Consider the following 57,671-nt stretch of genomic DNA (forward strand, 5'->3'; position numbering starts at 1 on the left):
ACACATCCGACCCGACACTCAGTCGGGGTTTCCGTGCGGCAAGGGTTCGTACTGTAGTTCATGCGGCCCGCCGGAAGCAAATCCGATCAAACCATGAACACGCAATCAGTCAGGCGCTCATCGTCCTACCTCGTGTCTCAGCGGGGCTGAGTCGGTGTCCGTGTCGCTCTGACTCGAACTAAGTTACGCAGCGGCGAACACGAAGTCAAATCGGCTGGTCAGAGCAGGTTTTTCAGATCGGGTTCGAACCAATTCGGTGCGGCGGCGGTGAATCGGTCGCGCTCCCACTGCCCCACCCCGGCGGGGATGGCACCGAGCACCGGTGTCTCGGTGATGCGGGGCAGATCGTGGCGGTTGCATTCGGCGGCCAGGTCGGGTTCGTCGGGCCAGGCGCCGATGACGAGCCCGGCGCACCGCACTCCCGCGGCAGCCAGGGTTCTCGTGGTGAGTTCGCTGTGGTTCAGCGTGCCGAGACCGGCGGCCGCCACGACGAGGACGGGGGCGCCGAGTTTTCGGGCGAGGTCGAGCAGGGTGAACTCCCCCATCCGGACGAGCAGCCCGCCTGCCCCTTCCACGAGCACCAGGTCGACGTCGTTGAGGGTGCCGATACCGGCGACCGTGTCGGCGAGCGTCAGCAGCGGCATGCCTGCGCGGCGGGCAGCGGTGTCGGGGGCGAGTGGTTCCGGGTAGCGGGCCAGTTCGAGCGTGCGGGTGACGCCGGTGAGGCGGGTGATGTCGGCGAGGTCGCCCGGCTCGCCTGGCGCGATACCGGTCTGGGCCGGTTTGCAGACCGCGACCGTGCGCCCCTCGGCCAGGGCGGCTGCGGCCAGGGCGGCGGTCGCGATGGTCTTGCCGACATCGGTCGACGTGCCGCTGATCAGAAGCACACCCATATCGCTACCTCGCCTTTCCTCTGGTCGTCGCCGTTCCGTCCTGCGCCGAGCCGGATGGTCTCGTCATACGGTGAGCGCTTCTCCACGCGCCTCGGCCAGGACCTCACCGAGCACCTCGGCGATGGTGTCCAGCTCGGCGGCCGTCAGGTCGGCTCGGGCGGTGAGTCGCAGGCGTGAGGTGCCCTCGGGGACCGACGGTGGTCGGAAGCAGCCGACTTCCAGGCCGCGCGCGCGGCAGGCCTGGGCGGCGTCGAAGGCTCGCGCGGCATCGCCGAGAACGACCGAAACCACCGCCGACGTGGGCTCGGAGACGCCCGCCATGCGGGCGATGTCGGCGGCGCGGTCGAGGACCCGTCCGGCCATGGCGGGATCGCGTCGCAGCAGCGACAGCGCCGCACGGGCCGCGCCGACGGCGGCAGGGGCCAAGCCGGTGTCGAAGATGAAGGTGCGGGCAGCGTCGATGAGGTGGGCGCGGATCCTGCTGTCGGCGAGGACGACTCCACCCTGGGCGGCGAAGGCTTTGGACAGGGTCGCGGTGATGACCAGGTCGGGCTCGCCCGCCAAGCCAACCTCCGCGACCAGGCCGCGCCCACCGTCGCCACGGACACCAAGGCCGTGTGCTTCGTCGACGACGAGGACGGCCCCGTTCGCTCGGGTGACGCGGTGCAGTTCGACCAGGGGCGCGAGGTCGCCGTCGGCACTGAAAACCGAATCGGTGAGCACGAGCGCACGCTCCTCGGTGCGTCCGGCGAGCAAGCGGTCGACAGCCGCCACATCGCCGTGCGGCGCGACGGCGACCCTGGCTCGCGAGAGCCTGCACGCGTCGACGAGCGAGGCGTGGCTACCGGCGTCGGAGACGACGAGGCTGTCGCGCCCGGCGAGGGCGGTGACCGCGCCGAGGTTGGCGGCGTAACCGGAGGCGAAGACCAGTCCTGTTTCCGCGCCGACGAATTCGGCGAGCTCGGCTTCCAGCAACTCGTGCTCGGCGGTGGTTCCGGTGACCAGTCGCGAGCCGGTGGATCCCGCGCCCCAGCGGCGCAGCGAGGCGATCGCACCCTCGATCACCTCGGGGTGGCGGACCAGGCCGAGGTAGTCGTTGGAGGCCAGGTCGATGTTCGCCTGCTCGGGTTCGCGCACGCGCAGGTGCCTGCGCAGCCCGGCGGCGGTGCGCTCGGTCGCGCGTTCGTCCAGCCAGCTCAACGGGTCTGTGGTCACAGTCGAGGAGGATACTTGAACACCGTTCAGGCCGGTCATCGGAGCGAGGCTTTCACTGCTGCCCGCACGGCGCCGGTGATCGTGGCGATATCGGCGGAAGTGCTGATGAACGGGGGCATGGTGTAGACGAGATCGCGGAAGGGGCGCAGCCAGGCGCCCGCGTCGACGGCGGCGTCGGTCGCGGCGCGCATATCGACGGGTCGGTCGAGCTCGACGACGCCGATGGCGCCGAGCACGCGCACCTCGACGACACCGGGCAGCTCGGCGATCGGCGCGAGACCGTCGCGCAATTCGTTCTCGATCCGCGCGACCTCACCGCGCCAATCGCGCGAGCGCAACAGTTCGATCGAGGCGACCGCGACCGCGCAGGCCAGCGGATTGCCCATGAAGGTCGGTCCGTGCATGAGGCCGCCGTGCGCGGTGCTGATGGTTTCGGCGATGCGTGTGGTGCACAGCGCGGCGGCCAGGGTGAGGTATCCGCCGGTCAATGCCTTACCGACACACATCACGTCGGGGGCGACCCCGGCGTGGTCGGCGGCGAACAGTTCCCCGGTTCGACCGAAACCGGTGGCGATCTCGTCGAAGACGAGCAGGACGTCGTTGTCGTCGCAGATCCGGCGCAGCTCGGCGAGGTAGCGCGGGTCGTGCCAGCGCATTCCGCCCGCGCCCTGCACGACAGGTTCGACGATGACGGCGGCCACCTCGTCGCGATGGGTGCGGACCGCGTGTTCGAGTTCGGCGACGTAGTCCGGGGTGAATTCGCGCGGCGGGGCGGGAACGAAGATCTGGTCGGTGAGGACGTCGGTCCACAGCGCGTGCATGCCGCCCTCGGGGTCGCACACGCTCATCGGAGTGAAGGTGTCGCCGTGGTAGCCGCCACGCCAGGTGAGCAGGCGGTTCTTGGCGGGGCGGTCGAGCGCGCGCCAGTACTGCAGGCACATCTTCGCGGCCACTTCCACCGAGACCGAGCCGGAGTCGCAGAGGAAGACCTTGTCCAGGCCCGAAGGGGTGATCTCGACGAGCAACTGGGCGAGTCGGGTGGCCGGTTCGTGGGTGAGACCACCGAACATCACGTGACTCATCCGCTGCGACTGCGCGAACAGCGCTTCGTCCAGCACGGGGTGGCGGTAGCCGTGGACGGCGGCCCACCAGGAGCTCATTCCGTCGACGAGTTCGCGGCCGTCGGCGAGGGTGAGCCGGGTGCCTGCGGCACTCGCGACCACGAGCGGTTCGGTGGTCGCGGGGAAGCCGCCGTAGGGGTGCCAGACGTGGTCGGCGTCCAGGGCGGTGATCTGCTCGGGGGTCAGGTCCACAGCTGTCCTCGTCGTTGCCCGGGGCCGCCTGCGACGGCCTTGAACGCTGTTCAAGTTATCACCTGTCGTCGGCGTCGGACAGCTTCGCGACCACATCGGGAATCCGGGCGAGGGCCGCGCGGACCGCGTCGACCGAATTCGCGCCGAGTTCCCCGGCGACAGCCGTCTCGATCCGGCCGATCTCGCGTGCGGCCAGCGCGAGGGCATCGCGACCCGTCGCCGTCGGCACGATCAGACGTGCGCGCTTGTCGGCCGGATCCGGAGTGCGCTCGACATAACCGCAGCGTTCGAGGTGGGTGACCAACTCCCCCATCGACTGCTGGGTCATCCCCGCCGCCTCGGCCAGGGCGGTCACCCGGGAGCCGTTCGGGGCCAGGTGGCGGAAGACCGCGTAATGAGCGGGCCGCAGGTCGGTACCGAGGGCCGCGCGCAAGGCATTGCCCAGCTCTCGTTCATAGGCATCGGTGGCCTGGACCAGCAGTTTCAGCAGCGACGACCTTGACATATAGGAAGTTTACCTTTATATCTGGACTATGGCACGCACCGGTACCACCGTCACCTTCCGCAACGGCCACCGAGTCACCCTCGTCGACCGCGGCGCCGACGAACACGGCGCGTACCTGCGCCTCGAGCACGAACTGCCGCGTACCGGCAGGCAGGCGGGCCCGCACTGGCATCCCGAGATCAGCGAGACGTGGACCATCCGCAGCGGCCGGGTGCGCTTACGCATCGATGGCACCGACATCGTCGCCGAACCAGGCCACACGGTGACCGCGCCGCCGCGCGCGGTGCACGAGTTCTGGAACGAGGCCGAAGGCACGGTCATGGACCAGGTGATCCGCCCACCGCTGCGGCACTGGGAGATGTTCGAGTTCTGGAGCGCACTCGACAACGCGCACAAGACCACCGCACAGCGGTTGCCCCGCAACCCCCTGGCGCTGGCGCTGCTGTGGGAGTACCAGGACGGCTACCTGGCGGGTCCGCCCGCGCTGCTGCAACGGTGGGTCTTCGGCCGGTTCGCCGCGCTGGCGCGGCGAACCGGCTACACGCGACGGCTGCTCGCGGCCGGGTGACGGAGCACCCAGCGCGAGCACGCGCGGTCAGCGTGTGGATTCCTCTACTGTCGTAGCATGTCGAGCCCCAACGACCGAACCGGTGAGGTGACACCGCTGAGCGTGTGGCCGGGCACGGCCTATCCGCTCGGTGCCACCTACGACGGCGGGGGCACGAACTTCTCGGTGTTCTCCGAGGTGGCGACGCGGGTCGAGCTGTGTCTGATCGGCGAGGACGACACCGAGATCCGCGTCGACATGGACGAGGTCGACGGTTATGTCTGGCACGCCTATCTGCCCTCGGTGATTCCGGGTCAGCGCTACGGCTTCCGAGTGCACGGTCCCTACGAGCCCGAACTCGGCCTGCGATGCGATCCGAGCAAACTGCTGCTCGATCCGTACGGCAAGGCCTTCGACGGCGAGTTCGTCAACGATCCCTCGCTCTACACCTACGGGCTGGACTCGCTGGGGCACACCATGACCGGCGTGGTCATCAACCCGTTCTTCGACTGGGGCAACGATCGGCCGCCGAACCGGCCGTACCACGAGACGGTGATCTACGAGGCGCACGTCAAGGGCATGACGATGACGCACCCCGACATCCCCGACGACCTGCGCGGCACCTACGCGGGCCTCGCGCATCCGGCGATCATCGACCATCTGTCGACACTCGGCGTCACCGCGATCGAGCTGATGCCGGTGCACCAGTTCTTCCACGACCACGTGCTCACCGATCAAGGTCTGCGGAACTACTGGGGCTACAACAGCATCGGCTACTTGGCGCCGCACAACGAGTACGCCGCCCGACGCACCGGTGACGCCGCGGTCGCGGAATTCAAGGCGATGGTGCGCGCGATGCACGCGGCGGGCATCGAGGTGATCCTCGACGTGGTCTACAACCACACCGGCGAGGGCAATCATCTCGGCCCGGTCCTGAGCCTGCGCGGCATCGACAACGCGGCCTATTACCGAGTCGACGACGACAACCCCGAGCACTACAAGGATTTCACCGGCACCGGCAACAGCCTCAATGTGCGTCACCCGCACACCCTGCAGCTCATCATGGATTCGCTGCGCTACTGGATTCTCGACATGCACGTCGACGGCTTCCGCTTCGACCTCGCCGCCACGCTCGCGCGTGAATTGCACGATGTGGACCGGCTTTCCGCGTTCTTCGACCTGGTACACCAGGATCCGGTGGTGAGCCAGGTCAAGCTCATCGCCGAGCCGTGGGACGTGGGTGAGGGCGGCTACCAGGTCGGCAATTTCCCCAGTCTCTGGACCGAATGGAACGGCAAGTACCGCGACACGGTGCGCGACTACTGGCGTGGTGAACCCGCGACCCTCGGCGAGTTCGCGTCGCGGCTCACCGGGTCGTCGGATCTGTACGAGCCCACGGGGCGACGGCCGGGTGCCAGCATCAACTTCGTCACCGCGCACGACGGGTTCACGCTGCGGGATCTGGTGTCCTACAACGAGAAACACAACGAGGCCAACGGCGAGGACAACCGCGACGGCGAAAGCCACAATCGTTCTTGGAACTGCGGTGTCGAAGGACCGACCGACGACCCCGAGGTGACGGCACTGCGGGCACGTCAACAGCGCAATCTGCTCGCCACGTTGGTCCTCAGCCAGGGCACCCCGATGCTCGCCCACGGCGACGAGATGGGGCGCAGCCAGCTCGGCAACAACAACGTGTACTGCCAGGACTCACCGCTGGCGTGGATGGATTGGTCGCTGGCGCAGCAGAATTCGGAGCTGCTCGAATTCACTCGCGCGGTGATCGCGTTGCGCACCGAGCACCCGATCTTCCGGCGCCGCCGCTTCCTCGCCCCCGGTCCCGCCGACGGGGAGGGGCATCGCCGCGAGATCGCCTGGTTCACACCCGCCGGTGCCGAGATGACCACAGACGACTGGCACAGCGGTTTCGGGAGGTCCCTTGCCGTCCTGCTCGACGGCGACGGTATCCCCGAGCCGGGGCCGCGCGGGGAACGGATCAGCGACGACTCGTTCCTGTTGTGCTTCAATGCGCACGACGAGGCGCTCGATTTCGTGCTGCCGGGGCCGGAGTTCGGCGCCGAATGGACGCTCGCCCTGGATTGTTCGACCCCCACCGGCGCCGCCGAAGCCGTGCTCGCGGCGGCGACGGTGCTGCCCGTACCCAGCCGCTGCCTGCTCGTATTGCGCCGAACCGCCTAGCGAGACGATGACCGAGACCTACGTGACCGATCCTTTGACCCGGCTGCACCGCGCGCCGATCCGCCCGAGCACGGTGCGCAGCACCTACCGCCTCCAGCTGCGCCCCGACGCGCTCACCTTCGGCGATGCCCGTGCCATCGCCGAATACCTACAGCAACTCGGGGTTTCGCATCTGTACCTGTCCCCGATCCTCACCGCGGCGCACGGGTCGACGCACGGGTACGACGTCACCGACCCGACCACCGTGTCGACGGCGCTCGGTGGTCCGGCGGGGCTCAAGGCGCTCTCGGACGAGGTGCGCAGCCGAGGGATGGGATTGATCGTCGACCTGGTGCCCAATCACGTCGGGGTCGGTGATCCGCAGCAGAATCCGTGGTGGTGGGACGTGCTGCGGCTGGGCCGGAAGTCGGCCTACGCCAGGTACTTCGACATCGATTGGAGCCCGAGCAACGGCGCGGGCGGGCGACTGGCGCTGCCGGTGCTGCAGAACGAGAACGATCCGGCCGCGCTCACCGTCGACCGGTCCGGCCCCGAACCCATGCTCGCTCTGCATGATCTGCGGTTCCCGATCGCGCCGGGCACCGACGGTGACAACGCGCTGCGCATCCACGACCGCCAGCACTACCGGTTGGTCAGCTGGAAGGCCGGGGTGTGCACGTACCGGCGGTTCTTCGCGGTGAACAGTCTGGCCGCCATCCGCCAGGAGGACCCGGAGGTGTTCGAGGCGACCCACCGCGAACTGGCCGCCTGGTGCGAACACGACCTGATCGACGGTGTGCGGGTGGACCACCCCGACGGATTGGCCTATCCCAGTGCGTATCTCACCCGGCTGCGGCGCCTGATCGGACCGCAACGGTTGTTGCTGATCGAGAAGATTCTCGCCAATCGTGAACCGCTCGACGCCACCCTGCCGATCGACGGCACCACGGGCTACGACGCGCTGGCCGACGTGGGCGGCGTGCTCATCGACCCGGCGGGCGAACCGGCCCTCACCGAGTTGTCGCAGCAGGTGGCCGGGCACGGCAGCGACCGTGCGTGGTTCGGCGAGACCGAGCACCGGATCAAACGGGCCGTCGCCGAAACCATTCTGGCCCCGGAGATCCGGCGGTTGGTCGCCGCGATCAAACGCGACGGCAACGCGGGCAGTTTCGATACTCTCGCCGTGAGCAACGCGACCATCGAGGTGCTGGCGTTCATGCCGGTGTACCGGGTGGACTACGCGCCGCTGGCCGGGATGACCGCGGCGGTCGTCGCGGAGGTGGAGAAACGCAATGCCGAGCTCACGGCACCGTTGTCGGTGCTGGTGACGGCCCTGGCCGTGGGCGGGGAGGCGGCGACGCGGTTCTCCCAGGTGTGCGGGGCGATCACCGCGAAAGCGGTGGAGGACACCATGTTCTATCAGGGTGCGCGGCTGGTGTCGTTGCAGGAGGTGGGTGGCAATCCGGCCCGGTTCGGGCACTCCGTCAACGACTTCCACCTGTCCAACAGCGAACGCTCGCAGCGCTGGCCCGCCACCATGACCACGCTGTCCACGCACGACACCAAGCGCGGCGAGGACGTGCGCGCCCGGATCGGTGTGCTGTCGCAGGTGGCCGAGCTCTGGTCGGAACGGGTACGCGGCTGGCTCGACACCACACCCGCCCCCGACGGTGCGACGGCATTGTTCCTGCTGCAGAACATGTTCGGGGTGTGGCCCGCCGACGGGCGCCCCGCGTCGTCGGTGCCAGGCCTGCGTGACCGGCTGCATCTGTTCGCGGAGAAATCGATCCGGGAGGCGGGGACCAAGACGTCGTGGGAGGAACCCGACGCGCAGTTCGAGTCGGCGGTGCACGCGTGGCTGGACGCGGTGATCGATGGCCCGGTCGGCACCGGAATCGGTGACATCGCCCATGAACTGGCGCCGCACGCGTGGTCCGACGCGGTGTCGCAGAAGCTGCTGCAGCTGTGCGCGCCGGGGATTCCCGACATCTATCAGGGCACCGAGGTGTGGGAGGACTCGCTGGTCGACCCGGACAACCGGCGGCCGGTGAACTTCGCGGTGCGGGCAGGGATGCTCCAATCCCTCACCGACACACCGACGCTGGACACCACCGGGGCGGCGAAGATGTGGGTGGTCGCCTACGCGCTGTGGTTGCGTCGGGAGCGACCGGAATGTTTCGTCGGCGGGATGTATCGGCCGTTCTACGCGGTCGGCGAGCACGCGCACCGGCTCGTCGCCTACGGGCGTGGGCCCGCCGGGGAGGCGGCCGAGGTGATCGTCGCGGCCACCCGACACTCGGTCGGGTTGGCCGCGACGGGGTGGACCGACACCACCCTGCCCCTGCCCGAAGGCACCTGGACCGACAGGTTGACCGGCAACACCTATGCGGGCACCGTGCGGCTGGACACGTTGTTCACCCGGTTGCCGGTCGCGCTGCTGGTGCGCTGAGAAACGCGGGACCACCTCGGCGGTCCCGCGTCCGGTTCAGCGGCGCAGGCCCAGGTATTGCAGGGCGGCGAAGGCGCCGACCGTCATCGCCTGCATCACGGCCCACACGGCGCCGACCGTCGTCAGGTTCAGGGCGCCGGTGACGACCGCGGCGAGGCTGGCGAGCACCCAGGCGGCGTTGCCGATCGCGACACCGGCCGCGGCTGTCCGATTGATCGGAGACCTGGCACCGATGACGGCGACGGCCAGGCCGTAGGCGGTGAGGAAGGCGCCGATCGCCAGGCTCGCGGTGGTGTCGAGGCCGAGCAGGCGCTCGAGCGGACCGGCGAGGGCGAGGTAGGCGATGCCGTTGGCGCCGGTGACGACGGCGTCGGTGCGCAGCGACAGGCGGAGCAGGTTCTCACCGGAGGCGAGCAGGGCGGTCAGGCGGCCGGGGCGGGTGGCGGTGGTCATGGCGGATCTCCTGGTGTGTGAAGGGGTTTCAGGCGGCGGCGGGAACGTGATCGAGGAAGCCGTAGACGCGGTCGATGCGGCCGTCGACGAGCACGGCGACGTCGAAGCCGATCACCACGGCGTCACCGTCGGCGGGGCCGAGGCCCCAGGTGAAGCGGACCTGGTCATGGTGGGCGTCGACCGGGCCCGCCAGCCGGAAGGTCCAGTCGGGGAACTGGGTCTGTACACCGGCGATGGCGGCTTCGAGTTCGGCGTGTCCGTTCACCGCGACCATCGGGTCGACGTAGCCGACCTGCGGGGTGAACAGTCGGGCGACGGCGGAGCGGCGGGCGCCGGGCTCGCGGGTGTTCCAGGCTTCCAGGTACTGTGCGACGACGTTGTTCATCTCGACCTCCGAAATAGTCTCTGAGCTGGTGTTTCGCTCGTTGTTTCTGCGATGACACCAACGTTATGGGTCGAGTGGGGGTCGGCGAATCAGTCGCCTATAGGTACTTTCGCGACGCGACTACTGTCATCGCCGGTACGGCGATACGGTTGTGCCCATGCTGCACGGACGCGATGCCGAACAGGCCATGCTCGACGACCTGCTCGCCGGTGCGCGAGCCGGGCGCAGCGCGGCGCTGGTGATCCGCGGTGAGGCGGGAATCGGGAAGTCCGCGTTGCTGGATTACGCTGCGACGCAGGGCCTTCCGACGGTGCGAAGCGCGGGTATCGAATCCGAGTCCGAATTGCCCTTCGCCGCACTGCATCTGCTGGTGAAACCGGGTATGGAACTGGTCGGGCAGTTGCCGCCCCGCCAGCGCGACGCACTCGAGGCGGCCTTCGGTCTCGGCGAGCACGCACCGGCCGACCGGATGCTCATCGGCCTCGCGGTGCTGACGCTGTTGGCTGAGGAAGCCGCCGACGGCCCGCTGCTGTGCATCGTCGACGACGCGCACTGGCTGGACCAGGCCACCGCCGACGCCCTGCTGTTCGCCGCCCGTCGGCTCGACGCCGAAGGGGTGGTGATGTTGTTCGCCGCGCGCACCGGTCCCGGCGACTTCCCGGCGCCCGGGCTGCCGGAGCTCACTCTGTCCGGTCTCGCGCCCGAGGCGGCCGCGGCACTGCTCGATGCGGGCGCGACCCGGTTGCCACCGGCCACCCGCTACCGCTTGCTCACCGAGTCGGGTGGGAATCCCCTTGCCCTGCTGGAACTTCCGTTGGTCGTCGGTGAGGGGGGTGTGGATGCGGCGAACCCACTCCCCCTGACCCAGCGTCTGCAACTGGCCTTCCACAGTCGCATCGCCCGACTCCCTGCCACCACCCGCACCGTTCTGCTGGTCGCCGCAGCGGCAGGGACCGCGGACATCTCACGGGTACTGCGGGCCGCCACCACCCTTGGCGCCGGACTGGCGGACCTGCAACCGGCCCAGGATGCGGGCATGGTCGACGTCGACAACGGACGGCTCAGCTGGCGCCACCCGCTGCTGCGCTCGGCGGTCTACCAGGGTGCGGCATTGACTCAGCGACTCGCCACCCACCGCGCACTCGCCGACGCTTACGCACCGGCAGTCCATCCATCCGCCGCGGGGATCGTCGCGGCGTCTGCGACTGCCCGGCAGGGGGCCGTCGGCGCCGACAACTCGATGATCGCACCCGCGGACTCGGCGACCGGCACCCGCCGCCCGGCAAACGGTGCCGTGGACCGCTCGATTGCCGCGATCGGTGTCGACGCGGGGGCAATTCCGGACGACAACGACGCTGACCTGCGGGCCTGGCATTCGGCTTGTGCGGCAACCGGACCCGATGAGGAGACCGCTGCCGCGTTGGAGAGCACCGCCGATCGGGCTCGTCGCCGCAACGGTTTTCACGGGGCGGTCGCGGCGTACGAGCGGGCGGCGGCGCTGAGTGTCGATGCTGGGGCGAGGGTGCGGCGGCTGGTCTGTGCCGCCGAAACGGCGAGTGAGGCAGGACTCACCGAGCAGGCCGCGCGGCTGGCAGACCGCGCCGCCGCCCAAACGACCGGCGACGAGTACACGCAGCGGCTCGAGCTCGTTCGCGCGCAGGCCGAGTTCGCCTCGGGTACGCCGGGATCAGCGCATAGACGCCTCATGTCCGCGGCCCGTGCGGCGGGTGCGGACGAACCGGGAACCGCGGCCCGCATCCTGGCAAGGGCGGTGCACACCGCCTGGTATCTCGGTCCCGCCGAGCTCGACGAGGTGGCCGGGTTCCTGACGACGTTGCGGTTGGCGGAGGACGACCCGGCCACCCCGATCGCGCGCTATCTGACCGGCTCGGTGTCGGGCAGGCGCACCACCGACCTGCGTGCCGTCGTCGACGCCGCGCGCGCGGCGGGCGCCGACAACCCCGCCGATCTGGTGCAGCTGTGCGGTAGCGGGCTTGTCGTCGGACAGGACGACCAGGTCGACGAGGTGGCCGCCGAACTCATCGCCGAGTGCCGGGAGCAGGGGCGCATCGCCCTGCTCGCGCCGCTGCTGTTCTTTCGTGCCGAGTGCCAGCTGTTCGGTGGGCGGCCACGGGAGAGCCGGGTCGCGGCCGAGGAAGGGTTGGGGATCGCCCGCGATATCGGGCAGGCACAGTGGGTCAGCCAGCTGTACGCCTTCCTCGCCTACCTGGCGGCGCTGCACGGTGACGAACAGCGCTGTCACGCCGAGGCGGAGCAGGCGGTGGCCGATCAACTCGGCGGGCCGACGGCGGTCGGGGCGTCCTGGGCTCACGCGGCTCGGGGACTGCTCGCGCTCGGCGAGGGCAGACTCGACCGGGCGCAGGCCGAACTCGACCACATGACGGTCGAACCCGCGCGCCACCATGTGATCGGTCTGCGTACGCTGCCGGATCAGATCGAAGTCGCCGTCCGCCTCGGCGCCACCGACCGCGCGAACGAGGCCCTGACCCGGCTCATCGAGTGGTCCGAGCGTGCCGAGCAGCAGTGGATCGGCGCCTTGGCGGCCCGTGGGCGGGCGCTGCTGGCCGAGGATCCCGAACCGCATTTCCGCACCGCCCTCGTCGGCAACCGCCCCTTCGACGAGGCCAGGACCCGTCTCCTCTACGGCGAATGGCTCCGCCGGGACAAACGCAAGGTCGATGCGCGCGCGCAGCTCGAGCAATGTGCCGACGTCTTCGATCGGCTCGGTGCCACGCCCTGGCTCGAACGAGCACGGACCGAGTTGAGCGCTCTGGGCGTGGGGACGACCGCCCGGGCCGACGACGGACCGTTGAGCCTGCTCACACCACAGGAATCACAGATCGTCCGGTTGGCCGCGCAAGGACTGTCGAATCGGGAGATCGCCGCGCGGTTGTTCCTGAGTCATCGCACCGTCGGGCATCACCTGTACAAGGCCTATCCGAAACTCGGCGTGGTGTCGCGCGGCGAACTGAGCGCGCTCGACCTCGAGTGACCGGTCAGCTACGGGAATGGGTGCTCGCGGCGCCGACGACCCAGCGCAGAGCCGCGACCGACGCGGCGGCGAGCACGGCGACCTGCGGCGATCCGACGACGAGCAGGAGCAGCGCGGCGACCACGAGCCCGGCGACCAGCGCCTCGAGCTTGTAGACCGGCCACGCGACACCGGCGACGTCGACCGTCGCGGATGCTGTCGATGGGGTCACCACTGCCATGCACACAGGATAGGCGCAAACAAGAGTTCGGTCCACCGAAACCTCACCTTCGGGTGGGGGTCGGGAACATCACAGGCGCGACCGTCGTTGTGCTGGTCATGCCACTGACAGGAGAGTACGCACCGAGCACTTCCGATTGGGCGCGCGAGCAGGCGGAGGCCTATGAGACCTCCGGCGGTGCCGAGGGCACCTCGTTGCAAGGCAAACCGGTCATCCTGCTCACCACCAAGGGCGCGAAGACCGGCAAGCTGCGCAAGACACCACTGATGCGTGTCGAACACGGCGGTGAGTACGCCGTCGTCGCCTCGCTGGGCGGCGCGCCGAAACACCCCGTCTGGTACTACAACATCAAGGCCGAACCGCACGTCGAGCTGCGCGACGGCACCGTCAACAAGGACTACACCGCCCGCGAGGTCTTCGGCGAGGAGAAGGCGCTGTGGTGGGACCGCGCGGTGGCGGTCTGGCCCGATTACGCCGAGTATCAGAAGAAGACCGACCGTGAGATTCCGGTCTTCGTGCTGACGCCCCGCTGAGGGGACCCGCCGACGCCGGACACCCGTGGCTGCCTCGGTAGCATTGTCGGGTGTCCTCCACCGTTGACGTCGCCGAAGTTTCCCTGACCCGTCCGCCGCTGTCCGCGGACGAGATCGATGCGGCCGCGCAGCGAATTTCCGACATCATCGAGCCGACACCCCTGCAGTACAGCCCGCGCCTGTCGGCGAGCACCGGCGCGCAGGTGTACCTCAAGCGCGAAGACCTCACCGCCGTGCGCTCCTACAAGCTGCGCGGCGCCTACAACCTGATGGTGCAGCTCACCGACGCCGAACGCGCCGCCGGTGTGGTCGCGGCCAGCGCGGGCAATCACGCGCAGGGCGTGGCCTTCGCCTGCCAGACGATGGGCGTGCGCGGACGGATCTACGTCCCGACGACCACCCCGAAGCAGAAGCGTGACCGCATCCGCGTGCACGGCGGTGAGTTCGTCGAGCTGATCGCGGTCGGCGAGACCTACGACGCGGCCGCCGCGGCCGCCGCCGACGACGTGGCCCGCACGGGCGCGACCATGGTTCCCCCGTTCGACGACCCGCGCACCGCGGCGGGCCAGGGCACCATCGCCGCCGAATTCCTCGAACAACTCGGTACCGCACCGGATCTCGTCGTCGTGCCGGTCGGCGGCGGCGGCTGTCTCGCGGGCATCGGCACCTACCTGCGCGAGCGCGCGCCCGGCGCCGGTCTGCTCGGCGTGGAACCCGCCGGCGCGGCCTCGATGACGGCGGCGCTGGTGGCGAGCGGTCCGGTGACCCTGCCCGAGATCGACCCGTTCGTCGACGGCGCCGCCGTGCGCCGCATCGGTGACCTGCCGTATCGGGCGGCGGCGTCGTTCGGTGGCCGGGTCGTGTCGCACGCCTCGCTCCCGCTGCTCACCACCACCGAATCCCCCACCGGCACAGCGTCTTTCCGGATGATGCAGGTCGACGAGGGCGCCATCTGCACGGCGATGCTCGAGCTGTACCAGAACGAGGGCATCATCGCCGAGCCCGCGGGCGCGCTCGCGACGGCGGCACTGGCCGAGATCGATATCGACCCGGGCTCCACCGTGGTGGTGCTGGTGTCGGGCGGCAACAACGATGTGTCGCGCTACGGCGAGATCATCGAACGGTCCCTGGTGCATCGCGGGCTCAAGCACTACTTCCTGGTGGACTTCCCACAGGAACCCGGTGCGCTGCGCCGCTTCCTCGACGACGTCCTCGGGCCAGACGACGACATCACCATGTTCGAGTACGTCAAGCGCAACAACCGCGAGACCGGGGCGGCACTGGTGGGCATCGAACTCGGTGCCACCGACGACCTGGCCTCGCTGCTGCACCGCATAGAGGAGTCGCCGATCCAGGCGGAACGCCTCGAACCGGGCTCCCCCGCGTACCGCTACCTCACCTAGTGAGCCCGGTCAGGCCTTCTTCACGGCGTTGAAGATCAGCTCGCCGTAGATCCGCCACTGCTCGGGGTCGCGTTCCTGCTGACGGAACAGACTGCCCGCGACACCACCGAGCAGTACACGCACATGGCGGGCCGTGACGTCCTCGCGGATCACCCCTTGCCGCTGGCCCGCGAGAATGATCGACTCCAGCGATTCCTCGCCCGCGGGCGAAGGCTTCGCGGTCTCGGGCAGGGCTTCGGCGAGAGCCCGGTCGTTGGCGAGGCGTTCGACGGTTTCGGCGAGCAGGTCGCGCAGGATCGCCAGGGGGTCGCCGCCGGAGTTCAGTTGTTCCTGGGCGGCGAGGCCGCGGCGGTAGAACCAGGCGCGCTGATACTGCGCCACCGCCTGCACCAGCGCGTCCTTGGTCGGAAAGCTGCGGTACACAGTCGCCTTGCCGACGCCCGCGCGGGCGGCGACCTGCGGAATCGTGGCCTCGATGCCGTGTTCGGCGAACACTTCGACGGCCGCCGCCACCACGCGCTCGTGATTGCGCCTGGCATCGGATCGCTTGGTGGACCAGTCGACGTCGTGGTCGGGCGTCGGGTCGCACTCGGGAGCTGTCACCCTGCGATTGTGCCGAATCGGCCGCTCATGGCGATCACAGCCTTACCCCTTCAATAAACGGACTCCAGGGTCCAGTATATTCTCGATGCGGACCCCAAGGTCCACTTACCGCGCGGAACCCCACGGAGGCGTGAGCTCCCATGATCGATCAGACGACCCGAGAGTCCGAAGCCCCGCACGACCCGGGCGGACTCGGCACCAATCTCGTGTTCCTCGCCCTGGCCGCCGCCGCGTTCGCGCTCGCCCAGACCGCGATCGTGCCCGGCATCATGATCCTCGGCCACGAACTGCACGCGAGCACGGCAGATGTCGGATGGGTGCTCACCGCCTACCTGATCTCGGCCGCGATCCTCACCCCGGTCTTCGGCCGCCTCGGTGACATGTACGGCAAGAAGAAGCTGCTCGTCATCGCGCTCGGCCTGTTCGCCCTCGGCAGCGTGGCCGCGGCGCTGGCACCGTCGATCTGGGTGCTCGTGGCCGCCCGGGTCGTCCAAGGTGCGGGCGGTGGCATCTTCCCGCTGTGCTACGGCATCATCGGCGATACGTTTCCCGCCGAGAAGCGCGGCGGCGCACTGGGTCTCATCTCGGCGTTGGCCGGGATCGGCGCGGGCGGCGGCTTGCTCATCGGTGGCCTGCTGATCGATCACCTGTCCTGGCAGTGGGTCTTCTGGTCGGGCGCGATCATGTCGGCGATCGCGCTGGTCGGCGTGCTGCGGGTGCCGGAGCGGTCGATCCCGACGCCCACGCGGATCGACTTCGTAGGCATCGCGCTGCTCAGCATCGGCCTCACCATGCCGCTGCTCGCGCTGAGCCGCGGCTCGACGTGGGGCTGGACCGATGCGCGCACTCTCGGCCTCGTCCTCGGCGGTCTGGTGGTCCTGATCGGTTTCGTCGCCTTCGAGACCCGCGTCGGCGAACCGCTGATCGACATGCACGTGCTGCGGCGTCCGACCGTGCTGATCACCAATATCGCCATGCTGCTGTTCGGTGCGGGCATGTTCGCGGTGTTCTCCCTCATCCCCCAGCTCGCCCAGACCCCGGACACCGGCGAGTATGGCTTCGGCATGGACGCCACCGGGTCCGGTCTGCTGATGATCCCCGGTTCGATCGCCATGCTGGCGGCCGCGGTCGTCGCGGGGCGGCTCGTCGGTCGGGTCCGCGCCGCTGTGCCGCTGGTCCTCGGCGCGCTCACCGCCGCCGTCGGGTTCGCGGCGCTGGCGCTGGCGCACGGCTCCCAGGGAGCTGTCATCGGGTTCACGGTCGTGACCTTCGTCGGCATCGGCCTCGGGATGGCGGCCATGCCGAACCTGATCATGTCCGCGGTGCCCGCCGAGAAGACCGCCGAGAGCACCGGTGTCAACGCGCTGATCCGGTCGGTGGGATCCTCGATCGGGTCGCAGGTCGCGGCCACTGTGCTGGCGGGCAGTGTCGTCGCCGGAACGGCGCTGCCCGCGGATTCAGGCTTCACCACCGCGTTCTGGCTGGCCGCGGGCGCCATCGCGTTGGCGGCTGTGGTCGCGGTGTTCATCCCGCAGAGCAAGCCACCGGCTGCGGCATCCGTACGCGAGGACCGTGAATCGAACCCCGCCGTCGCCCTCGCCGAGTAACCGGGCGACGGCGGCGACTAGGCGGCGGCCCGGTCGACGCGCCGCCCACGCTCGCGGGTGGCGCGCACGCCCGACATCACCAGCGGCAGCAACCAACCGAGGGCGAACTGGTCGTAGGCCAGCAGCGCCTGGTCGAGGCGGTTGTGCACGAAACCGACCGACAGGCCCGAACGCGGGTCGACCCAGCCGAACGACCCGCCGAGCCCGATGTGGCCGAAGGCCGAGTGCGCCCCGGGCGCGGGCATCGAGTGGTAGCCCAGGTGCCACATCATCGGCATGTAGAACAGGGCGTGGTCGAGGCGGTAGGTCTGCACGCGCCGGATGATGGCGTGGGTTTCCGGACGCAGGAACGGCGACCCGTCGAGGGTGACGCCGTCGGCGAGCCCCGCGTACAGCTGGGCGAGTCCGGCCGCGGTGGCCACGCCGTTTCCCGCGGGCATCTCGGTGTCGAGAATCGGCGGGTCCTCGCCGTCGAGGATGCCGTTGAGGCCGGTCAGATACAGGCAGCGCGCCGCGGCGCCGAGCGCGCCGGGGATACGGAAACCGACGCGGTTGAGGAACCCGGCGGCCACCGGATGCCCGGCCAGACGCAGGTGGGCCCCGGCGAGGCGGGCGTACTCGGTCGAGGAGCCCGCCGCCGGTCGCCCGAGGTGGAACCCCTCCACGCCGAGGGGGTCGGTGACCTCCGTGCGGATGAGCTCGCTCATGCTGCGGCCGGTGACCGAGCGGGCGATGCCCGCCAGCAGCCAGCCGTAGGTGAGCGCGTGATAGGTGGGGACGCCGAGCAGCCGGTCGGGCTTGGCCATGGCCAGCCGGTCTTCCATCAGCTCGTGGTCGAGGAGTTCCTGGGCGCTGTCGGCGATCGGGGACAGCGACGACAACCCGGATCGGTGGGTGAGCACGTCGGCCACGGTGATGGCGCCCTTACCGTGCGCGGCGAAACGCGGCCAGTATTCGGCGACCGGAGCCTGGTAGTCGAGGAGGCCGCGATCGGCGAGGCGATGGATGACGGTGGCGGTGACACCCTTGGTCGCGGAGAACACGATGGAGCCGGTATTCGCCGACCAGGGCTGGTCGCCCGCGCTACCGGTCCACAGGTGTGCCAGGGGTTCACCGTGCCGATAGATCGCGATGGCGCCGCCCGCGTCGCGCCGATGTCCGACCAAGGTGGCGAACGCGCGCACCAGCGGACCGAAACCGGTCGGCGCATAACCGCCCACACCGGTCGGAAGGGCAGCACTGTCCTGCCCGTAAGCCTCGTTGCTCATCGCACAACCGTACGACCGTTATGTCGCCTCGGCAACGATCTCGCCCGCACCGTGGCCGAGCTGTGGCCGCGAGCGGTCAGTCGGTGACCACGGTTCCCGCGCCCTCCCCTTCCTCGAGCACGACGAAACTGTGACCCGAAACAAGAGTTCCCCCATCGTTTTCTGTCGCGGGCGCCCACGCCAGCAGCACCCGGCCGTACACCGGGATCACCGCCTCGTCCTCGGACAGGTTGCACACCACCGAGATCCGGCCGCGTCGCAGCACGAACCAGCGGGCGCGCTCGTCGTAGTCGGCCCAGACCCGTTCCAACCAGGGATCACCGAACTCGGGCCGCGACTTGCGCAGGGCGAGCAGGGCGCGATAGCAGGCCAGTAGCCGGGCGTGCGGTTCACGGCCGCGTTCGGTCCAGTCGAGTTTCGAGCGGGTGAAGGTGACCGGATCCTGGGGATCGGGGACGTCGTCGGTGGCCCAGCCGTGGGCGGCGAACTCGGCGCGGCGGCCGTCGGCGGTCGCGGCGCCGATGACGGGGTCGGTGTGGGAGGTGAAGAACTGGAACGGCGTGCGCGCGCCCCATTCCTCGCCCATGAACAGCATCGGCGTACTCGCGGACAGCAGCACCAGAGCCGCTTTCACCGCCAGTTGGCCGGGAGTGAGGTAGTCGCTGGGGCGGTCGCCGAGGGCGCGGTTGCCGATCTGGTCGTGGTTGCAGGTGTAACCGAGCAGGGCACTGCCGGGGATCAGGTCGCGGCGGATCGGGATGCCGTGGGTTCGGCCACGGAAGCTGGAATACGTTGCGGCGTGGAAGAACCCGTGGGTGAGGGTTTGCGCCAGGCAGGCCAGTGAGCCGAAATCGGCGTAGTAACCCTGTCTTTCGCCGGAGACGGCGGTGTGCACGGCGTGGTGGAGGTCGTCGTTCCACTGGCCGGTCAGGCCGTAGCCGCCCGCCGCACGCGGGGTGATCAGGCGTGGGTCGTTGAGATCGCTTTCGGCGATGAGGGTGAGCGGGCGGCCCAGATGTGCTGAGAGGGCGGCTGTTTCGATGACGAGTTCTTCGAGCAGGTGGGTGGCGGTGTGGTCGACGAGGGCGTGGACGGCGTCGAGGCGCAGTGCGTCGATGTGGAAGTCGCGCAACCAGCGCAGGGCGTTGTCGATGATGTGGCGGCGCACGGCATCGGAGCCGGGACCGTCCAGGTTCACACTCTGCCCCCAGGTGTTGCGGCCGGTGGTGAGGTAGGGCCCGAAGCGTGGGAGGTAGTTGCCGGAGGGGCCGAGATGGTTGTAGACAACGTCGAGGCAGACCGCGAGGCCGCGGGCGTGGCAGGCGTCAACGAAACGTTGCAGACCGTCGGGGCCGCCGTAGGTTTCCTGCACCGCGTACCAGAGCACCCCGTCGTAACCCCAGTTGTGGGTGCCGTCGAAGGCGTTCACCGGCATGAGTTCCACGGTGGTGACGCCGAGTTCGACCAAATGGTCGAGGTGTTCGATCGCGGCGTCGAAGGTGCCTTCCGGAGTAAAGATGCCGATGTGCAATTCGTAGAAGACCGAGCCCGCCAGCTGCCTGCCGGTCCAGGACCGATCAGTCCAGACAGAGCTGTCGAGGTCGTGGACGGCGGACAGGGCGTGGACGCCGTTGGGCTGACGCGGTGAGCGCGGGTCGGGCAACACCGCCGGGTCGTCGTCGATGAGGAACCCGTACTCCGCGCCCTGACCGGCCTCGGCCCGCACCGACCACCAGCCGCCGCCGTTGCGGCGCATGGGGTGAACCACCCCCTCGAGTTGCAGTCGCATCGCGCTCGCCTCCGGCGCCCACACCCGAAACTGCCTCATACCGTCAGCATCGCACGGCTCGGCGCGGCACGCCCGGGCAACGATTGCCGAGCGGTCGCGGTGCCTGGTGCCCGCAGATCGGCGGCCGAAGAACCCGCAGCCGCCGATTCTCCGGATCGGCCTCGACATCACCCCCGTCGACACGTCGAGCGCGAGCCCGGCGGCCGCTGTGTGCGTGATCGTCGGGGTGCCCGGTCGGCCATCCAGACATCGTTTTGCGTCTGGTCATCGGGCGAAAGCGGCGACGCCGACCGGGCCTACGCCGATACACAGCGACTGTTCGAGCTCGAGCGGCCGGATGCGCAGGGCGTCCCCGCCGCCGAGCAGTCGGACATACACCGTGTTCAGGCCCTTTCGCACGTCGGCGACGGTTTCGGTGTCGCCGTCGAAGGACACCGCGATTCGGCCGTCGCGGTCGGCGAGGTAGTTGAGCTGGGCGGTCCAGTCGCGGATCTGCATGGGGCCGTCCAAGGGGATCGAGGTGCCGGCGCGTACGCGGTGGCCGCACTGTGGTTCCGAGCCAGGGGTGATGGAACGGTTCCACCAGACGTACGCGTCGACGATTTCGCCGGTGTCGGTGATCATCCGCAGCGTCGGGGTCGCGGCGGCGAAGGTGGTCGGCGTCGCGATCGGGGCGAGGACGTGGTCGGTCATGTTCTGAGGGAAAGCCAACGGGTTCAAGACATTCCACGGGACTTCCTGCGGCAGCAGTGGGGCGTCCCTCGTCGCGGGGAGGGCGGCGCGCACACCGGTGATGTAGGTGCGGGCGGGGCTCGGTTCCCACGATCGGGTGAAAGTGATCGTCGAGACGACGCTACTCAGCACGAACAGGACGACAGGTATCGCGGACAACGTCGAGGTGAGGTCTGCGGTTTTCGGGGGGCGCGACATCAGGCCGATGCGCGGCCGGGAACCATCGACCGAACCTGTCTTCGACCGGAGCTCACCGGGCGGCATGCCTGCGGTGCGCGGACGAGTATCCGACGGGTCGGGCTCGGGTGGGCTGGACGAATTCTGTTGCGCGACAGTGCTGGCCGGTGCCCGAAGAATCAGAGCCAAAGAGACGGTGGCGATCACGGCGAAGTCGGCGAAGTAGCGCATCGACTGGAGCAGCAGGGCGGCGGTGCCTGGCCCGTCGCGCAGCACGATCACCGGGGCGATGGTCGCGATGCCGTACCCCGCGGCACACAACCACACCACAGCCACACGCGCGCGACTGCGAATCGTCCACGCCGCCAACAGGATCAGCGACATCCAGCAGAGAAATACGGCGACGCCCGGCGGGTCGGCCCACGGGGTGGCCGGTTGCCATCGCTCCCACCGCCACGGACCGCCGAACAGGGCGGGAACGAGCCCGTCGGACAGCGCCCGACTGAGCAGCGCACCGGGGTCCTCGGGTCCGGTCAACCCACGCGGACGTTGGATAACCAGCAGGAACACGGCAGCCCAGGTGAGCAGTACCGCACCACCCGCCGCCCACAGCAGTCCCCCGCGACTGACGGCGGCTCGCCAGGGCTGCCCGGCGACGTGGGCCGACAACGCGACCACCGCGAACGCCACCGGCAGCACGACGATCGACTTCTCGAACGACAGCAATGCCACAGCGAAGACGAGAGCACCCGATACCGCGTACCGCCGCTGACCCGTCCGCGCCAGCAGAACAGCGTCCGCACTCACCCACGCCAGCGCGATCTGCAACGGCAAGGCGTTCACCGCCGCCGCCCACCAGGCGAACGCGGGCACGGTCAACGGCACGAACAGGTAGAACACCAGCGGCCCGAGCACGCACCGCCGCCACCCCATCAACACGACCAGCAGCCGCAGCACCGCCACCGACGCCACCAACTGCAACCCGACCAACACGGCAGCGGCCACACCCCAGCTCATCGGCGCGACCTGCGTGACCACCCAGGTCAACGCGATCGCCAACGGCATCACATGCCCGTCATGACTGGTGAGCAGCAACTCCGCCGACCACAGCGAATGCCTGCTCACCTGCCCGATCAGAATGAAATCGTCCCAGTAGAAGAACCCGGACGCGGCCACCCAACCCCGCAGAACCAACTGGGCGACGATCAATCCGGCGGCCACTCCTACCACCGCGCGCACCGACCACGCCCGACGAGCGGACGACGCGGTCGACGGTGGCGAGTCGATCAGCGTCACAGCCATCACGCCTCTCGACGCTAGCCCGTTCGTCCCGGACCAGCCATCACCCCACCCGGCTCGGTGTCGCACACCGAACAGCGCCGGGGAATTCGGTGAGACTTCCTGGTCGGACGATCAGCGGCCATTCGTGGTTCGTCGTCGTGGAGCGTGTGGCGCCGCTGAGGATGAGGTCAGGCGGTTGCCACCGCGTCGTTGATCGATCGGATGACGCCGACGAGCCGGGTCGCCTGTTCGGGCGCGAACAGTTGCGTCGGCCCCTGCGGCGCCCGGTCGGTGAACGGCGCCTTGAACAGCAGCTTCGGGTCCATCTCGCCGTGCCGGGTGAGGTGCCCGACGACGAGATCGATGAAGTCGATCTGACTGGCGGTCGCGGTCCGTTCACCGAGGAATTCCGCGAACGCCGCCTGCACGGCCTGCCGATCCAGGCCGACCAGCGAGCGGACGAAACGGGCGAGTCCGTGGGCGTTGGCGACGGCGCGTTCCATCTCCTCAGCAGCGCCCGCTCCGCTGCGAGCCAGCAATTCTTCGAGCGATTCCAGGTCTGCCGATGTCAACGGCTTGCCCGACCGCAGTTTCCGCAGCGCCAGGTTGTCGGGCTGGCGGCGCAGGTAGTCACGCAGCTTCGCCGTGTAACGCTCGACATCGGTACCGGACCGCATCTCCGGCATGTCCCGTTCCACGACTTCGCCGAGCGAATCGGTGAAGTCGGTGTAGACGACGACACGTTTCCTCTTGGGGAGGAGACCGACGATCGAACGGACCTCGCGCCGCGCGTGTTCGAGCATCTCGACGGTGACATCGGCCCACCATTCCTCGCTCGCGACCTCGCGTAGCAGTTCTTCCTTGGCCTTGACCTTCGGAATGGTGAGCCCTTCGTCCAGCAGTCCGTCCGCGACGCCGCGGACGATGTCGGCGTGCCGCGTCAGCGTGCCGTCGCCGACGACGACGGCGAGCTGCCCGCGCAGGACCGCGAGGTCGAATCGCTTGGCCATCTCGTCGGTGTCGCGGACGGTGGTGGGCAGGTCGGCCAGTGTGGCGACGATCTCGGCGGCGCGCTGTTCCAGAACCGAGTCCCAGGCAGCGCGGTCGGCATACTTCTCCACCTCACGACGCCGGGTACGAACGATGAAGTTGTCGGTGCGCATACCGGCGACCTGCGCGTGCAGCAGGTCGGCGGTGGCGCGACGCAGCCCGGGCGAGACGCCGGACTGATCGAGCGCGGCGAGTAGTTCGGTTCGGGTGGTGAAGAGCCGATGCGAAAGTGACGGCGCCAGCGCGCCTTCGGAAGCCTCCGGGTGTTGTTCGAAATAGTCGAAGTTGGCGCACACGTCGAAGACGAAGAAGTCGGTCTTGTCCTGGTCAGGACCGTACAGATCGGGGCGCAACCGGGTGCCGCGCCCGACCATCTGCCAGAACTTCGACCTCGACCGCACCGGCTTGAAGAACACCAGGTTGACGACCTCGGGCACGTCGATGCCGGTGTCGAGCATGTCGACCGAGATCGCGACATGCGGTTCCTGCTCAGGCTGGGAGAACTTGTCGATGAGGTCCTGGCTGTAGCTCACCGAGTGGGTGATGACCCGCGCGAACGAGCCCTTGAGCTCCGGGTAGTTGGCATCGAACCGCTCGGCGATGAACCGGGCGTGCAGCTCGTTCTTCGCGAAGACGATGGTCTTGCCGAGCCGGTCGCCGCCCGCGACCCGGTGTCCGTGGGTCATCAGCGTCTCGAGGACCTTGTCGACGGTGTCGATGTTGAACAGCCACTTGTTGACGGCCTCGGCCTGGACCACGTCCGGGATCTCGTCCTCGGCGACGTCGTCACCCCAATCGATGGACTCGTAGCGTTTGCGCTCCTCCTCGGAGAGGGCGGAGTAGCGGATTCCCTCGAGCGGGAAGGTCAACGGCACGTTCACCGCGCGCGGCCGGACGAGGTACCCGTCGGCGATGGCCTGGTCGAGCGAATAGTCGTGCGTCGGGACACCGGTTTCGAGGTGGAACAGCTGGTAGGTGTTGTAGTCCACCTCGTCCTTAGGCGTGGCGGTGAGCCCGAGGAGCAAGGCGTCGAAGTATCGGAAGATGTGGCGGTACTTCTGGTACACCGAACGGTGCGCCTCGTCGATCACGATGAGGTCGAAGTATCCGGGACCGAATTTCCTTGTCGTACCGTCTGTTTCGTCGATGAGGCCCATCATCGTGGGATACGTGGAGACGTATACGCGGCCGTCGGTGTTCTTGTCGGTCAGCAGGTTCACCGGCGACGAGTCGGGCAGGTGGGTTTTGAACGCGCCGACGGCCTGCTTCACGAGGGCCTTGCGGTCGGCGAGGAACAGCACCCGCTTGACCCAGTTGGCGCGCATCAGCATGTCGGCGAGCGCGACAACGGTGCGTGTCTTCCCGGCTCCGGTGGCCATGACGAGCAGCGCGGCCCGCTGGTTCTCGACTTCGAACCGCTCGGTGACGGCACGGATCGCCCGCTCCTGGTACGGGCGGCCAGCGATCTCGTGCGGGACGGGGATCGTGCCCAGCGGCTTGCTCGTCGTCCGGCGGGCGACAAGGAGTTCGAGTTCGTCGCGGGTGTGGAAACCGGCGACTTCTCGTGGCGGGTAGCGCAGGTCGTCCCAGAAGTGGTGTTCGAAACCGTTGCTGTAGTAGACGACCGGTCGCCTGCCGAACTTCTGCTCGAGGCAGTCGGCGTAGAGCTTGGCCTGCTGCTGACCGGCGTGCGGATCGACGGAGGTCTTCTTCGCCTCCACGACAGCGAGCGGCAGGCCATCCGCGCCCCACAGCACGTAGTCGGCGTAACCGTTCTTCCCGTCGGGCATTCCGGCGACCAGATATTCGCGATCCCGCGGCTGATCCAGCGCCCAGCCCGATTCGTTGAGCATGAGGTCGACGAGGTCGCGGCGGGTCTGTGCCTCGTCGTAGTCGTGGGTGTCCGGGGCCGCCGCGCTCGCCTGTTGTGCGCTGAGGATCTGCGTCCGCAACTCGGCGATCAGCTGCTCATAGCTGGCTTTCTCGAGGTCCGCGGTTTCGGCGGCCTCGTCGCGAGCCTTCAGCTGCGCGATGAGATCCTGCTTTTCGGCCTCGGACTGCTCGAGCTGCGCGTCCTTTGCCGCCAGTTCCGCTTCGAGCTTGCCGAGCTGCGCAACGGTTTTGGCGACGACGGCACCGCCACCGGGCTTGGGCAGCCGGGCGGGGTCGAACTGCTGCTGCGGCGACGGCTTGCTCGACGGCTGCGTCGCGAACTTGCGGGCCAGCCACGACATGATGTGGAACAGTTCGGCGAGCGCCTTGGTCCCCGAATCCTTGGGCACCGGCTTGTCGTCGTGCACAGCCGCATTGCCGAGACGGCGGATGAGGTCCATCTTCGTGATGATCCGGTGGTCCGCGACGCCCGCGAACGCACCATGGTGGATCCGGGCTGCCAGGTCGGACTTGTACGGCTCGGACAGATTCTGGGTCTGGTATATCCATTTCACGGTGTGTTCGACCGTGCGGCGGGCATAGAAGCAGGTGGTCCTCGGGTCGAACAGCGCGTCACGCTCAGCATTGCGCACCTCGGCATGCAGTTGCGGCCATTCGGCCCGCAGGAATTCGAAGTTCCCCACCATGACCTCGGTCCCTTCTCTACCGTATGCGCAGCGCGCAGTGACGTGTGGTCTGTGCTCGATCTTGGCACAGGCATCCGTGCTTCCCCGGAGCCTTCAGACATTACGGGCAGGGTCCGACAAGTTCCCCGTCGTCACCGCGAGCAGAGGTCATCGGCCGGAGATGCGCGCGAGAACGGCGGCTGCGAAGTCCTTGTTGTGATACTGCCCGTAAGACCCGCGCCCTGCGGCGAGAAGCTCCGCGAGCGGGCGGATCGCCGCGGTGAGGGGCAGGCTGAAGAACTGGTCGTCGGCGCCTTCGTCGGAGAGAAACCAGTCGACAACAATGCCGTCACCACCTGCTGAAGCCATGGTTGTCCGGTCGAAATGCAACAGCGGGAACATGTTTCGCAACTGATCGAGCGAACGGGCGCTCGCCGCCACCAGAGCGGACTCCGACACATACAGCGCGACGCGGTAATCCACGATCCGACCGTCCTGTGGAAACCGCTCGACATAGAGCACCTCCATCGGCCCCACGCACAACGTGAACAGCCGCTCACGCTCGGTAGTCCGATTCGTTGCGGGGAGCGCGCTGAGCGTCCACCTGACCAACTCCCCGTCGGCGGGGTTGTCGAACGCGTCCGTGAGATAGTCGGCGATGAGGTCGACCACCGGCTCGAAGAACGGATCCTGTTGCAGGGCAGCGAAATTCTCGGGACCAGCTGCGGGGTGGGGTGTGCTCATGGGAGTACTCGTATCACTCGATATGTACCTCGTCGACATCGACCACGATGAAGGTTCGGCGGGTCGGAACACCCTGTCGCGCGGCACGACCGGTGTCGAAGGAGGGCGCAGGTCCCGATGGCATTCAACTATTCGTCGGCAGCACCTCCGACTTGAAACGAGCGACCACCCTGATTGGGTTCGATACCCGCGAGCTTACAAATCCGCATCAGCTGTCGGTCCGTAAGGTCATATCCCAGCGCGAGCTCGTCGACCTCGACACCAAGTATCTCGGCGATCGTGTCGAGACCAATATTCGTTATATCGAAATCCTCAGCCAGAAGATCGGTCTGATCGTCGAACGCTTCGAGGAATACCCTCATCGCTCTACCCTTCGGTGTTCGGACCGGCAGCCGTGCGCTCGGACGGGACGGCTGTGATGGTTCGCTGTGTCCGGTCGGCGACGCCGTAGTCGATCATCAGGTCGCCGGAAAGCCCAGCTTGTCGAAGAAGGCGCGGTTGCGCTCGGTGGCGGCGTTCAACAACTTGTCGAACGAAATGACCTCGACGTACGCACGGGCTGCGGGGTTGAAACCGAAGTATCCCATGCCGTCCTGGGTAGGTTGCAGCCCTGAGTTGTCGCACCTGTCCTTCATAGTCGGTGTCAGGTCGGCGATGATGTAGCAGAAAGCTGGCAGATTGTCCGAGTTCGGAATCTGGCGGCCCGCAGCAGTCGTCACTCCCCCGGCTCTGATCCGCTTGACGTAATCGAGCGACTGACTGATCGGGTCTTTGCCTTCGCTGGCGTCGTTGCGCATCGGTCGCTTGATCTCGACGACCACGATCGACGACAGCGGCATCGTGGATCCGCTGGCCGTGAGTACTGCGGTGTCCGGTCCGATGCGTCTGGTGGCGAGGATGTCCGGCTCCTTCGTCGACTCAGAGCCGGTGATCGGCATGGACTTCAACGTTTTGTCCGATGCGAGGTAGTCGTGGAATGCGAGCCGTTCATCGATGATCCACAGATTCGCCGCGTCGATGCCGATCTCGTTCGAGTCGGTCCGCATGGGCATCAGCAACGAATGGATGGCATCTTCACGAGCGTATTTTCCGTCGTCGTTCAGTTTGATGAATTTGTCCAGGAATCCCAGAATCACCCTGCGGCGGGCGACATATGCCGCGAGGTCGGACTTGTTGATGTCGTCGATGGTCTGCAGACATTTCGCCAGTTCTTCGTCGTAGTTCTCCGGCAAGGCCGACCCAGATTCCGCGAAGAGCCGATGTGTCTGCGTCATGGTGTCGGTATCCAGCTGCTGCAATCGTCGGTGCAGCAGCAGTTCCAGCTCGGAGTCCTTCATCGAAGGATCCACCGTCACGCCGAGTTCACGCAGCCGTCCCAGCACCGGGCGGTATCGCGGCGCACGAGTACTCACGAACTCGTCGACCCGGACTTCGCCTTCCCGGTGAGCTGCTGCCAGTGGACCCGCCAGGATCCGTTCGATCTCGGACACCACAGCCGACCTGATATCGGCCAAACAGATGTCGATGTCGAGGGTGTCGTCGGATCGATCAGCTTCGAGATCGAACGCTGTGCGGTCGGAGCGCACATTGTCATCGAGATAATCCGAGGTCAGATAGCCGACATAGGTGAACTCGGTACCTGCGGCGTCTTTCAGCCGCCCGTGCAGACCAGCCACTTTGCCGGTCAGGTTGTCCTCGAAAACGACACGGTTCGCCGCGCACCAGTTCAATCGTGGCTTGAGATTCCGGTTGGCGGACTTCACACAGAGACTCGTCAGATCGAACTTCTCGCCCTTCACCTCGATCGACACCGGCGCGTAGTCCGACATGGCGAAGTCGTGCATCAGGTCGCGAAGGTGGATCGTCTCGTCACCGTCGACGATCGATACCTCGGGCGCCCCACCAGGCCGCAGGTAGTACCAGATGCAGTGCTCGAAGACTTCGCGGGCGATGGTGGCAACGGTCTTCGGCGCACTGCGTTCGAAAGACCTTCCGAAACCACTCAGGTGAACACGACTGCCAACCGCTGCGCACCCGGTGGGTACCTCCTCGTGCTCGACCCCGCGCGCCACCGAGAACCGAAAAGCCACGTCGCGGGTCTGATCGCTACCATCAACCGCGTACGTGCTGTACACGAATACTTTGTCGAAAGCCTTGAGCCACAACAACCGGCCGACACCGCGGCAACCGAGACTCGCCTTGTGGTCACTGTCCAACGTTTCGAACGACGACAGATTCTCCGGCGTGAACCCGATGCCGTTGTCCTCGATCACGAACCCGACGATCGGCTTCAGTGCGCGGCCCGAACCGCCGAGTCCCAGATCGAACTCCCCTTGATCGCTGCGCTGGATCGTGACTCTCAGCTGACCGTCGGACGTGTCGGTCGGGAAGCGAGCATCGATCGCTTGCAGGCCGTTGACTATCGCCTCCAGCAGAGGCAACAGGGAATGACTCTTGGGGAGGCTGGTATTGCGCACCCGCCCCGCGAGTGACGTCGTCAGCGCCATCGTGCCCTCTTCTCCTGATTCGAAGTCCCACCCGGCGAATCTCTGGACAGATCACGGCAATACGGCCGCCGCCGACCTCATCCTACTGGGTATTCGCAGGTCGAACGGCCTGCGTCAACTCGGCGCGGAGCACCCCATGACTTGGCATCATTCGAAGTAGGCTTCGGCGACCTAAGACGACAGCCGTGTTTGGACGGCTACGCCGTAGCGGATCATCACTCGACCAGGCGTGCGCCGTCGATACTGCCGCGGCTTCGGCGGACTTGCTCCCCGGCTGGCCGCTGTGGTCGACGAGCACGTCCAGCGCCACGGCGACGTTGCCGCAGCGGCAGCGTTCGCGGCGTCCCTGCGCGACGCGCGGAGCATGGTCGATGAGGTGGGGCAGGTCGCCGCGCAAGCGAAGCTGACCCGGACCGCGATCGAAAGCGCTCACCACGCGGCGCGATGGAATTCATCGTGGATCGAGGGAACCGAAGCGAGCGCGGGTGCGTCCAATTCTATGGAAGCATCTTCCAGGCAGGCGAGCACAGACGGCGTGAGGGGGTGGGCTGATGAGCGATGACTCCGGCGAGAACGGTGGTGTCCTGCCGATCATTCTCGGCGTCGGCGGCATACCGAGCACGGCACAGCAGCAGGCCGTCGCACAGTTGGGCGCGACGCAGCAGCGGGTGAAGGCCGACACCGAAGCACTCATCGGTCTGGGCGCGGGCACTGACTCGGATTATGCCGTCACCGAGGAGCGCTTCGAAGGCATACCCGCCCAGCAGCTCTACAGCTCGGTGCACGGCGAGGGCGGGATGGATGTCACCGGCCTGGCGACAATGCGCACAGTCTGGAAGTCTGCGACAACTGACCTGGGGTCGGTGTCGATCGGTATGCAGTCGCGTGTGCTGGCATTACTGAACGAGGGCGCGCTCACCGGGCAAGCCGGAGACGCGGCGGCAGCGGCGGCGACCCGGCTCGGTCAGGTCGCCAACCAGATCTCCCAGGTGTTCTCGGCCGTGACAGGTCGCGCCGAACAGCTCTACTACACCGCCGAAGCGGTCCGCAAGGCCGTGCAGCAACCACCGACGCCGATGGTCGTCATCGACCCGGACGACCCCGTCCAATCCTTGATCCCCGGCATAGCCAACCCCGAGACCGTCACCGTGGACCGCGAAGCCGAGAACCGGGTCAAGGCCGAGAACGTCGCCGCGATGAACACGATCTACAAGCCCGGTTACCCGCCCGCCGGATCGGGTGTTCCCGCCTACACCTTCGTCCCCGCAGCACTGGCCGGAGACGGTGGCGGACAAGGGAATTCGACCGGCCCAGGGAACACGAACCTGCCGACCGGGACCGGTGACCCCTCGACCGGTACACCGGAAGAGGAGCAGACCACCACACCTGCCACCGAAGACGGCACACCTGCCGACACCGGCGATCAGGTCGATGCGGGAGATTCGTCGGATGCGGCGTCAGACCAGTCCAGCGCGGGCTCCGATGGAGATGTTTCGACCGATCCCTCCCAGACCACGCCAGCGGGCACTACGCCGACGACCGTGTCACCGGGCTCGATTCCATCGGGTGGTACCACATCGCCGTTCGGTAGCGGTTCTCCGGGCTCGACCCCTGGTGGTGGGCGGCCCCCTCGGTGGCGGCGGGCCAGGGGCTTCGATTCCCAGGCAACCCTCACCCGGTGGGGCCGGATCGGCGGCCGTCGGCGGTTCAACGGCGCGACCGGCGATGTCACCGATGATGGGACCGATGGGTGCCGGAGCGGGCCAGCGACGCGGCGAACCAGACGACGAACATACTGCCCCGGAGTATCTGAGGCGGGTGCAGCCGGACTGGCTCGAGGGCATCACCACCTATGACTCGGTCATCGGTGGCGAAGCTATCGCCGCCGAGCCGAACCCCACGCAGATACACCCCACCGAGGCGACACCGCCACCATCGCTTCCGCCGATCTCACCCCCGATTCCGCCCTCACCGGAACCGGAACCGGCCCCGGCCGGTAACGCTGATCCGACACCGCGAACCGACGCCGCCGCTCCGGTATCGGAGCCCGCACCGCCTGATCGGTCACCGGACGCGAGGACCGATGCCGAACCTTCCGCGGTATCAGCGGAAGTCGCGGCCCTGCTCAGTCAATACAATTGGGCTCCACCGAGTACCGACACCAGCACCGCCGGTGGTGTGGGCGAGCCGGGGCCTGGTTCGCGGTGAAGTCGAGTTCCATCGATCTCACCGCCGATGAGTTCGCCTGGCTGTGGCGCAGTGTCGCCGGTGGTGACGAGTTCGGTTTCCCAGACCCGTTGCGTATCAACGAGACCGCGGCGACGATGGTCGAATACGCCCGGCAGACACGGGAATTCGAGCAGCGGTTCCCAACACCCGCTGTCGCGGCGTTGCGTCCGGTCTTCGAAACTCTCGCCCACCCCGACAGCCGGATACGCTGCTTCGGCACGACCGCCGACGGCAACGAGATCAGGACACATGCCGCTATCGGCGACCGGGTAGCGGTCATCCTGCACCAGCAGCCAGGCCCCCGCGAGCACAGCGGCCCCCTCAGTCTCGCCTTGGCCGATCCGTACGCCGCCGCCGCGCACGTCGTGGCGACCATGCCGCGTGCCGCACCCGGTGGCGCCGGGTCGATGCTCGGCTACACGCCACGAGTCCGCGGCGAGGAACAAGAGCTCGGTCATGGTCGAACCGCTGACGGGCGCCTCCCGACAGACGAGCGAATCCGCAGACTCGCCCGACTACCCCGCAGCGCCGAGGGACAACTCGTGATCGAACGCGATCCGACCAGCGCCCGGCCGTGGCCACCGCGCTATCTGTCCTGGATCGATATCCCACCCGGACAGTTCGCCTCCGGCCGCTATCTGGTCGAGGTACGCAACCACGAAACCATCGTCACAGCGGCCTCGGCCGACCGGATCGTGCGGGAACTCCGTCGGCACGCCGGACTCAGGTCAAGCAATCGAGGAAGGAATGTGTCATGAGCGGACAACTACCGAAAATCGACTACGGACAAGCAAAGATCGGCGCGTTCAAGGAAGTCGCGGCGAACGGCACGTTCGAGTACAACCCGGACGGAGTACGCGCGATCGTCGACTGGTACGACCAAATGATCCGAGAGATCAGAGCGATTCGGGACTCTTTGGATAAGGCAGAGGCCGTTAGTAGCTTCGGTGGGTTCGACTCCGCGAAAGAGCTTCGCGCTGGGTTTATCTGGAAGGCTACTGAGGGTAAGCACGTCCTGAACCAGCTCATCAATGGAATCTACGAGGTCCAAGAAGGATTTCTGATCGCTGGAAAGATGACGACCGAAGTCGATGAGTTGAACCAGCGACGGCTCCAACACCAGGCGAGCATGATGGGTAGCCCGTCATGATCACACGCAACCTGGTGGTTTTTGGCCTAGTCTGTTGCGCGACATACATTCTCGCCGCTTGCGGAACCAGCGGCCCGCAGCCTTCCGGTTCGCCTGATACTCCATCGACTACAGCGGTACCGATGCGGGTCACCGTAGCGCCGGCACCCCATCAGCCATCCCGGGCCGGAATCACTGTCAAATACGATCCGTGCTTCACGGTCCCGGATTCAGTCCCGGAAACTCTCGGATTCGCGGTCGAAACTCGTGAACGCAACGACTACGTCTTCGAGGACTACGCCTTCATCGGTTGCGAATTCGATCGCCTTGAGAAGGCTCGATTCAGCGACCGGATGGACCGCGTCGGGAGTATGACTGTGTGGTCGGCGAGTATCACTCTCGACGAGATTCGGGCGAAGAATTTCGAGGGTTCTCAGGACACCAACATCCGTACTCGCCCGGCCGTTTCGTACACCTCGAGGTCCGCCAGTGCGTGCTACCTTGCGATGAACGGCCCGGACGGCGTGATCCAAATTCGAGTATCCGATTCGCCGGAAACCGATTGGCGTGCCTGCGCCCATATCCGTGAGGCCGCTGAAGCGATCGAAGCAACACTGCCGAAGGGCTAGAAAATAATGACCGGACTGGATGTCAACAAAGACGTGCTCATCACGCTCGGCATGGAGCTGTCGCGCATCGGTGCCGCCATCGAGGGGATGGACACGAAGGAACCCTTTCGAGTCGGTGTCGACGATCTCAAAGGCACAGCGACCGCCGCTGTTTCGGCTGCGGCCAGCGATCAGGTCAAGTCCGCATTGACCTCGGTGGCATCGCGGATCAATGCGATGGGTGGCGCGGCGATCAGGTGCAGCATGAACAATGAAGAAGCTGACAAGGCGTTCGCCGGTCTGCTGGGCAATCTCGGAGAAGGTGTGTACTCGTGACCGTCGGTTTAGCTGCCATGCGCGGCTTTCACCCCGAAGCCACCACCGGCGCGGTTGCTGGCGCGATCGACGCTTTGGTCGCTGCGTTCAGCGCCCACATGAACGACATGTACGTCAAAGTCGATGCCAGCCAGGACAACTGGAAAGGCGCGGCGGCGACCGCCGCGAATCAGCGAGCTCTCGGCGAACGGCTGGCTGGCAACACGCTGATCGGCGAACTCGATGACATCGCTGCGGCCTACCGCAAGCACGGTTCGGCCATGGATGGTTACTGCTCCGCCGCGATCAGAGCGGCAGACGATTATCTGCGGCAAGGCTTCGACGTCGCCGACGATGGCACTGTGACCGTGCCTGCGGGCAAGAAGGACATCCCTGGCATTGTACCGGGACAGACGATCCCTATGAGCGCCGAGCAGCTCGCCACCTACGCGGTAGAGGCGTCCACCCGGGTGAAAGGACTGGTCAACCAGTTCAACGCGGAAGATCTCGCTCTGGCCCAGGCCGCCGGGCAGGAACTGCTCGACATGGTGCAGAAGGCCGCGGGCGAGCAGGGGCTCGGATCCTGGACGATGGATACGATCGATTCGGGAAACACCGGCGTCCAGGATGGTTTGCTGGTTGCCGATCGCAATGCGACTCCGGCTCAGATGCGGCTCATCGCCGATCGCCTCGCCGAGGCCGGTCTCACCGCCCAGGACATCGCGGATATCAACTCCGGCAAGAAGGTCGATCTGACCGAAGCCCAGTTCGCCTACCTGCACTCGTTCTACAACACCGCGGGTAAGGACGGACTGGTGTGGATGACCGAGCAGATGAGCACCAACGGCGACACCGTGCACGCGGCGAGTGTGGTCAACGGCCTGAACACGCTGGCCAACCCCAACGTCGGTGCCACTGGTGTCGGTCCGACCGGCAACCCGATGCCACTGCAAGGCGGCCTCAACCAGATCCCGTCCGGGATCTCGAACGTTCTGACTCGGGACTACTCACTTCGAGACGGCAACCGCACTCACCACTCGAACATCGACGGAGCCGAACTCAAGCAGGTCACCTCGATGCTGGCGCTCGGCGACAAGATGACAGCGCCAGGTAGCGACATCAACCGCGAACTTCTGCAAACGGCTGGCGACCTGGCGGACAAGAGCGGCCACTCCGTGAGTAGAGAAAACGAGGACGGCCTCGTTTCCGACCTCGTGCAGACGATGGTCGAGACCGCAGGGGAGGACAAGATCGCCGTCACCGAAGTACTGGCCGATCCAAGCAAACGAGAGGACATCTTCGGCCCGCTGCTCACGAACGAGTACAGCAAGGATGACGGCGCCGCAGTCCAAGACATGCTTGGCTGGATAGAAGGCGACGCCACGTCGCCCGATGCGGCCGTGGCCGACCGTGCCGGTGCGGCGGCGTCCGGCTTGGCCAATTATGTCGAGCGCCACAAGGACGAACTACTCAACCTTAACGGCGCCTACTCGGAATCGATCGGCGCGACCAACCCGCGCGCAACCCAAGGAATCGCGTCGGCACTGAGTCCGTACATCGCCGATATGGCCGGAGTCCCTGACGAACAGACGGCAACCCGCAACTTTGACTGGAATGATCCCGATCATTCCAAAGCGCTGAGCGTCTTTACGGTCATGGATACCGATAAGGATGCGGCTACCTATTTCAATGCCCAAGCATTCATGACCACTTCGGAACTGCAACAGGCATGGGCCAATTCGGCGGTAGCCAACCCAGGGGAACCGAACGGCGAGCTTGCGAGTCGTGCCGGGGTGATCCGGGGCCTGATCGACCAGGGCCTCACGGCCGAAGCCGAAGAACGAGGAAAGGACGCGAAAGCTCACGGAGCCAACAGCTTCGCCAACAAGGGCGAAGCATACGACGGAATAAAATCCGCACTCAGCACCGGAATGAAATACACGCCCATTGTCAAAGATGTCTGGGCACCGGCGGTCGACGCCTACAACACTGTAGCCAAGAACAGTATCGTCGGCGTGTACTTGCCGCCCGATACTCCGGCGACAACCGTCAGCTACGACACCTACGACGCCTCTCGTCAGAATTATCAGATCGCCCAAGCACTACAAGCCCACGGGGCACTCGACCATAGCCCGACTTACAACTACATGTTCAACGGCGATGGCACGTTGAAAAGCTACGATGAACTGCTCGCAGCCAAGAATGGTGACAATCACACGGTCAATAGCAATCTGACGAATGTACTGAACAACCATCGTGGCGGAATCTTCCAGGACCACATGCAGAACTATCACATCCAATACGGCCAAGGACTGGGGTCGGTCCGATGAACCGGATAGCCGTATCCGCCCTCGCAGTCGCGCTGACGCTGGGGCTGACGGCTGGCTGCTCTGCAGATGAGAAGCCAGCAGCCGCAACTTCCTTGTCGGAACTGTGCATCCCCTGGAACGACTACCTGGTGAACGAACTCCATATCGACGGCGTTACCGGCGGAACGCGAGATCCTAGATTTAAGATGCAGAAAGGTGGTACGGGCCACAGGACCTGCATCTTCAAGTGGGCAAGCAGCTGGGGCATGGCGGCCTCACTGATCGAAGACAGGGACAGCAACTTGCCACCAGCGGAACGTGAGAGGGCCCGCACAGCCTCTGCGAACGTGTGGACCGGGCAAGGGTATAAGCAGGTTGACGGGTACGGCTATCCGACGTGGGTACTCGACCGGCGCCCCATTGCGAAGGAAGTATCCCAGGTGGACGTCCATGTCCACGTCAACGACCATATCGCGGGATTCAATATCCGCCAGCCAGCAACAGCACCCATGACTGACGAGCAGTTGGCGAACACGATCCGGTTCACCATTGCTCTCGCCGAGAAGCTGACCCGGTAGGTACGGGTCGTCCCGTCTGGCAGGTTTGCGCTGAATTACTTTCCTGAAGCCAATGGAAATGAGATGCCCGGTTTTGTTCCCGGAGTCGACCGCCACGGCGAAGACCCCGCAGAGTCAGAGTTCGGTGATTAGGTGTTCACTTCCGATCCCGGTTCCGAGGGCCCATGGGTAGCGGGTGGCTACAGCGGTGCCTCACACAGCGAGTACTGGAGGGAAGACAGTGCATCGTTGACCAACATCGGACGCATCATCGCTGGGGATCACGGGCGGGTGAGCTACCAGTGAAACCCGCCCTGCGGACAGTCCTATTGGCGGCACTGTGCCTAATTTTCACTGTGACAGGATGCGGATCATCAGGAGGACCAAACGTGGACGAATCGCTGACAGCTCCAGACGCACAACGAAAAATCTACGCGTACATGTCCCAGGCGCTCACTGGCATGCCGGACACAACGTCACTATCGAAGACTCCAGATGTTTCCGACCTTGCGGAAAAGCAAAATCGACCTCCGCTGCCGAACGCGTGCTGGGATGGGAACGTCCAGTCGGATGGACCTCGCTACATCAGCTCGTCTTATTGGGTTGTCGGAATTCCACCATCGGCAGGGAAAGAATATTTCGACCTCTTTGCCGAGAGTTGGAAAAACAATGGCTGGAAGACTTCAGCAGAGATGATCGGCATTGCTCGAGTCGACTTTCCTGACGGGTTCGGGATCAAGCTCAACGCGGGACCGGACTATCGCTTCATGAGCTTGACGGGATACTCCCCATGCATGCCGGATACAACAATCGAAGACATGGATAGCGATCCGCGAACAATTCCCCACCCTTGATCACGGACTGTTGCCACTAACCGCGGCGTCCACCTTCTTTCTGCCCTGTGCTGCGTCGGTGATGAGGAACGTCGCGCGGGCCGGTCTGTCCACCAACTTCCCTCGGTACAGCGCGCTGAGCGCCCACCCGATTCGATTGTCAACATGTCGGGGTCCTGACGGCAACACCTCGGCTAGCTCGCCATGTGCAGGTCCCGTTTCCCCAGACCTGACCATCGCTGAGGACCTCCAGTACCGGTGTGAGGAAACCTGACCAAATCGGCATTGCAGAGACACGGTTGGCTGTGGTCACAGTTCGCCTCGGAAGGCGCGGGACTGGAGAGAGGCGAAGAGGGTGTCGAGTTCGGCGAGGGCTGCGGCATGCCGCAGCCTTATCCGGTCAACAGCTTCGATTGTGACCTTCATTCGAAATTGCTCTACTAGCGGAGGCACCGGCACCCTAAGTGCAGCAAGATTAGTTTGACTAACACCGGAGATCGTAGCGCCTGTCACAATCGGATGTATGTGTGCTCCACGAAATCGCTCATTCGATAGCAGGCTGAACAGGTATCCTACAGTCACCTTCCGCGGATCTGGAGTCGCCCGAATCAGCGAGGACTCAAATAGCAGAGGATCATCGCAGATGGGGACGAGACAAGGCTTGGCGGCCCCCGAGTGATTCAGCGAACGTCGAGCGATCAGGATATCCTCCGCACCCAGACCGTACTTTTCAATCTCATCTGTACTGCAATTGACTCGACGGAGCTTGCCGCGTTCCACGATGCCGTAGAACACGTCGCCCATATGAACCATCTCTATACCATCGTCGGAGTAGTCGTCTTTAGGGAAATACGCGCCGTTCTGTAGTGGACGGGCAAGCACGTCAGCAAGTCGGCGAACCGGCCAGTCCCGACTATTCGAAGCAGGGTCACCGAACATGTCGATGAAGATCGACTGGGTCAGTTCGTCGAGGTGGGCGAGGGCTTCGCGGCGCTTGGTGCGGAGGGCGTCAGCGTGGTCGAGGATCGCCGCGATCCGCCGCTGCTCCGTGAGGGGCGGAATTGGGACCTCAAGGCGCTTTAGATACTTGAAGTGTCGGTCGTAGCCAGCACTCGGAATGTCTACGTAGCGTAGGTAGTGGTAGAAGAATCGTTCGTCTAGAGCACCGCACGGTTTGAGCACTTTGACACCATCTGCACCGATTGCGAACGGAAAGTCGACGAGCTTCAGCACGCGTGTGTGGTCACCAAAGATCACCACGGGAAGTTCTGCTCGACACAGCGCTGTTGATGCATCGGTATATCCACCGATCAGCCCCCTGCCTTGATCCACTATCGGAATCGGCCCATCCAGGAGGTAGTCGCGTTGAGGGATCTTTACGTTTCCACTGGAAAGATCTCTTACAACATCGGTGAAATCGGCAATTTCCCACTGGCTCACGCCACACCGCCCGCAAGCATCTCTCGCAGCTGCGCCATACCGTCGCCGATCTCTTTCTCAAGTCGGTCGAGCTCATCGAGAATCTCGGTCGGCGACCTGTGCTCGACCTCCTCGTGCACGATCTCTTTGTACCGGTTCAACGACAGGTCATACCCCTGGGCGGCGATGTCGTCCTTCGGTACGCAGAAGCTTTGCTCAGTCCGAGCCCGCTCCAGCTCCGATCCGTCGCGTTCGGCCCAGCGCCGCAACACATCCGGCAGGTTGTTCTTCGCGTGCTCGTCCGCCGACAGTTCCGCGAGGGCACCGAGTTTGTCGGTGTCCAGCAGCGGGTTGCGTTTGTCGTCCAGAGACCAACCATCGGCCTGCACGTCGTAGAACCACACATTGTCGGTTCCACCCGAGTCGGTCTTGGTGAAGAACAGGATCGCTGTCGACACACCCGCGTACGGTTTGAACACCCCCGACGGCAGCTTCACCACCGCGTCGAGCTTCTGCTCCTCCACCAGAATCCGCCGAAGTTCCTTGTGCGCCTTCGACGAACCGAACAGCACCCCGTCGGGCACGATCACCGCAGCCTGCCCGCCTGGCTTCAGGAGGCGCAGGAACAGTGCCAGGAACAGCAGTTCGGTCTTCTTCGTCTTGGCGATCTGTTGTAGGTCTTTCGCCGTGTTCTCGTAGTCGAGCGAACCGGCGAACGGCGGGTTCGCCAGGACCAGCGAATATGCTTCGGCATCACCGATATTCGCCTCGGCGAGGGAGTCGCGGTAGCGGATGTCGGGCTGCTCGATGCCGTGCAGGAGCATGTTCATCGACCCGATGCGCAGCATCGTATTGTCGAAGTCGAAGCCGTGGAACATCTTGTGGTGGTAGTGGTGGCGGCCCATGCCGGAGTTGATCGCGTCGGCGTGGTTCGCGCGCATGTACTCCGAGGCGGCGACCAGGAAGCCGCACGTGCCGGAGGCCGGGTCGACGATGGTGTCGCCCGGTTTGGGGGCCGTCATGTGCACCATCAGTTCGATGATGTGGCGTGGGGTACGGAACTGGCCGTTCTGGCCCGCGGAGGCGATCTTCGCGAGCAAGTATTCGTAGATGTCGCCCTTGGTGTCGCGGTTCTCCATCGGCACCTTGTCCAGGCGGTCCACCACCCGTTGCAGCATGCCCGGGTTCGGGATCGTGAGTCGCGCGTCCTTCATGAAGTGGGCGTAGGTGGAGTCCTCGCCGCGCATATCCTTGATGAACGGGAACACCCGGTTGGCGACGATGTCGAACATCTCTTCGGCATGCCGTTGCTTGAACACCGACCAGCGCAGGTCGTTGTAGGGCCGACCCTCCTCGTCGTTCCCTTCCGGGAACGGGTTGTCTTCGATCGGCTGCCCGAGCAGGTTCGCCTGCTCCAGTGCGCGTGTTTGCTCGTCGTCGAGCCGCCGGATGAACAGCAAGTAGGTGATCTGCTCCATCACCTCGAGAGGGTTGGAGATACCGCCCGTCCAGAACGCGTCCCAGACTGCGTCGACCTTGTTCTTGATGTCACCGGTGATCACGGATTCCGATACCTGCCTGTTCTACTCGACGACGGCCATCAGAACTGTATAGACCGCGTCGGTCAGTGGTAGCGCAGGGACGGTTCCGCATCGCCGTCGATTGTCAGCCGCCAACGGCCGTCGGACGGCCCGTGGACGTCGACGAGGTTCTCGACTGTCGCGATCGGGCCGGAGACGGTGATGTCGCCGAATGTGTAGGTTGCCTTCGGTAGCGATTTCCGAGTCGGCGCCGACCGTCAACGAAAACCGCACGCCTAGCGCGCGCCCGAGCCGGTCGAGAACGGCCAAGGTCGGCACACCGCCACCACCGGCCTCGAGTCGGGAGATCGCAGGCTGGGTTGTTTGCGCGCGGCGAGCCAGTTCGGACTGGGATATGCCGAGCGCGACGCGACGCGCGTAGACGGCTCGCCCGAGAGTGATTTCTACTCGCGCGATCTCCCTCGCCGCGCGGTACTCGTCGGTGTCACGCTTTGCTTCGAGTCTTCGGCGAGCTTGCCGTGTGTGCTTTTCATCGGTCCTCCCACGAGGTGCCCGCGCCTTCTCAGCCCAGGCAGCCCGGGCCGAGAAGTGCTTTCAGGTCGCCCATCAGGGCCGAGGACGGTGATACGCGCCAGGCGTCGTTGAGCTTGAGCAGGGTGGTCTTCTCCCGGGAACCGACGTGGCGGATGTGGACATCGGAGGTGCCGGGGTGGCGGGAGAGGACCTTTTTGAGTTCCTTGACCTTGTCCGGGGTGCACATGCGGGTGGTCATGACAACCGATACCGGTTTGGCTACGCCGATGGCCGAAAGGTCTGGTACCACGAGGTCGTTGGCGATCAGGGAGATGCGGTCGTCGCGTACCGAGACGCGGGCCTTCACCAGGACGACGGCGTCTTCGACCACATCCATGCCGTACACCGAGTACGACTGCGGGAAGAACAGCACCTCCACGCCACCGGTGAGATCCTCGAGTTGGGCCGAAGCCCAGGCCAGACCGTTCTTGTTGATGCGGCGGTTCACCGAGGCGAGGATGCCGCCGATGGTCACCTGCGCGCCGTCCTTGACGTCACCTTCCAGGATGGCGGGGATCGGGGTGTCGACCTGGGCGGCGAGGACGTGTTCGACGCCGTTGAGCGGGTGGCCCGACACGTACAGGCCGAGCATCTCTCGTTCCAGGGCCAGCTTGTGTTTGGTTTCCCATTCGTCGTCGGGCACCTTCACGTTGAACACCGACGCCATCGACTCGTCGGCGTCGTCCATGCCGCCGAACAGGTCGAACTGGCCGATGGCCTCGGCCTTCTTGGTCGACATCACCGCATCGATCGCGTCCGAATGCACCAGCATCAGACCCTTGCGTGGATGGCCGAGCGAGTCGAAAGCGCCTGCCTTGATGAGCGATTCGGTGACCTTCTTGGAGCAGGCCGTCGCATCGACCTTGTTCAGGTAGTCCGAGAAATCGGTGAACTTCGACTTCTCCTTGCGGGCGGCGATGATCGAGGACACCACGTTGGCGCCGACGTTGCGCACCGCGCCGAGGCCGAAGCGGATGTCCTTGCCCACCGAGGCGAAGTTCTGCTCGGACTCGTTCACGTCGGGCGGCAGCACCGTGATGCCCAGTTTGCGGCAGTCCGACAGGTAGATGGCGGCCTTGTCCTTGTCGTCACCCACGGAGGTGAGCAGACCGGCCATGTACTCGGCCGGATAGTTCGCCTTCAGATAGGCCGTCCAGAACGACACCAGGCCGTATCCGGCGGCGTGCGATTTGTTGAACGCGTACCCGGCGAACGGGAGGATCGTGTCCCACAGCGCCTTGATGGCAGGTTCGGAGAAGTCGTTGGCGAGCATGCCCTCGCGGAAACCGGCGTAGGCCTCTTCCAGCACCGACAGCTTCTTCTTACCCATGGCGCGGCGCAGGATGTCGGCTTGACCGAGGGAGTACCCGGCCACCTTCTGCGCGATCTGCATGATCTGTTCCTGATAGACGATCAGGCCGAAGGTGTCGGCCAGGATGTCTTTCAGCGGCTCTTCGAGTTCGGGGTGGATCGGTTTGACTTCTTGCCGCCCGTTCTTGCGGTCGGCGTAGTCGTTGTGGGCGTTCATGCCCATGGGGCCGGGACGGTAGAGGGCGAGCACCGCGACGATGTCGCCGAAGCCGGTGGGTTGCATGCGGCGCAGCAGGTCGCGCATGGCGCTGCCGTCGAGCTGGAACACGCCGAGAGTGTCGCCGCGGGCGAGCAATTCGTAGGTGGCCGGATCGTCGAGCGGCAGGTGATCCATGTCGAGATCGATGCCGCGGTTGGCTTTGATGTTCTCCAGGGCGTCACCGATGACGGTGAGGTTGCGCAGGCCGAGGAAGTCCATCTTCAGCAGGCCGATCGCCTCACACGACGGGTAATCCCAGCCGGTGATGATCGCGCCGTCCTGTGCGCGTTTCCACACGGGGATGGCGTCGGTGAGCGGTTCCGACGACATGATGACGGCGCAAGCGTGCACGCCCGCGTTGCGGATGAGGCCTTCCAGACCGCGTGCGGTTTCGTAGATCTTGGCGACATCGGGGTTGGTGGAGATGAGTTCGCGGACCTCGGCGGCTTCCTTGTACCGCTCGTGGTCGGGATCGGTGATTCCGGCGACCGAGATGTCCTTGGCCATGATCGGCGGCGGCAGCGCCTTGGAGATCTGGTCGGCGATCGCGAATCCGGGCTGGCCGAACAACACTCGCGCGGAGTCCTTGATCGCGGCCTTGGTCTTGATGGTGCCGAAGGTGATCACCTGGGCCACCCGGTCGCTGCCCCACTTGTCGGTGGCGTAGCGGACCATCTCACCTCGGCGGCGATCGTCGAAGTCGATATCGATATCGGGCATCGACACGCGCTCGGGATTCAGGAACCGCTCGAACAGCAGACCGTGCGGGATCGGGTCGATGTTGGTGATGCCCATCGCGTAGGCGACCAACGAACCGGCGGCCGAACCACGACCCGGGCCCACCCGGATACCGACCTCGAGTGCGTGCTTGATGAGGTCACCGACGACGAGGAAGTAGGCGGGGAAACCCATGTCGCAGATGACTTTGAGTTCGAAATCGGCGCGATCGAGGTACTCGCGCGACGGACCGTCCGGGAAACGACGATCCAGACCGTCGAGGACCTCCTTACGCAGCCAGCTGGCCTGGGTGTGACCCTCGGGGACCGGGAAGATCGGCATCCGGTCGCGGTGTTGCCACACCTCGTCGTAGGACTGCACGCGTTCACCGATGAGTTCGGTGTTGTCGCAGGCACCGGGGACCTCGGCGTCCCAGATGGCCCGCATCTCCTGCGCGGATTTCAGGTAGTAGCCGTCGCCGTCGAACTTGAAACGGGTCGGGTCCGACAGCGTCTTACCGGTCTGAATGCACAGCAGCGCTTCGTGATTGGTCGACTGATCCTTGGTGACGTAATGGCAGTCGTTGGTGGCCAGCGGCGGGATGTCGAGTTGCTTGCTCACCATGAGCAGGCCCTCACGCACGCGCCGCTCGATCGACAGACCGTGGTCCATCACCTCGAGGAAGAAGTTGTCCTTACCGAAGATCTCCTGCCACTTCGCCGCGGCCTCGAGGGCTTCGCGTTCGTGGCCCAGGCGCAATCGGGTCTGCACCTCACCCGACGGGCAACCGGTGGTGGCGATGATGCCCTCGGCGTGGGCGGCGATGATCTCCTCGTCCATGCGCGCCCACTTACCGAGCTGGCCCTCGATGGAAGCCAGGCTCGACAGCTTGAACAGGTTGCGCAGACCGGTCGCGTTCTCGGCGACCATCGTCATGTGGGTGTAGGCACCCGAACCGGACACGTCGTCACTCTTCTGCGACGGGTCACCCCACAGCACACGCTTGGTGTCGAAGCGCGAACCCGGCGCGATGTAGGCCTCGATCCCGATGATCGGCTTGATGCCCGCGTTCTTCGCCGAGTTGTAGAACTCGCTGGCGCCGTACATGTTGCCGTGGTCGGTCATCCCGACCGCGGTCATCCCCAACCGCTCCGCCTCCGCGAACAACGGCGAAATCTTCGCCGCACCGTCGAGCATGGAGTACTCGGTGTGGTTGTGCAGGTGAACGAACGATCCGGACGAAGCCAAGACGGTCCTTCCTCCCATGGTGTCGACGGGGGTTGGCCTTGGCATTCTAGGCATGTGGGTACGACAAGTTTTCCCGTGCCACACGGGCGCCCCGTCTCCGCCTGGCAATGGCCCGGCGTGTCGTGGGCAAGGTCACCGGCGCGTCCCCGGCGGTGTCCGTTTTCCGCTGGTCGGACCAGCCCCGCGGATACGTCGACGGCGGGCGGTGACGGTCATAATCGGAGCGTGCAAGCTGAGCGGATCGACCCATGACCACCTTCGTGGTCGCTGTCGCGGTGGTGGTGGCGATGGCGGCGGTCGTGTTGTTGATCTGGCGGCGGACGCAGGGGGTGGTGACGACTCCGGCGCAGCGGGCGGTGCATCAGGCGTTGCATACGGCGTCGTTGGCGGCGGTGCCGTTGCGGCGGGGGTTGACCGAGGAGTCGGCGCGGGCGGCGGCGCCGCATCTGCGGACGTTGGCGGCGGCGGAGGGGTTGGGGGTCGCGGATGCCGAGGGGGTGTTGCTGGCGTGGGACGGGCCGCATACGGGGATGCTCGAGGCCTTCGCCGATGCCGCGCGGCGGGCTGTCGCCGCGGAGCGGCCGGTGCTGGTGGACGGGGACGAGCACACGTTGATCGCGCAGCCGTTGCTGATCGATGTGGGCGCGGCGGTCGGGGCGCTCGGGATGGTCATCACCGGTAAGCCGGGGCCGGGGATGCTCGGCGCGGCGGCCGAGGTGGCGCGGTATGCCTGTGGGCAGCTGGAATTGGCGGAACTGGATGCGTCGCGGGCGCGGGTGGACCGGGCGGAAGTGCGGGCGCTGCGCGCGCAGATCAGTCCGCATTTCATCTACAACGCGCTCAACACGATCGCGTCGTTCGTGCGCACCGATCCCGACCGGGCGCGTGAACTGATCCTCGAATTCGCCGATTTCACCCGGTACTCGTTCCGTGCGGCGGGCGAGTTCACCGTACTCGCCGACGAATTGCGCAATATCGAACGGTATCTGGCGTTGGAGCAGGCGCGATTCGGCGACGCCCTCGACGTGCGGCTGCGGATCGCCCCGGAGGTGCTCGGTGTCGTGCTGCCGTTCCTCGCTCTGCAACCACTGGTCGAGAACGCCGTGCGACACGGCCTCGACGGTGGCAGACACGGTGGGCAGTTGAGCATCGTCGCCAGTGACGAGGGCACCGACTGCCTCATCAGCGTCGAGGACGACGGCATCGGCATGGACCCCGACCTGCTGCGCTCCGGCGCCCTCGACGCCGTCGACACCTCCGGCCCCACCCGCACCGGCGAAGCCGCCCACGTCGGCCTGTCCAACGTCGACGACCGCCTCCGCGCCGCCTTCGGCAACGACTACGGCCTCGTCGTGGAAACCGCACCAGGCGCGGGCACCAAGGTCAGCATGCGAGTCCCGAAATTCCGTCCCGGCATCCGCGCCTGACTCCTCACAGCCGAGTCACCGGCTCAGCAGTGGCAATCGCGATCCGCACCGCTGGCGACGCCGCCAGCCGGAACCCGCGGCAGGCATCGCTCGCGCGATAGTGTCGCGCCATGCCCGAGTTGATCGCGCCGGACGTGCGGTGGCACGCCGCATGGCTGGATGCCCATGACGAGTGGGGGCCAGGCGTCCATGAGGATGGATTCGGGCTGGCAACGGAGGACGAGGTCGAGTCCGGACGATCGAACGCAACGGCGGTGTCCTCGAGGGGATGGTCGAGACCAGTCTCGGTGCGGCGCGGCGGTACGTGGTCGGCGGCTGAATCCAGCCGCTACGATGGTCGGGCTGTGACCTGGAACACTGATGATGCGCCGACTGCTCTGCGGGTGCTGGCTGTCGACGACGAGAAGCCCGCGCTCGACGAGCTGGTGTATCTGCTCAACCAACAGGTGGGGGTCGGGGACGTGCACGGGGCGTCGGACGCCACGGGGGCGTTGCGGGTGTTGCGGGCGCATCCGGTCGACGCGGTGTTCCTCGACATCGATATGCCGGGGCTGACGGGGATGGAGCTGGCGGGGATCCTGTCGGAGTTCGCGGAGCCACCCGCGGTGGTGTTCGTGACCGCGCACGACGATCACGCGGTGGCCGCGTTCGATCTGGGGGCGGTGGATTACCTGCTCAAGCCGTTACGGGCGGCGCGGCTGGCCGAAGCGGTGCGGCGGATCGCCTCGGCCAGGGCGGCGATGCCTGCCGCACCACCGGAGCGGACGCATCCGAGCGAGGTGATCCCGGTGGAGCTCGGCGGGGTGACCACGCTGGTGCACCGGGCCGACGTGGCCTGGGTCGAGGCCGACGGCGATTACGCGCGCCTGCACACCAGGACCGGGTCGCATCTGGTGCGCATTCCGCTCACCGCGCTCGAATCACGGTGGGAGGGTGCGGGTTTCCTGCGCGTGCACCGGTCGTATCTGGTGGCGTTGCGGCTGGTCACCGGGTTGCGCACCACGGGAACCGGCACGGTGGTCTGTCTGCGTGCCGAGGGGTCGTCGGGCGCGGTGGAGTTGCCGGTGAGCAGGCGGCAGGTGCGCGAACTCAAGCAGCGGCTCGTGCACGGGCCACGGCAGAACTGGTCGCAGCGATGACCGGTCCGCAACGGCCACAGCGCGAACGGGTGGTGCTCGCGCAGCGGCGCGGCGCCCGCCAGGTGCGCACCCGCACCGAGGTGGTGGAGCAGACCGATCTCGGGGCGGCGCTGATCGGCGGGCTGATCCGCGCCCAGCTCGGGCTCGCCCTTCGCCTCGGCTTCGTGGTGGTCGCCGGATTCGGTGCGCTTCCACTGCTGTTCGGCATCGACGCCGTCGCCGCGACGACCGTTCTGGGTGTCCGCCTGCCCTGGCTGATTCTCGGCCTCCTCGCGTTCCCACTGCTGTACGCGGTGGGTCGGGTGTATGTCCGGCTGGCCCAACGCAACGAGGACGATTTCCTCGAACTGGCGGGGGACTGACCCATGCGTACTCGAGTGCTGGAGTCGCAGGCGCACCGCAGCACAACGTGCGAGGCGGACAGACATGGCAAACCATCACCGACGTCACCACCGAACCAGCGCGTCGGCACCGACGGGAACCACCGCCGACCGCACCCGAATCCGGGCGGCGCAACGCATTTCCGCACTCACGCCCGACGCGTGCTCGGTCGGCGATCGTCCGAGTCACCGTGGGATCGGTACTGCCACACTGGGACGGCGGGCAACGCGGCCACGGTGGAAGACGAGGCGATGAGCGGGGGCACCCTTCCATGACGTCGGGCATTCCGATGCTCACCGTGGCGGCGCTGCTGCTGGCAGCCCTGGCCACGATCGGTATCGGCTTGTACGGGGTCCGCCTGTCGCGCACCACATCGGACTTCCTGGTTGCCTCCCGCACGGTCGGCTCACGCTGGAACGCGGCCGCGATCTCGGGTGAATACCTCTCCGCCGCATCGTTTCTCGGCGTAGCGGGCCTGATCGCCAAGTACGGCGCCGACGCGCTCTGGTACCCGGTGGGATTCACGGCGGGCTACCTGGGGTTGCTGATGTTCGTCGCGGCGCCGCTGCGCCGATCCGGCGCCTACACCGTCCCCGACTTCGCCGAGTTCCGGCTCGGCTCGATCCGGTTGCGGCGGATGGCCGCCGGGGTGGTCGTCGTGGTGTGCGCGGTGTATCTCATCCCCCAGTTCCAGGGTGCGGGCCTGACGCTGCACCTGCTGCTCGGGGTGCCCGCCTGGGTGGGCGCGGTCGCGGTCGGCGGCATCGTGCTTGCCAATGTGATCGGCGGTGGGATGCGGTCGGTGACGCTGGTTCAGGCGTTCCAGTACTGGCTGAAACTGACCGCCGTCGCGATACCGGCGATCGTCCTCGGCCTGCACTTCCTCGCCGACGAACGACCGCTCGGCACCCCGGCCCCTCCCACGGTCGACCGGCTCACCACCGTCGACATCACCACCGATGTCGTCGTGCGTCTGGATGTCTCCCAGCCCGTCACCGTGCACGGCGTTCTCGACGGGCAGGACACAGCGGGCCCGGTGACGCTCGCGCCGGGCGACCACACCCTCGCCGAGGGCACCGAACTCCTGCTCGCGCCGGGTTCGGCGGTCCCGGTGGTGGCGGGCGCGCCGTCCGACGGCACCGGATGGGTCGAACCCGGCGGCGGTTTCGGTGGGAACCACCCTCGCTACCAGGTGTTCTCGCTGATCGTCGCGACCTTCCTCGGCACCATGGGGCTCCCGCACGTGCTCGTCCGCTTCTACACCAACCGGGACGGTTCGTCGGCGCGGCGCACGGCGCTGACCGTGATCGGCCTGGTCGGCGTGTTCTATCTGTTCCCGATCCTGCTCGGCGTCTTCGCGCGGTTGTACGTGCCGCAACTGCTCATCACCGGCGCCTCCGACGCGGCGGTCGTGCTGTTGCCCGGTGCGGCCCTCGGCGGGCTCGGTGGGCAGTTGCTCGCCGCGCTGGCGGCGGCCGGGGCGATCGCGGCGTTCCTGTCCACGTCGTCGGGACTGCTGGTGAGCCTGGCCGGGGTGCTCAGCACCGACGTGCTGCGCGGACGGATCCGGGACTTCCGGGCGGCGGCGCTGGTGGCCGGGCTCGTTCCGCTCACCCTGGCGCTCACCGTCGCCTCGCTCGACCTCTCGCGCACGGTCGCGCTCGCGTTCTCGGTGGCCGCGTCCACCCTGTGCCCGCTGCTCGTGCTCGGCATCTGGTGGCGTGGGCTCACCGCGACGGGGGCGGCCTGCGGCATGCTCGTCGGCGGTGTCACCGCGGGCGGGGCGACCGTACTCGCGGTGCTCGGCGGTGCGCCGACCGACGTGGCGGACGGATGGGCGACGGCGATCGTCGACTATCCGGCGGCGGTGAGTGTGCCACTGGCCTTCGCGGTGACCGTCGTGGTGAGCCTGCTCGGCGCCCGGCCCGACGGGCGGGTCGTGGCGAGCACCTTCCTGCGCATGCACGCCCCCGAGCGGCTCGGGATGAGCGCGGATCGCGACCCCGTCGACCGCTGACCGCCCGACCGTTCGTCGCGCGGCACCGACCGTTCACCGCACGGGTGACCACCTTCACCGAGTGACCCACACCACAGTACGCCGGTCGTCCTACCGTCATCCCCAAGCACGTCCCCCTCACGCTAGGACCACCGGCATGACCGAAACCGACACCGAAGAAGCGCCCGACCGGCGCGCGCCGAGTGCCGCCGAATTCCTCGCCGTGCAGGCGAGCCCGCAGTTCCAGGATCTGCGAAACCGACTGCGGCGCTTCGTCTTCCCGATGACCGCACTGTTCCTGGTGTGGTACCTGACCTATGTGGTGCTCGGCGCGTACGCGCACGACTTCATGGCGACCCCGGTCTTCGGCAACATCAACGTCGGACTGCTGCTCGGCCTCGCGCAGTTCGTCTCCACCTTCGTCATCACCGGCGTGTACGTCCGGTTCGCCAATCGTGAGCTGGATCCGCGGGCCGCGGCCATCCGGGAAGAACTCGAAGGGGACCGCGCATGAGCATTCTCGCCGCGGATACGACGGTGGGTAACCCCGCCGCCAATATCGCTATCTTCGGGCTGTTCGTGGTGGTCACCATGATCGTGGTGATCCGGGCCAGCCGCAACAACGCCAGTGCCGCGGACTATTTCACCGGTGGTCGCGGGTTCTCGGGACCGCAGAACGGGATCGCCATCGCCGGTGACTACCTGTCGGCGGCCAGCTTCCTCGGCATCGCGGGTGCCATCGCCGTCTACGGCTACGACGGGTTCCTGTATTCGATCGGGTTCCTCGTCGCCTGGCTGGTAGCGCTGCTGCTGGTGGCCGAAATGCTGCGCAACACCGGCAAGTTCACGATGGCCGACGTGCTCAGCTTCCGGCTGAAGGAGGGCCCGGTTCGCACCGCGGCCGCGCTGACCACGCTCACCGTGTCGCTGTTCTACCTGCTCGCGCAGATGGCGGGTGCGGGCGGTCTGGTCGCGTTGCTGCTCGACATCTCCTCGCGTGCGGGGCAATCGGTGGTCATCGCGATCGTCGGTGTGCTGATGATCGTGTATGTGCTCGTCGGCGGAATGAAGGGCACCACCTGGGTGCAGATCATCAAGGCTGTCCTGCTGATCGCCGGTGCCGCGCTGATGACGGTGATGGTGTTCGCCAAGTTCGGCTTCAACCTGTCCGACATCCTCGGTGCCGCACAGGAATCGGTGAGCGAGTCGGCCAACAAGGCCGTGGCGAGCCGCGATGTGCTCGCCCCCGGCGCCCAGTACGGCGGCAGCGAGATGTCGAAGCTGAACTTTCTGTCGCTGGGTCTGGCACTCGTGCTCGGCACCGCCGGTCTGCCACACGTGCTGATGCGCTTCTACACGGTGCCGACCGCGAAAGAGGCTCGGCGTTCGGTGGTGTGGGCGATCGGTCTGATCGGCGCGTTCTACCTGTTCACCCTGGTGCTCGGGTACGGTGCGGCGGCCATCGTCGGGCCGGACAAGATCCTGGCCGCGGCGGGCGGACAGAACGCGGCGGCGCCGCTGCTGGCCTTCGAACTGGGCGGGGTGATCCTGCTCGGAGTGATCTCGGCGGTGGCGTTCGCGACCATCCTCGCGGTCGTCGCGGGTCTGACGATCACCGCGTCGGCGTCGTTCGCCCACGACATCTACGCCAGCGTGATCAAGAAGGGCAACGTCGACGAGGTCAAGCAGGTGCGGGTCTCGCGGATCACCGCCGTGGTGATCGGTGTGCTCGCGATCGGCCTCGGCATCCTGGCCAACGGCCAGAACATCGCGTTCCTGGTGGCGCTGGCCTTCGCGGTGGCGGCGGCGGCGAACCTGCCGACCATCCTCTACTCGCTGTTCTGGAAGCGCTTCAACACCACCGGCGCGCTGTGGTCGATGTACGGCGGCCTGATCTCGACCATCGTGCTCATCGTGTTCTCGCCCGCCGTGTCGGGCACCAAGACCTCGATGATCACCGGGACCGATTTCCATTGGTTCCCGCTGTCCAACCCGGGCATCGTGTCCATTCCGCTGGCGTTCCTGCTCGGCGTGGTCGGCACCTACCTCGGTGGGCGCGGCGAAAAGGTCGACCCGGGCAAGGCCGCGGAGATGGAAGTTCGTGCCCTGACCGGTGTCGGTGCGGAGAAGGCGATCTCGCACTGATGTCCCACGCCCGTTCCGGTGGTTCGCACCACCGGAACGGGCCGTCCCCCTGTGTGTTTCGAAGGAGAACTGTTGTGACCGGCGCAGTGACCAATCCCGCGACCAGTTTCGGACCGAGTGCGGAGTTCGCCGCCCGGGCGAACGCGACCGCCGACCTCTACGAGCGGGCCGAGGCCGATGGTGACGGCTTCTGGGCCGAGCAGGCGCGCCGATTGCACTGGCACACGCCGTTCACCCAGGTGCTGGACTGGTCCGACGCACCCGTGGCGCGCTGGTTCGCCGACGGCGAGCTGAATGTGGCCTACAACTGCGTCGACCGGCATGTCCTGGACGGGCACGGTGACCAGGTGGCCATTCTGTGGGAGGGTGAGCCGGGCGATTCGCGGGCGATCACCTATCAGGAATTGCTCGACGAAGTGTGCCGGGCGGCGAACACTTTCAGTGCCCTCGGGCTCGTTGCCGGTGACCGGGTGGCCATCTATATGCCGATGGTGCCCGAGGCGATCGTGGCGATGCTGGCGTGTGCCCGCTTGGGACTCACCCATTCGGTGGTGTTCGCCGGGTTCTCGCCGAGCGCGTTGCGTCAGCGCGTCGACGACGCGCAGGCGCGACTGATCGTCACGACCGACGGGCAGTGGCGGCGGGGTAAGCCCGCGCCGCTGAAGGACGCCGTGGACGAGGCGCTCGGTGACGATCCGACCAGCGTCGAGCATGTGCTGGTGGTGCGGCGGACCGGGCTGGACGTGCCGTGGACCGAGGTTCGCGATCTGTGGTGGGACGAAACGGTTTCCACGGCGTCGCCGTCGCACGAGGCGCAGGCTTTTCCCGCCGAGCATCCGCTGTTCATCCTCTACACCTCCGGGACCACCGGGAAGCCGAAGGGGATTTTGCACACCAGCGGCGGATACCTCACCCAAGCCGCCTACACCCACCACAACGTTTTCGATCACAAAGCGGGACAAGACGTCTACTGGTGCACCGCCGACATCGGATGGGTCACCGGACACAGCTACATCGTCTACGGACCCTTGGCGAACCGTGCCACCCAGGTTGTCTACGAAGGCACCCCGAACTCGCCGAACGAGCACCGCCACTTCGATATCATCGAAAAGTACGGCGTCACCATCTATTACACGGCGCCCACGCTGATCCGCACATTCATGAAGTGGGGCCGCGAGATCCCCGACGCCCATGACCTGTCGTCACTGCGGCTGCTGGGTTCGGTCGGCGAGCCGATCAATCCCGAGGCGTGGCGCTGGTACCGGAAAGTATTCGGCGACAACAAGACTCCCATCGTGGACACCTGGTGGCAGACCGAAACCGGCGCCATCATGATCTCGCCGCTGCCCGGCGTCACCGATGCCAAGCCCGGCGCGGCCATGCGTGCGCTGCCCGGCATTTCGGCGACGGTTGTCGACGACGACGGATCACCGCTGGGCGCCGACGCGTCGGGACTGCTCGTATTGGACAAGCCGTGGCCCTCGATGCTGCGCGGCATCTGGAACGACATGGACCGCTACCGCGAAACCTATTGGCAGCGTTTCGCTTCCGAAGGCTGGTACTTCGCCGGTGACGGCGCCAAACTCGACACCGACGGCGACCTCTGGATCCTCGGCCGCGTCGACGACGTCATGAACGTCTCCGGCCACCGCATCTCCACCGCCGAAGTCGAATCCGCCCTCGTCGGCCACCCCAGCGTCGCCGAAGCCGCCGTCGTCGGCGCCACCGACACCACCACCGGCCAAGGCATCGTCGCCTTCGTCATCCTCACCGGCGCCACCACACCCGACGACACCCTCGTCGACACCCTCAAAACCGAAGTAGCCAAACAGATCAGCCCCATCGCCAAACCCCGCGAAATCCACCTCGTCCCCGAACTCCCCAAAACCCGCAGCGGCAAAATCATGCGCCGACTCCTACGCGACGTAGCCGAAGGACGCGAACTCGGCGACACCTCCACCCTCGTCGACCCCGCCGTCTTCGAGGCGATCGCCAAGTCGTGAGAGACCACGGTCAGCGGCTGCCCGGCGCGTCCGAACACGGCCAGCACGACCGACACGGGCATGCTGTTGGTGTGGAGATTCCGATGTTCCCCCTGGGCACCGTGCTACTGCCCGGTGAGCCGCTGTCCCTGCAGATCTTCGAGCCCAGGTATGTGGCGCTGGTTCGCGACTGTCTCGACGGCAGTCGCGAACCGGAGTTCGGCGTGGTGCTGATCGAACGTGGCAGTGAGGTCGGCGGTGGGGACGTGCGCACCGACGTCGGCGTGCTCGCCCAGATCACCGATGTGACCGAACTGCCCGGGGATCGGTTCCGGCTGCGCTGCCTCGGCACCGAACGCCTGCGGGTTCAGCAATGGCTCCCCGACGACCCGTATCCCCGCGCCGAAACCTCGGTCTGGCCGGACGAACCCGGCGCCGACGACACCGCCCTGCTGGACGACCTGCGCGAACGGGCCAGCCGCCTCCACGACCTCACCACCCGCCTCGCCCTGCGCAGCGGCATCCGCCACCCACCACCGTCGGCCACCCTCGACCAGCTCCCCACCGACCCGACCACCCGCTCCTACACCCTCACCGCCGCCCTCCCCATCTCCCTGACCGACCGCCAAACCGCCCTGACCGCCCCCGACCCCCACACCCGCCTCACCCACCTGTCGACAGCCCTCGACGACGCCATAGCCATGGTCGAGTTCCGGCTCCAATAGCGTTGCGCGGACTCAGGTGCGCGACACCGGCCGGTGCGTGGAGCGTCGTTTCGAACCGCCCGCGGGCAACCCATTGCCTACGAAACCGGGTCGAAGGGGATTCGATCGTTTCCGGGTAACGGTTGCGCCGGGCTCCGGTCCGGAGCCCGGCGGTGCGCTCAGCTCGCGTTCATCATTTCGGCCATGCGCCGGTCCATCTCCTCCGGCGACACGTCCTCGACGTGGGTGGCCACGGTCCAGCGGTGACCCCACGGATCCTCGAAGGAGCCGGTGCGGTCGCCGTAGAACTGGTCGGCCATCGGGGTGATCTCCGAGGCGCCCGCTTCGAGGGCGGCGGCGAAGACGGCGTCGGCGTCGGGGACGTAGACCATCAGGTTCACCGGCGAGCCGCCGATGGCCTTCGGGTCGACGAAGCCGATGTCGGGAACCGGGTCGCCGACCATCAGGACGGAGTCGCCGATCAGCAGTTCGCTGTGCACGATCGTGCCGTCGGAACCTGGCATGCGCATGCGCTCGGTTGCGCCGAGGACGGAAATGTAGAAAGCGAGCGCGTCCGCGGCTCCCGCACAGGCGATGCCGGGACAGATCGCCGGATAACCAGCGGGAATGGGTGACACATCGGACATCGGATACCTCCGGGTCGACGGTATTGCTCGGATGTCGTCGAGCCTATTCCTCTGTCACCCACACCGGAACCCTGGTAGAACTTGTTTCAGTTTTGCCGATCAGGAGGGCCGGACGTGCGGTACGGAATCGTGTTGTTCACCAGTGACCGGGGCATCGCGCCCGCCGACGCGGCCTCGGCCGCCGAGCAGGCGGGATTCGATGCCTTCTACGTGCCCGAGCACACCCACATCCCGGTGGTCCGGGCCGCGGCGCACCCGCAGACCGGCGACTCCTCCCTGCCCGACGACCGCTACCTGCGCACCCTCGACCCGTGGGTGGCCCTGGCCACCGCCGCCGCGGTCACCAGCCGGATCACGCTGTCGACGGCGGTGGCGCTGCCCGCCGAGCATCACCCGATCACCCTGGCCAAGTCCATCGCCTCGCTCGATCACCTCAGCGGCGGCCGGGTGGAACTCGGTGTCGGCTTCGGCTGGAACACCGACGAGCTCGCCCACCACGGCGTGCCCGCCAACAAGCGCCGCACGGTGCTGCGCGAACATCTCGACGCCATGCGGACGCTGTGGTCGAACGAGGAGGCCGAGTTCGACGGCGACTTCGTGAAGTTCGGGCCGAGCTGGTCGTGGCCGAAGCCGGTGCGCGCGGGAGTGCCGGTGCTGCTGGGCGCGGGCGGCACCGAGAAGACCTTCACCTGGCTCGCCGCACATGCCGACGGCTGGATCACCACCCCCACGGAGGACGACCTCGGCGCGAAGATCGAACTGCTGCGGCGGGTCTGGAAGGAAGCCGAACGTGAGGGGGACCCACGGGTGATCGCGCTCGCGGGCAAACACGATGCCGAGCAGCTCGCCCGGTGGGCCGATCTCGGCGTCACCGAGGTGGTCTTCGGGCTGCCCGACCGTGACGCCGCCGAGGTGACCGGCTACATCGCCCACCTCGGCGGAAAACTCGGCCTGCTCGGTTGATTCGCGACCGGGTCCGCACCGACCGCGCCGATCACACGGATCTCCGCGAGCTCGGCAGCGGTCGCCTCAACCGCGCATTTTGCGCACCTGGGCCGCGGTGAGGTCGGCCAGCACGCCGGGGTCGACTTCTTCCGGAGCGGTCACGACCACCTGGACGAGAGTGTTGCCCGCCTGAACGAGCGAGGTGGCCGAGGTCAAGGTCAGGCCCTCGCTCGTGGCGGTCAGCGTGAAGGCCGAGCCCGCGTCGCCGACGGGCGGCTGATCCAGCGGGGCGGTCCGATAGTCGATCCGCACCCCCGCGTCGTCACCGGTGTAGGCGGTGCAGCGGCGCGGGCGGGATTGCAGCGAATCGAAGGCGGCGGCCAGAGCGCTGTCGGGATAGCTCGCGGCGTCGATGTCGATGGTGGCGAAGCTCGGGCCCGCGAATTGGACTGATGCCGAGGCGGCCGAGCCGGGCCACTGCTGGGCGATCGGGGTGAGCAGTCGGCCGCAGTCGACGGGGTCGGTCGGGGCGTCGGCGGGTACCGGGGTGTCCTCGCCCTGGCCGCGCGGCGGGACGGCCGTGAAGTCGCCGGGCAGGTCGGTGGCCGCGAGTAGACCCGCCGTCAACTGCGCCTGATCGCGCACGGCGCCCGGCCCGGGAGCCGCGGACGCGGGTGCGGGCCAGGTCGTCGCGCACGACGCGCCGCAGTCGTCGGCATTCGACGAGCACGCGGCCAGGGCAGCGCATGCCGAGGCCACCGCGCCGAGGCGGGCGAGGACCGATCGCATCATTCGGTCCAGGAGATCCGCGTCGACTGGGTCTGCACGAGCGTGCTCACGCTGCGCGGATCGTGGTAGGTCTGCTGACCGCCCACCTCGATGGTGCCCGAAACCGGGAGCGGCAGACCGAGATCGACGGTGACAGTGCCCGCGCCCTGCATCACGTAACCCTGGATGTCGAGGGCGCCCGCGTTGTTGGGCAGCGTCCACACATCGTCGGTGGGGGTCTGGTTCACCTGTAGGTCGATGGTGAGCCGGTCACCGTCGCGGCTCACCAGGGTCGCGGTGGTGACCTGGTCGAGAGTGACGCCGCCGGTGATCTGCTGGTGCACGGTCCACACCGCGCCAACCCCGACCGGCTCGTCGGGGAACGCGACCGACTGGTACACCGCCTGATAGAACGCCTGCTCGAGCGCGGCCCGCGCCGAATTGGGGGTCTCGGGCGAGGGCGCCATGCGCAGTTCGGTGATGGCACCCAGATCGCTCATGGCGAGCCCGGCCTGGGAGCCGTCGGCGTTGGTGAAGGCCTTGTTCAGCGCGGGGTCGGGGGTGGTGACGGTGCCGACCGTCAGATCGACGCCATCGACGTCGGCGCGCGCGGTCATCGGGATGGTTAGCGCGGCGGGTGAGAAATCACGCACCGGTTGATCGTTGACCTGCTGCTGGATGCGGTAGTCGGTGCGCAGCGTCACCTCCTGGGTGACGCCGACGCCGTAGCCGGGGCGCAGCTGGGCACGCGGCTCGTCGCCCGGCGCGACGACGGTGGCGACCGCGGCGGTGATCGGCACGGTCACTTCCTTGCCGATGCCGAGCGGCTCGAGACCCTCGGAATCGACGGTCGACGGCGACCGATCGGCGCATCCAGCACCGAAGGTCGCGAACCCGAGCACGAGCGCCACCAGAAACACCCCGGGGCGCGCGATGCGGGGTAAGCGAGAACTAGACAACACCGTCACAGCGATCAGGGTACGACCGCTTCCTGAGGAACTGCTGGGACTCCGGCCGGTCCGCGACACGGGCCCGAGGACGACTAGGGAATGATGGACACGTGAGT

48 protein-coding genes (1 of these 48 running past the window's edge) are annotated in these 57,671 nt (G+C 66.7%); 25 read left to right on the plus strand and 23 right to left on the minus strand.

From position 1 onward, the window contains the following. Nucleotides 1-218: 218 nt before the first annotated feature. The 4 genes from bioD to NC7_RS20335 all read right to left on the minus strand — a co-directional run bounded on the left by bioD (nt 219) and on the right by NC7_RS20335 (nt 3,926). Nucleotides 219-893, minus strand: a complete 675-nt coding sequence (gene bioD / locus NC7_RS20320) for a dethiobiotin synthase (protein WP_067985488.1) — start codon at nt 891-893, stop codon at nt 219-221. A 63-nt stretch (nt 894-956) separates the two neighbouring features. After that, a complete protein-coding gene (locus tag NC7_RS20325) occupies nt 957-2,147 on the minus strand; it encodes an 8-amino-7-oxononanoate synthase (RefSeq protein ID WP_084458639.1) in 1,191 nt (396 codons plus the stop codon). Then, a complete protein-coding gene (locus NC7_RS20330) occupies nt 2,144-3,421 on the minus strand; it encodes an adenosylmethionine--8-amino-7-oxononanoate transaminase (protein WP_067985491.1) in 1,278 nt (425 codons plus the stop codon). The genes NC7_RS20325 and NC7_RS20330 overlap by 4 nt, the downstream gene beginning before the upstream one ends. A gap of 58 nt (nt 3,422-3,479) precedes the next feature. Then, nucleotides 3,480-3,926 (minus strand): MarR family winged helix-turn-helix transcriptional regulator, encoded by a 447-nt coding sequence (locus NC7_RS20335; RefSeq protein ID WP_067985493.1) that lies wholly within the window; start codon nt 3,924-3,926, stop codon nt 3,480-3,482. 28 nt (nt 3,927-3,954) lie between these two features. On the opposite strand from NC7_RS20335, the gene NC7_RS20340 reads away from it, so the two are divergent. The 3 genes from NC7_RS20340 to treY are packed head-to-tail and all read left to right on the plus strand — an operon-like array spanning nt 3,955 to nt 9,100. After that, on the plus strand, nt 3,955-4,494 hold the full coding sequence (locus NC7_RS20340; protein ID WP_067985495.1) for a cupin domain-containing protein: 540 nt from the start codon (nt 3,955-3,957) through the stop codon (nt 4,492-4,494). A gap of 57 nt (nt 4,495-4,551) precedes the next feature. Continuing rightward, nucleotides 4,552-6,672 carry a glycogen debranching protein GlgX gene (gene glgX, locus NC7_RS20345; protein ID WP_067985497.1) on the plus strand — a complete coding sequence of 707 codons (2,121 nt, stop codon included), beginning with the start codon at nt 4,552-4,554 and terminating at the stop codon, nt 6,670-6,672. 7 nt (nt 6,673-6,679) lie between these two features. Next, a complete protein-coding gene (gene treY / locus NC7_RS20350; protein WP_174550250.1) occupies nt 6,680-9,100 on the plus strand; it encodes a malto-oligosyltrehalose synthase in 2,421 nt (806 codons plus the stop codon). 36 nt (nt 9,101-9,136) lie between these two features. Here the strand turns inward: treY and NC7_RS20355 are convergent, their stop codons facing one another. Both NC7_RS20355 and NC7_RS20360 read right to left on the minus strand, forming a co-directional pair. After that, the gene (locus tag NC7_RS20355) at nt 9,137-9,553 is read right to left on the minus strand and encodes a hypothetical protein (protein ID WP_067985498.1); all 417 of its coding nucleotides are present in this window, start codon (nt 9,551-9,553) and stop codon (nt 9,137-9,139) included. A 28-nt stretch (nt 9,554-9,581) separates the two neighbouring features. Further along, a complete protein-coding gene (locus NC7_RS20360) occupies nt 9,582-9,938 on the minus strand; it encodes a nuclear transport factor 2 family protein (RefSeq protein ID WP_084458641.1) in 357 nt (118 codons plus the stop codon). A gap of 157 nt (nt 9,939-10,095) precedes the next feature. Between NC7_RS20360 and NC7_RS20365 the strand changes: the two genes are divergently transcribed. Next, nucleotides 10,096-12,951: a helix-turn-helix transcriptional regulator gene (locus NC7_RS20365; RefSeq protein WP_067985502.1), complete on the plus strand. Its 2,856-nt coding sequence runs from the start codon at nt 10,096-10,098 to the stop codon at nt 12,949-12,951. A gap of 4 nt (nt 12,952-12,955) precedes the next feature. Here NC7_RS20365 and NC7_RS20370 read toward each other — a convergent pair whose 3' ends face one another. Then, nucleotides 12,956-13,171 (minus strand): hypothetical protein, encoded by a 216-nt coding sequence (locus tag NC7_RS20370; protein WP_067985504.1) that lies wholly within the window; start codon nt 13,169-13,171, stop codon nt 12,956-12,958. A gap of 98 nt (nt 13,172-13,269) precedes the next feature. On the opposite strand from NC7_RS20370, the gene NC7_RS20375 reads away from it, so the two are divergent. Both NC7_RS20375 and ilvA read left to right on the plus strand, forming a co-directional pair. Next, the gene (locus NC7_RS20375) at nt 13,270-13,704 is read left to right on the plus strand and encodes a nitroreductase family deazaflavin-dependent oxidoreductase (RefSeq protein ID WP_067985847.1); all 435 of its coding nucleotides are present in this window, start codon (nt 13,270-13,272) and stop codon (nt 13,702-13,704) included. 50 nt (nt 13,705-13,754) lie between these two features. Next, nucleotides 13,755-15,107 carry a threonine ammonia-lyase IlvA gene (gene ilvA / locus NC7_RS20380; RefSeq protein ID WP_067985507.1) on the plus strand — a complete coding sequence of 451 codons (1,353 nt, stop codon included), beginning with the start codon at nt 13,755-13,757 and terminating at the stop codon, nt 15,105-15,107. Nucleotides 15,108-15,116: 9 nt separating this feature from the next. Here ilvA and NC7_RS20385 read toward each other — a convergent pair whose 3' ends face one another. Next, a complete protein-coding gene (locus NC7_RS20385) occupies nt 15,117-15,710 on the minus strand; it encodes a TetR/AcrR family transcriptional regulator (protein ID WP_067985509.1) in 594 nt (197 codons plus the stop codon). A 140-nt stretch (nt 15,711-15,850) separates the two neighbouring features. On the opposite strand from NC7_RS20385, the gene NC7_RS20390 reads away from it, so the two are divergent. Continuing rightward, nucleotides 15,851-17,317 carry an MFS transporter gene (locus tag NC7_RS20390; RefSeq protein WP_067985511.1) on the plus strand — a complete coding sequence of 489 codons (1,467 nt, stop codon included), beginning with the start codon at nt 15,851-15,853 and terminating at the stop codon, nt 17,315-17,317. A 17-nt stretch (nt 17,318-17,334) separates the two neighbouring features. Here NC7_RS20390 and NC7_RS20395 read toward each other — a convergent pair whose 3' ends face one another. The 7 genes from NC7_RS20395 to NC7_RS20425 all read right to left on the minus strand — a co-directional run bounded on the left by NC7_RS20395 (nt 17,335) and on the right by NC7_RS20425 (nt 29,423). Further along, the gene (locus NC7_RS20395) at nt 17,335-18,585 is read right to left on the minus strand and encodes a serine hydrolase domain-containing protein (protein WP_067985512.1); all 1,251 of its coding nucleotides are present in this window, start codon (nt 18,583-18,585) and stop codon (nt 17,335-17,337) included. A 76-nt stretch (nt 18,586-18,661) separates the two neighbouring features. After that, nucleotides 18,662-20,413, minus strand: coding sequence for a malto-oligosyltrehalose trehalohydrolase (gene treZ, locus NC7_RS20400; protein ID WP_067985514.1), 1,752 nt, complete (start codon nt 20,411-20,413; stop codon nt 18,662-18,664). Nucleotides 20,414-20,638: 225 nt separating this feature from the next. Continuing rightward, complete coding sequence (locus NC7_RS20405) at nt 20,639-22,585, minus strand: hypothetical protein (RefSeq protein ID WP_067985517.1); 1,947 nt, start codon at nt 22,583-22,585, stop codon at nt 20,639-20,641. A 167-nt stretch (nt 22,586-22,752) separates the two neighbouring features. Beyond that, entirely contained in the window at nt 22,753-26,193 is a 3,441-nt protein-coding gene (locus NC7_RS20410) for a DEAD/DEAH box helicase family protein (protein ID WP_067985519.1), read from the minus strand. Nucleotides 26,194-26,340: 147 nt separating this feature from the next. Further along, a complete protein-coding gene (locus tag NC7_RS20415; RefSeq protein WP_236573777.1) occupies nt 26,341-26,844 on the minus strand; it encodes a hypothetical protein in 504 nt (167 codons plus the stop codon). 200 nt (nt 26,845-27,044) lie between these two features. Further along, a complete protein-coding gene (locus NC7_RS30645) occupies nt 27,045-27,278 on the minus strand; it encodes a DUF7683 domain-containing protein (RefSeq protein ID WP_067985523.1) in 234 nt (77 codons plus the stop codon). Nucleotides 27,279-27,374: 96 nt separating this feature from the next. Next, complete coding sequence (locus NC7_RS20425) at nt 27,375-29,423, minus strand: ATP-binding protein (protein ID WP_067985525.1); 2,049 nt, start codon at nt 29,421-29,423, stop codon at nt 27,375-27,377. Between the two features lie 551 nt (nt 29,424-29,974). On the opposite strand from NC7_RS20425, the gene NC7_RS20435 reads away from it, so the two are divergent. The 8 genes from NC7_RS20435 (at nt 29,975) to NC7_RS29280 (ending at nt 37,424) form a co-directional block, all read left to right on the plus strand. Beyond that, the gene (locus tag NC7_RS20435) at nt 29,975-31,279 is read left to right on the plus strand and encodes a hypothetical protein (RefSeq protein WP_067985529.1); all 1,305 of its coding nucleotides are present in this window, start codon (nt 29,975-29,977) and stop codon (nt 31,277-31,279) included. Nucleotides 31,280-31,627: 348 nt separating this feature from the next. After that, the gene (locus NC7_RS20445; protein WP_067985533.1) at nt 31,628-32,410 is read left to right on the plus strand and encodes an ESX secretion-associated protein EspG; all 783 of its coding nucleotides are present in this window, start codon (nt 31,628-31,630) and stop codon (nt 32,408-32,410) included. Continuing rightward, nucleotides 32,407-32,802 carry a hypothetical protein gene (locus tag NC7_RS20450; RefSeq protein ID WP_067985536.1) on the plus strand — a complete coding sequence of 132 codons (396 nt, stop codon included), beginning with the start codon at nt 32,407-32,409 and terminating at the stop codon, nt 32,800-32,802. The genes NC7_RS20445 and NC7_RS20450 overlap by 4 nt, the downstream gene beginning before the upstream one ends. Then, nucleotides 32,799-33,410 (plus strand): DUF3558 family protein, encoded by a 612-nt coding sequence (locus NC7_RS20455; RefSeq protein WP_084458642.1) that lies wholly within the window; start codon nt 32,799-32,801, stop codon nt 33,408-33,410. Before NC7_RS20450 ends, NC7_RS20455 begins: the two co-directional genes overlap by 4 nt. Nucleotides 33,411-33,416: 6 nt before the next feature. Continuing rightward, nucleotides 33,417-33,725, plus strand: a complete 309-nt coding sequence (locus NC7_RS20460; protein ID WP_067985540.1) for a hypothetical protein — start codon at nt 33,417-33,419, stop codon at nt 33,723-33,725. Beyond that, nucleotides 33,722-36,034 carry a TPR repeat domain-containing protein gene (locus tag NC7_RS20465; protein WP_157102104.1) on the plus strand — a complete coding sequence of 771 codons (2,313 nt, stop codon included), beginning with the start codon at nt 33,722-33,724 and terminating at the stop codon, nt 36,032-36,034. The genes NC7_RS20460 and NC7_RS20465 overlap by 4 nt, the downstream gene beginning before the upstream one ends. Beyond that, a complete protein-coding gene (locus NC7_RS20470; RefSeq protein ID WP_067985545.1) occupies nt 36,031-36,591 on the plus strand; it encodes a hypothetical protein in 561 nt (186 codons plus the stop codon). Before NC7_RS20465 ends, NC7_RS20470 begins: the two co-directional genes overlap by 4 nt. Before the next feature lie 368 nt (nt 36,592-36,959). After that, entirely contained in the window at nt 36,960-37,424 is a 465-nt protein-coding gene (locus NC7_RS29280) for a hypothetical protein (protein WP_157102105.1), read from the plus strand. On the opposite strand, the gene NC7_RS28650 is transcribed toward NC7_RS29280, so the two are convergent. The 5 genes from NC7_RS28650 to dnaE form a co-directional block, all read right to left on the minus strand. Next, nucleotides 37,425-37,640 (minus strand): winged helix-turn-helix domain-containing protein, encoded by a 216-nt coding sequence (locus tag NC7_RS28650; RefSeq protein WP_236573776.1) that lies wholly within the window; start codon nt 37,638-37,640, stop codon nt 37,425-37,427. A gap of 72 nt (nt 37,641-37,712) precedes the next feature. Beyond that, nucleotides 37,713-38,843 carry a restriction endonuclease subunit S gene (locus tag NC7_RS20475; protein ID WP_084458643.1) on the minus strand — a complete coding sequence of 377 codons (1,131 nt, stop codon included), beginning with the start codon at nt 38,841-38,843 and terminating at the stop codon, nt 37,713-37,715. After that, nucleotides 38,840-40,384 (minus strand): type I restriction-modification system subunit M, encoded by a 1,545-nt coding sequence (locus NC7_RS20480; RefSeq protein ID WP_067985549.1) that lies wholly within the window; start codon nt 40,382-40,384, stop codon nt 38,840-38,842. The genes NC7_RS20475 and NC7_RS20480 overlap by 4 nt, the downstream gene beginning before the upstream one ends. Nucleotides 40,385-40,405: 21 nt before the next feature. Then, a complete protein-coding gene (locus NC7_RS30580; protein WP_084458644.1) occupies nt 40,406-40,819 on the minus strand; it encodes a helix-turn-helix domain-containing protein in 414 nt (137 codons plus the stop codon). Between the two features lie 106 nt (nt 40,820-40,925). Next, complete coding sequence (gene dnaE / locus NC7_RS20485; RefSeq protein WP_373861264.1) at nt 40,926-44,471, minus strand: DNA polymerase III subunit alpha; 3,546 nt, start codon at nt 44,469-44,471, stop codon at nt 40,926-40,928. 248 nt (nt 44,472-44,719) lie between these two features. Between dnaE and NC7_RS20490 the strand changes: the two genes are divergently transcribed. From NC7_RS20490 to NC7_RS20525, 8 genes are all read left to right on the plus strand, one after another. Continuing rightward, complete coding sequence (locus NC7_RS20490; protein WP_067985553.1) at nt 44,720-45,898, plus strand: sensor histidine kinase; 1,179 nt, start codon at nt 44,720-44,722, stop codon at nt 45,896-45,898. Between the two features lie 344 nt (nt 45,899-46,242). After that, nucleotides 46,243-47,037 (plus strand): LytR/AlgR family response regulator transcription factor, encoded by a 795-nt coding sequence (locus NC7_RS20495; RefSeq protein WP_067985555.1) that lies wholly within the window; start codon nt 46,243-46,245, stop codon nt 47,035-47,037. Further along, entirely contained in the window at nt 47,034-47,399 is a 366-nt protein-coding gene (locus tag NC7_RS20500; protein ID WP_067985557.1) for a hypothetical protein, read from the plus strand. The genes NC7_RS20495 and NC7_RS20500 overlap by 4 nt, the downstream gene beginning before the upstream one ends. 290 nt (nt 47,400-47,689) lie before the next feature. Then, nucleotides 47,690-49,435, plus strand: a complete 1,746-nt coding sequence (locus NC7_RS20505; protein WP_067985558.1) for a sodium/solute symporter — start codon at nt 47,690-47,692, stop codon at nt 49,433-49,435. 136 nt (nt 49,436-49,571) lie between these two features. Next, complete coding sequence (locus NC7_RS20510) at nt 49,572-49,928, plus strand: DUF485 domain-containing protein (RefSeq protein WP_067985559.1); 357 nt, start codon at nt 49,572-49,574, stop codon at nt 49,926-49,928. After that, nucleotides 49,925-51,559, plus strand: coding sequence for a monocarboxylic acid transporter (locus tag NC7_RS20515; RefSeq protein ID WP_067985560.1), 1,635 nt, complete (start codon nt 49,925-49,927; stop codon nt 51,557-51,559). The genes NC7_RS20510 and NC7_RS20515 overlap by 4 nt, the downstream gene beginning before the upstream one ends. A 74-nt stretch (nt 51,560-51,633) precedes the next feature. Next, nucleotides 51,634-53,562 (plus strand): acetate--CoA ligase, encoded by a 1,929-nt coding sequence (gene acs, locus NC7_RS20520; RefSeq protein WP_067985562.1) that lies wholly within the window; start codon nt 51,634-51,636, stop codon nt 53,560-53,562. A gap of 83 nt (nt 53,563-53,645) precedes the next feature. Then, a complete protein-coding gene (locus NC7_RS20525; RefSeq protein ID WP_067985848.1) occupies nt 53,646-54,266 on the plus strand; it encodes an LON peptidase substrate-binding domain-containing protein in 621 nt (206 codons plus the stop codon). Between the two features lie 158 nt (nt 54,267-54,424). Here the strand turns inward: NC7_RS20525 and NC7_RS20530 are convergent, their stop codons facing one another. Further along, nucleotides 54,425-54,892, minus strand: a complete 468-nt coding sequence (locus tag NC7_RS20530) for a VOC family protein (RefSeq protein WP_067985564.1) — start codon at nt 54,890-54,892, stop codon at nt 54,425-54,427. A gap of 114 nt (nt 54,893-55,006) precedes the next feature. On the opposite strand from NC7_RS20530, the gene NC7_RS20535 reads away from it, so the two are divergent. Further along, nucleotides 55,007-55,855 (plus strand): TIGR03619 family F420-dependent LLM class oxidoreductase, encoded by an 849-nt coding sequence (locus NC7_RS20535; protein WP_067985566.1) that lies wholly within the window; start codon nt 55,007-55,009, stop codon nt 55,853-55,855. A 66-nt stretch (nt 55,856-55,921) separates the two neighbouring features. Here NC7_RS20535 and NC7_RS20540 read toward each other — a convergent pair whose 3' ends face one another. Both NC7_RS20540 and NC7_RS20545 read right to left on the minus strand, forming a co-directional pair. Continuing rightward, a complete protein-coding gene (locus NC7_RS20540) occupies nt 55,922-56,629 on the minus strand; it encodes a hypothetical protein (protein WP_067985568.1) in 708 nt (235 codons plus the stop codon). After that, on the minus strand, nt 56,626-57,573 hold the full coding sequence (locus NC7_RS20545; RefSeq protein WP_236573687.1) for a hypothetical protein: 948 nt from the start codon (nt 57,571-57,573) through the stop codon (nt 56,626-56,628). The genes NC7_RS20540 and NC7_RS20545 overlap by 4 nt, the downstream gene beginning before the upstream one ends. 92 nt (nt 57,574-57,665) lie before the next feature. Here NC7_RS20545 and lspA point away from each other — a divergent pair, with 92 nt between their 5' ends. Beyond that, nucleotides 57,666-57,671: the 5' portion of a signal peptidase II gene (gene lspA, locus NC7_RS20550; RefSeq protein WP_067985569.1), read on the plus strand. The gene runs 600 nt beyond the window's last position; only the first 6 of its 606 coding nucleotides appear in the window; its start codon is at nt 57,666-57,668; its stop codon lies beyond the right edge, outside the window.

Origin of the sequence: Nocardia caishijiensis NBRC 108228 (assembly GCF_001612825.1) — a bacterium.
GTDB lineage: Bacteria > Actinomycetota > Actinomycetes > Mycobacteriales > Mycobacteriaceae > Nocardia > Nocardia caishijiensis.

Coding starts and splice junctions, on each gene's coding strand:
- NC7_RS20340 (WP_067985495.1), top strand. CDS start 3,955: ATGGCACGCACCGGTACCACCGTCACCTTCCGCAACGGCCACCGAGTC.
- NC7_RS20335 (WP_067985493.1), bottom strand. CDS start 3,926: ATGTCAAGGTCGTCGCTGCTGAAACTGCTGGTCCAGGCCACCGATGCC.
- NC7_RS20455 (WP_084458642.1), top strand. CDS start 32,799: ATGATCACACGCAACCTGGTGGTTTTTGGCCTAGTCTGTTGCGCGACA.
- NC7_RS20425 (WP_067985525.1), bottom strand. CDS start 29,423: ATGGCGCTGACGACGTCACTCGCGGGGCGGGTGCGCAATACCAGCCTC.
- NC7_RS20515 (WP_067985560.1), top strand. CDS start 49,925: ATGAGCATTCTCGCCGCGGATACGACGGTGGGTAACCCCGCCGCCAAT.
- NC7_RS20470 (WP_067985545.1), top strand. CDS start 36,031: ATGAACCGGATAGCCGTATCCGCCCTCGCAGTCGCGCTGACGCTGGGG.
- NC7_RS20325 (WP_084458639.1), bottom strand. CDS start 2,147: ATGACCGGCCTGAACGGTGTTCAAGTATCCTCCTCGACTGTGACCACA.
- treZ (WP_067985514.1), bottom strand. CDS start 20,413: ATGAGGCAGTTTCGGGTGTGGGCGCCGGAGGCGAGCGCGATGCGACTG.
- NC7_RS30645 (WP_067985523.1), bottom strand. CDS start 27,278: ATGAGGGTATTCCTCGAAGCGTTCGACGATCAGACCGATCTTCTGGCT.
- NC7_RS20525 (WP_067985848.1), top strand. CDS start 53,646: ATGTTCCCCCTGGGCACCGTGCTACTGCCCGGTGAGCCGCTGTCCCTG.
- treY (WP_174550250.1), top strand. CDS start 6,680: ATGACCGAGACCTACGTGACCGATCCTTTGACCCGGCTGCACCGCGCG.
- NC7_RS20490 (WP_067985553.1), top strand. CDS start 44,720: ATGACCACCTTCGTGGTCGCTGTCGCGGTGGTGGTGGCGATGGCGGCG.
- NC7_RS20435 (WP_067985529.1), top strand. CDS start 29,975: ATGAGCGATGACTCCGGCGAGAACGGTGGTGTCCTGCCGATCATTCTC.
- bioD (WP_067985488.1), bottom strand. CDS start 893: ATGGGTGTGCTTCTGATCAGCGGCACGTCGACCGATGTCGGCAAGACC.
- NC7_RS20405 (WP_067985517.1), bottom strand. CDS start 22,585: ATGGCTGTGACGCTGATCGACTCGCCACCGTCGACCGCGTCGTCCGCT.
- NC7_RS20370 (WP_067985504.1), bottom strand. CDS start 13,171: ATGGCAGTGGTGACCCCATCGACAGCATCCGCGACGGTCGACGTCGCC.
- NC7_RS20395 (WP_067985512.1), bottom strand. CDS start 18,585: ATGAGCAACGAGGCTTACGGGCAGGACAGTGCTGCCCTTCCGACCGGT.
- NC7_RS20530 (WP_067985564.1), bottom strand. CDS start 54,892: ATGTCCGATGTGTCACCCATTCCCGCTGGTTATCCGGCGATCTGTCCC.
- NC7_RS20510 (WP_067985559.1), top strand. CDS start 49,572: ATGACCGAAACCGACACCGAAGAAGCGCCCGACCGGCGCGCGCCGAGT.
- NC7_RS20460 (WP_067985540.1), top strand. CDS start 33,417: ATGACCGGACTGGATGTCAACAAAGACGTGCTCATCACGCTCGGCATG.
- NC7_RS20410 (WP_067985519.1), bottom strand. CDS start 26,193: ATGGTGGGGAACTTCGAATTCCTGCGGGCCGAATGGCCGCAACTGCAT.
- NC7_RS20540 (WP_067985568.1), bottom strand. CDS start 56,629: ATGATGCGATCGGTCCTCGCCCGCCTCGGCGCGGTGGCCTCGGCATGC.
- NC7_RS20500 (WP_067985557.1), top strand. CDS start 47,034: ATGACCGGTCCGCAACGGCCACAGCGCGAACGGGTGGTGCTCGCGCAG.
- NC7_RS20365 (WP_067985502.1), top strand. CDS start 10,096: ATGCTGCACGGACGCGATGCCGAACAGGCCATGCTCGACGACCTGCTC.
- glgX (WP_067985497.1), top strand. CDS start 4,552: ATGTCGAGCCCCAACGACCGAACCGGTGAGGTGACACCGCTGAGCGTG.
- NC7_RS20375 (WP_067985847.1), top strand. CDS start 13,270: ATGCCACTGACAGGAGAGTACGCACCGAGCACTTCCGATTGGGCGCGC.
- NC7_RS28650 (WP_236573776.1), bottom strand. CDS start 37,640: ATGGTCAGGTCTGGGGAAACGGGACCTGCACATGGCGAGCTAGCCGAG.
- NC7_RS20505 (WP_067985558.1), top strand. CDS start 47,690: ATGACGTCGGGCATTCCGATGCTCACCGTGGCGGCGCTGCTGCTGGCA.
- NC7_RS20450 (WP_067985536.1), top strand. CDS start 32,407: ATGAGCGGACAACTACCGAAAATCGACTACGGACAAGCAAAGATCGGC.
- NC7_RS20355 (WP_067985498.1), bottom strand. CDS start 9,553: ATGACCACCGCCACCCGCCCCGGCCGCCTGACCGCCCTGCTCGCCTCC.
- NC7_RS20390 (WP_067985511.1), top strand. CDS start 15,851: ATGATCGATCAGACGACCCGAGAGTCCGAAGCCCCGCACGACCCGGGC.
- NC7_RS20360 (WP_084458641.1), bottom strand. CDS start 9,938: ATGAACAACGTCGTCGCACAGTACCTGGAAGCCTGGAACACCCGCGAG.